Origin of the sequence: Candidatus Liberibacter solanacearum CLso-ZC1, assembly GCF_000183665.1 — a bacterium.
GTDB classification, from domain to species: Bacteria; Pseudomonadota; Alphaproteobacteria; order Rhizobiales; family Rhizobiaceae; genus Liberibacter; species Liberibacter solanacearum.
This window is the reverse complement of record NC_014774.1, coordinates 173,015-229,790: the sequence shown is the minus strand read 5'-3', so window position 1 is coordinate 229,790 and position 56,776 is coordinate 173,015. Positions and strand designations below refer to the sequence as shown.

The window sequence follows — 56,776 nt, the reverse complement described above, 5'->3', positions numbered from 1 at the left end:
CGATTGATCGTGGTACAATGGATGATACTGTCATTGGAGAAAATACGAAGATTGATAATCAAGTGCAAATTGGGCATAATGTTCATATAGGTGTTGGATGTATTATTATTAGCCAGGTTGGTATCGCTGGTTCTACTTATATTGGGGATAATGTTTTGATAGCAGGACAATGTGGCATTGCTGGTCATATTAATATAGGTGATAATGTGCAGATTGCAGCTAAAAGCGGCGTTCATAAGAATATTCCAGCAGGACAGAAGTATGGTGGTATCCCAGCGCGTCCTATAAGGGATTATCTTCGTCATATGATTATGTTAAGTAAACCTAGTAAGTATTCTGATGATAAGGTAAAGAAAAAAAATGGTTAATAAGTTTGCGCAGTTAGGTGCAATAGATATTATCGAATTGATGAAGTTTTTGCCTCACAGGTATCCTTTTTTACTTGTGGATCGAATAATTGATATTAAAGGAGATGAATCTGCGATCGGCATTAAAAATGTTACGTTTAATGAACCTCATTTTATGGGTCATTTTCCTGGAATGCCTGTTATGCCTGGTGTTCTCATTCTTGAGGGTATGGCACAAACAGCAGGCGCTGTTTGTGCCATTCACAATGGTTTTGATAAGCATGAGCCAGCATATCTGATGTCTATTGACAAAGCTCGATTTCGTAAGCCAGTTGTTCCTGGAGATCGTTTAGAGTTCCATGTCCATAAATTACGGAATCGTTCTGATATTTGGAAGTTTCGTTGTCAGGCAAAAGTAGAAAATTGTGTTGTTTCTGAAGCGGATATTTGTGCGATTATTATGCGTGAGAAAAAAGGCAAAAATGAGTCGCGTTAGCAGTAAATCTTTTATCCATCCGATGGCTCTAGTAGAGGAAGGTGCTGTTATTGGACCAGATAGTGTTATAGGTCCATTTTGCAGAGTAGGTCCAGAAGTTGAAATAGGCTCTGGTGTCGAGTTATTGTCACATTCTGTTATAACTGGGAAAACTAAAGTGGGGGATTTTACAAAAATTTTTTCCATGGCGGTCATAGGTGGAGACACGCAAAGTATATTCCATGGTTTTGTTGGAACAGAGTTAGTTATCGGGAAAAAATGTGTGATCCGTGAAGGCGTGACTATAAATAGAGGAACGGTTGAACATGGTGGAAAAACTATCATAGGTGATAATAATTTTATTTTAGCTAATTCGCATATTGCGCATGACTGTATACTTGGAGATGGGATAGTTATGTCTAATAACGTAATGCTTGCGGGGCATGTGGTTGTTGAAGATGGAGTGGTTTTTGGCGGTGGTTCTGCTGTGCATCAGTTTGTACGTATTGGGCGTCATGCTTTTATAGGTGGACTGTCAGCTGTTTCTTATGATGTTGTGCCTTATGCTATATTAAATGGAAATCCAGGAAATATTAGAGGCATTAATGTTGTAGGAATGAAACGATTTGGTTTAAGTAAAAATACAATTTCTCGTGTTCGATCCGCATACAAAAAAATTTTTCAGTGTAGCGGCTCTATTTATGAGAATGCGGAAATTGTTCGTAGAGAGAATTCCAATTGTCCGGAAGTATTAAATATCGTTAGTTTTATTTTTGCTGAGCGGATTCGTCCTCTTTCAATTGCAAAACGTTAAAAAATCAGGATAATAAGTGAAGCGTCTTCTTATCATTGCTGGTTCTGGTATCTTACCCTATTATGTTGCCAAGGCTGCTCGGTTAAACAATGATGAGCCTGTGATTGCATCAGTTTTAAATGAATGTTCTTTTGATTGGAAAGATTTTGAATCCCAGGCATTGCCGTTAGGTGATTTATGTGTTTTGAGATCAATTTTGAATCAATATAATATAGGGCGGATTGTTGTGGCGGGAGCCATAAGTCGTCGTCCTAGTATACAAGATTTATGCTTTTCCATTAAGGATTCGTTCAAAATTCCAAAGCTGATATGGCAATTGGTTTCGGGTGGAGACGCTGCTATTTTAAAAGCAGTGATTGATTTTCTTGAGGGTTATGGGGTGAGTGTTGTTGGGGCACATGAAGTTGTCCCTGACTTGTTGACACAAAAAGGATCCTTAGGCTCTTGTATTCCTACCAAAGGTATCAAACGAGATATATTTTCTGCCATGAAGTCGGCAGAAGCTTTGTCTGATCTTGATATTGGGCAGTCTGCAGTCAGTGTTGGGGGTAGGGTTGTAGCTTTAGAAGGTATTGAAGGAACTGATTCTATGCTCCAACGCATTGTAGATTGTAGAAAAAATGGAAAGATTCTTGTTGGCAAATCTGGAGTATTGGTAAAGATGTTTAAATCACAACAAGATATGCGTGCTGATTTACCTTCTATCGGGTTAATGACAGTACAAAATGTGATTAAAGCGGGTCTTTCTGGGATTGCATTAGAATATGGTAAATCTCTTATTTTGGAAAAGGATCTTGTGAAGAAATCAGCTGATGAAGCTGGTATTTTTATTTATGGGATAGATCGTGAATTTAAAATATGAGTTCGGTTAAGATTGCTGTTATTGCGGGTGAGATATCAGGAGATATCCTTGCTGGCGACTTGATCAAATCTCTTAAAGAGATGATTCCTGACCCCATTAGTTTAGTAGGAGTTGGAGGAAGTTCTTTGCAAAAAGAAGGGCTTGTTTCTTTATTTGATTTCTCTGAACTGTCAATAATTGGAATTATGCAGGTTATCAAACATTTACCCCGATTTATTTGGCGTATTAATCAAACGGTAGAATTAATTGTTTTATCCAAGCCAGATGTTTTATTGATTGTTGATAATCCTGATTTTACTCATCGTGTGGCAAAACGCATTCGGAAAAGATTGCCCCAACTTCCAATCGTTAATTACGTTTGTCCAAGCGTTTGGGCGTGGCGTGAAGGACGCGCTCGTAATATGCGTTCATATATTGATCATGTTATCTCTATTCTTCCGTTTGAGGCAGAGGTTATGCGTAGACTAGAGGGGCCTTCTACAATATTTGTTGGTCATCCTTTGAGCGCTGATTCTACAGTATTAGAGGTTTATAATAAACAAAAGAACAAACAATATACTTCTTCTGAACAGAAAAAAATACTTTTGTTGCCGGGATCTCGAGCTAAAGAGATTTCTAAAATTTTGCCAATTTTTGGAAAGGCGATGATATCTCTTGTTAAGAGAAATCCCACTTTTAAATTTTCATTAGTCACAGTATCGTCGCAAGAAAATCTTGTGCGCCGGATAGTCTCGGGATGGGATATATGTCCTGAAATTATTGTGGGTGAAGAGCAAAAAAAGAAATTGTTTATGGAATGTGATGCTGCAATGGCAGCATCTGGTACAGTTATTTTAGAATTAGCGCTGTGTGGTATTCCTGTTGTTTCTGTTTATAAATCAGATTGGATTGTGAATTTTTTGAGTTTTTATATCAAGACATGGACTTGTGCTTTGCCTAATCTTATTATTGACTATCCTGCAGTTCCTGAGTATTTCAATAATATGATACGTTCTGAAGCATTAGTTCGTTGGATTGAAAGACTGTCCACTGATACTTGTCAGCGTCGTGCTATGTTAGATTCCTTTGAAACATTATGGAGTTATATGAGTACTAAAAGGCCAGCAGGTCAAGTGGCGGCGGAAGTAGTGCTTCAAGTATTGGAAAGGCAGGATAGTTCTTCTGTTTATTGAAAGATGATTGTTAATAAAGACGTTGCTGTTAGATTCCTATTATTTTTTATTTTATGGTAGGTTTCTTTTTATAATGGAATAGGTAAAGGATTTTTTGCATTTTTTGTGCCTTATAGATTATGATTAATAAAATCAAAATTAAGCGCTTAAATGTTAGTGAATTTCGTAACTATGTTTCCTTGCGGCTTGTATTCGATTCTCAGCAAACTATTTTTGTCGGGGATAATGGAGCAGGTAAAACTAATATTTTAGAGGCTATATCGTTATTATCTCCAGGTCGTGGATTGCGTCGTGCATCATATTCGGATGTAACCCGTATAGGATCTTTATCTTTGTTTTCTACTTTTGCATGCGTAGAAGGAATGGATGGATTGGCGGAGATATCCATAAAATTAGAATCAAAAGATGATAGAAGTATACGATGTTTGAGAATAAATGACGTTGCAATACGCGTTGTAGATGAACTAAATTCTCATTTAAGAGTTAGTTGGTTAGTTCCTTCTATGGATCGAATTTTCAGTGGTCCTTCTACAGAAAGACGTCGTTTCCTTGATAGAATGGTTTTTTCTATTGATCCAAGGCATAGACGTCGCATAATTGATTTTGAACGTTTAATGCGTGGTCGCAACCGTTTATTGTCTGAAGGTTGTTTTGATCCATCGTGGTGTAGTAGTATTGAATCGCAAATGGCAGGTTTAGGAGTAGAAATAGATATTGCGCGTGTAAAAATGATAGATGAACTATCTTCTTTAATGGCGGAATATATACAAAAAGAAAACTTTCCTCATGTTGAGTTAAATCTAACGGGATTTCTAGATGGTAAATTAAACCAATCTTTTCTTGAATTAAAACAAGAATATGTAAAAATTCTTTTTGATGGACGCAGAATTGATTCTATTGCAAGGCGTACCTTAATAGGACCGCATCGTAGTGATTTAGTTGTTGATTATTGTGATAAAGATATAAAAATAGTTCATGGTTCAACAGGAGAACAAAAGGTTGTTTTAGTTGGAATTTTTTTAGCGCATGCACGTCTAATATCTAATACAACCGGTTTTGCTCCTATCTTGTTGTTAGATGAAATTTCGGCACATCTTGATGAGGGTAGGCGCAATGCACTATTTCGAATTGTCAGTGATATAGGAAGTCAAATTTTTATAACTGGGACGGATAGATCAATGTTTTCTTCTCTTAGTGATACGGCAACATTTATGCGTATAGCTAATCATCAAGCATTTTATCTTTGATTTTTGGGAGCGCTGATTTTTTTAAATATTATTTTCTATAAAAAGTCCTCATAACGGCAATGAGACATTAAAATACGAGCTTTTGCTAAATCATCTGCAGTATCAACGCTTATTGCATTTGATTGGACTACTTTAACGTCAATGCGCATACCGTTTTCTAAAGCACGTAATTGTTCAAGAGATTCCCTTTTCTCTAGAATAGAGGGAGGAAGTTGAGTAAAGTGTTTTAATGCTTCGCGTCTATAAGCATAGATACCGAGATGTTGGTAAAATGGTCCTATGCCATAGGGGGCTTTAGAGCGTGTAAAATAAAGTGAACGCAAACATTCATTTTTAGACGGAGAGGTTACTATTTTCACAACATTTGGATCATCCACCCCTTTGCTATCATGAATTTCTGTTGCAATAGTTCCTATATCCACTATGGGATTTTGTAAAGGGAGGAGAGTGGCTGCTAAAATTTCAGGTTCTATGTTTGGAATATCTGCTTGTACATTGACAATTATTTTAGCTTTTTGTTCTGAATCTATAAGATTCAAAGCTTCAAATATGCGATCAGAGCCTGATTGGTGACTTGCATTGGTGATTATGGTTTCGAAACCTTCTCGAGACATGACTTCGCTTGTTTTTTTATCGTCAACGGCAATTATTACACGTCCAATATTTGCTTTTTGTGCACGGATAGCAGTATGGAATAGCATAGGCATTCCGTTTATATCGGCAAGAATTTTTCCAGGGATTCTTGTTGATTTTATTCGAGCGGGAATAATAATAAGGACATTTTCCATGATTTCTTTATTCTTCAATATGCTATGATTCATTGGATTTAATTATGGTGGTATAAGGAGACTTATCTTCAGAATACTATTAAATTTATTCTATAATATATAGGAAGAATTATATATTTTTAGATAATTACTATAAAAACTGATTGTTTTGTATAGAAACATTCTCGCTATTTGAATACTTCGCCAGGGTATATTCCCCAAATTTTTTTTTGCTTAATCCATCCTTCTACGTCTGAATTATATCCAAAACACCATTCTCCAGAGCATTCGCGTATTGTTAGTAAAACCCCAGGTTCAACTTTAGCAACGACTATGGATTGTGTTTCTGGTTTTTGATGTAAATCAATATATGGTCGATTCTTTTCTTTGCGATTCCATGGAGAAACGATAGCAGAACGTTTGTTGGAAAGTAAAATTTTGTTTATCCAACCAGTTGTTCCATCAACATCACGGATTTGTCTCCAGTTTTCATATTCCTGGATAATTTCAACTGGTAGACCTCTTATTAGGTATGTGCAAACAACAGTATATATTGTTCCAGGTCCTATACGAGCATTGGCGCGATTGGATTTAATTGTGACAAAACGTGGTATAAGTTGTTTTTTAGATATTTCTACCTCTTGGGAAAAGATAGGGGCTTGTACCACGTAGAAATATATTGCTAACGTAGAAATAAAAAAAATATGTGAAATTCTAGACATTTATCTTCTTATATCCAAATTATAAGGATTTTTTTGATTGTATGGCAGAATGATCTATTCTCCTTGGTATGTAAAGAAAGAAAAATAGTATGTTAAATATTTAGAAAAATTAAGCTAATAAGCTTAAATATATGTGATTCTTTTAATTGTTTATTTAAATTGGATAATTTATTTTTTGATATGCATCATGGGCAGTTGAAATTGCAAATTTAATGTAATAGTTGGTGATATTGGCTTGTTTTTTATATAAAGATCTCTAATAATTGCAGTGAGAGGTTGGGAGATGGACGCTATTCTTGTAAACCGGGTCAGGTCTGGAAAGAAGCAGCCCTAGCAATGTTATAGTGGGTCGTCTTTTCAGCCTCTCCTATTGGATTTCTTTAAAAAAGTTGTGAGAGAAGTTCCCTGTCTAAGTTTGAAAATAATTATTGTATTTTAGCGCGAAAGTATCGTCCCCAGAGTTTCTCTGACTTAATAGGGCAGGATCCTATGGTTAAGACTTTGGCTAATGCTTTTAAATCAGGTCGTATAGCACAATCTTATATGTTGTCTGGCACGAGGGGTATTGGAAAAACTACTACTGCTCGCATTATCGCGCGATCTTTAAATTATAAAACGGCTGATGTAGATATTCCTACAGTAGAATTTGAGGGATTTGGAGAGCATTGCCAATCAATAATACAGGGAAATCATGTTGATGTAGTTGAGCTGGATGCTGCTTCTCATACAAGTATTGATGATGTTCGTGAAATAATTGAACAAATGTATTATAAGCCCATATCTGCGCGTTTTAAGGTTTATATCATGGATGAAGTGCAGATGTTATCTACAGCTGCTTTTAATGGTTTGTTAAAAACCCTTGAAGAGCCTCCTCCACATGTAAAATTTATATTTGCTACTACAGAGATTCGTAAAGTTCCAATAACGGTATTGTCTCGGTGTCAGCGTTTCGATTTACATCGAATATCTATTGGAAATCTCATTGGATTATTTACAAAAATTTTGCGCCAAGAATCGATAGAATCTGACCCTGAATCTATTGCAATGATTGCGCGAGCATCTGATGGATCAGTGCGTGATGGACTTTCTTTGTTGGATCAGGCTATTGCGCGATGTGGCGATAAAATTGAGGCATCTACTGTGCGTTTGATGCTTGCGCTTGCTGATCGGAATCGAATAATGGATTTGTTCGGGTATTTAATAAAAGGGGATATTGTTAAGGCGTTACAGGAATTTTCTTTACAATATGATTCTGGCGCAAATCCTTCGGTCGTCCTCTACGGTCTCGCCGATTTTACCCATTTGGTTACAAGAATTAAATACGTTCCAGAAATGGCGGATACTTTATTATATAGTGAAGCTGAAAATTTACGAGCATCTGGATATGCAAAAGAAGTATCTGTCACCGTTCTTTCTCGTTTTTGGCAAATGATTTTGAAAGGTCTTTCTGAGATAGAGGGTTTTTCGCGTCCTATGGAAGCTGTTGAAATGATTTTAATACGTTTGGCACATTCTGTTCAGTTGCCCTCTCCAGAAGAAATTGCGCACTATATAGTGGAAGAAAAACAAAAAAAAAAATGATTTCTTGAGTTCTCCAGCTCTCCTTACTCGTGTTGCAAAGATCCAAAAGGATATACCATCTAATAAATCTTTTCCCTCAGGTGATAATGAGGTTGTTGAAAAGCCAAACATGTTGAGTGTAGAATTGAGTTCACGTGCTTCCGATGATTATATGGAGCGATTAACTGAGTTATGTGAGAATAATCATGATGATAATCTTAAGGAGATGTCGCAGAAATTTCTTCGTGTTTTTTATTTTGAAATAGGAATATTAGAAGTAGCTTGTTCTAAAGATGCTCCTGAGGGATTTGTCGAGAATCTTGTCAAGAATCTTAAAAATTGGACAGGAAAAAATTGGGAAATAAGATTCGCTTTAGAACAATGTTATGATAATTTTCGCATAGGTGCAGATATTCAAGCCGTTCGTGCTATTTTCCCTAATGCTCAAGTTGTTAGTATCCGTACTTTCTCTCATTCATAATGATGGGAAATAAGTGTATATGAAGTTTATCTTTATAGAGAATCTTTGATAATGGAGGTGATTATATATGAATATAATGAAAATGATGGGGCAGTTTAAAGAAATCCAAGGGAAAATGGAAAAAATGAAGTCATCAATTATGGCTTTAGAAGTGGAAGGAAATGCTGGGGGAGGTATGGTTCGTGTTCGTTTGAATGGAAAGCATATGCTTCTAGAAGTGAAAATTGAGGATTCTTTGTTATGCAAAGAAAATTCTGAAATATTAGAAGATTTGATAGTTGCAGCTCACAATGATGCTCATAAAAAAATAGAAGATCTTGTTGCGGAAAAAACTCAAGAAGCAACAGCAGGATTGTCGCTTCCTCCTGGATTAAACTTGCCTTTATAAGGGCAGGATTTTAAATATAACTTCGACTTTTTTATAATCTTTAGAGTAGATCAATTGTTAATGGTATAAATTTTTCATTAAACCTGAAGGAATGGATTTGAGAAAGATAGGCAAAAGTACTATCGGCGGTTTTCCAAAGAAACTCTATAATTTTTGTTCTGTTTTAGAGGGATGTCTAGTGTGAAAAAAAAAATAACAGGGATAGAAATTGAAAATCTTATTAAAATGTTAGCGCGTATTCCAGGATTTGGACCTCGTTCTGCTAGGAGGGCGACTTTGCATTTGGTTAAGAAAAAGGAACAATTGTTAGGTCCATTAGCGGACACTATGGCGGATATATATAAAAAAGTTTGTTTGTGTTCTATTTGTGGAAATATTGATACTATAGATCCTTGTATTATTTGCATAGATGAGCAGCGTGATAGTTCTGTAATTGTGGTAATAGAAGATGTAGCTGATTTATGGGCTTTAGAGCGTGCTGGAGCGGTAAATGCGCTTTATCATGTTCTTGGTGGAACCCTTTCCCCTCTGGATAGCATTGGTCCAGAGGATATAGGAATACAATCTTTGATAGAGAGAATCAAAGTTAAAAAAATTCGCGAACTAATTCTTGCTATTAGTGCTACGATTGAGGGGCAGACTACAGCTCATTACATTATGGATAAACTTAAAAATATGAATATTAAAATCACTCGGTTGGCATATGGTATCCCTATAGGCAGTGAGTTAGACTATCTTGATGAAGGGACGCTTTTTGAGGCGATTCGTTCTCGCACCGTTTTATAAACAATAATTTTTCTTTGTTTTTTATTATGAAAATAATTTTTAATTGTAGCGGGAAAAGTTTATTTTTTTAAAGAAATTTTCCTGGATTCATGATACCAGCAGGATCAAAGGTTTCCTTGATTTTTTTCATTAGCATCATTTCTGTGGGATCAAGTATTCTTCCTAATCTTTCTTTATGGAGTTGTCCAATGCCGTGTTCAGCAGCAATAGATCCTCCATAAGATAAAACGACGGAATAAACGATATTATTTATTTCGTTCCAATTTTGGGATAAGAATTCCTCTGGATTATCGTTAGTTGGTGGGAAAACATTAAAGTGAATATTTCCATCTCCTATATGCCCGAACAAACCTATGCGTGTTGTAGGAAAAACAGATAATACGGCATTTGTTACTTCTTTCAGGAAAGATGGTATGTCCTTTATAGGGATTGAAATATCATGTTTGATAGATCTTCCTTCTTTTTTTTGTGCTAAGGGGACATTGTTGCGTAGATACCAGATTGAGTTTTCCCTCTCGTCAGTATCAGAAGAAGATAATATCCATTCAGTTACTATCTCTTTTTTAAATCCTTCTGATAAGATGGTATCAATTATCTCATAGGCTTTCTCTTTTATTGCTGTAGTAGAAATTTCTAGCAATATATACCAAGGAGATGATTGTTTTAGAGTGGGGAAATTGTATGGAATATGCTTTATAACTAACTCTAATATTGAATCAGAAATTAATTCAAAAGCCGTAAGCGTATTATCTGAAATTTTTTGAGAGAGCTGTAGTAATTGAAGAGCTTTTTCAAGGGAGTTTACTGCGATCAATGCAACTTGTTTCCCAGTTGGATAAGGAAATAGTTTAAGTACAGCGCCAGTAATGATGCCTAGTGTTCCTTCTGATCCTATCAATAAATCTCGCACATCATAACAGCTATTATCTTTTATCAGTTTACGCATGCCATTCCAAGTTTCGCCAGTAGGAAGAACAGCTTCTATTCCTAAACAGAGATCTCTTATATTGCCATAGGATAATACAGCTGTTCCTCCTGCGTTAGTTGCAAGGTTTCCTCCTATCTGACAGAATTGTTCTGATGGAAGGGAAAGGGGAAAGAGTCGATGGTATTTTTCTGCTAATTTTCGTACGTTTAAGAGATTTATGCCAGCATCAACCGAAATAGTATTGCTTATTAAGTCAATATCTCGGATGCGATTCATACGCTCAAGCGATAGAATGATATCTTTTTTATTTCTACGTGGTATTTGTCCGCCAACAAGCCCTGTGTTTCCCCCTTGTGGTGTGATTGGCGTTCTTGTTGCTGTAGCTAATTTTAGAATTTGGGATACTTCATTCGTACAAGATGGGAGCAAGACGAGAGGAGATGTCCCATGATAAAGATTTCTTTCTTCTTTGAGATAAGGTGATATGAGTTGTTGGTCTTGTAATATTCCTTCTTGTCCCACAATAGATGTGAATTTCTGAACTAGGTCAGGAGATAATTTATTCATGGAATTGTCCTTGAATTAGATTAAGGGCGTGGTGCAGCTGCTCTTTCAAGCCTATTATTAATAGCTATACCTAATCCATGGTTGGGTATAGGGCTAAAAGCAATAGAAATCGCACCGCTGTCATCAGCTATTTTCATATAATTAAATAGATTAAATGCTGCTTCTTTTAATTTTCCAGATTTGCTTAAGTTTAGGGATATGATGGCATTCTTACTATTTTTAATGGGGAAATTAGCGAAACGAATCAAGGCCTCTCCAGGATTGATATGGGTGGCTCTCAGCCTTACTTGAGATCGTGGTGCGTAGTGTGATTGTAACCTTCCTGGAGATAGAGGTGTAGCTGTCTCGCTAGTGGAATATTCTATTTTCCCTCCTATAGCTTTTTCGATTTTGTCTATTTCCAATCCACCTGGACGTAAAATATGAATTGTTTGGTCATGTTTGACGTTAACAATAGTTGATTCTAAGCCAATTTTAGAAATCCCTCCATCGATAGCCAGTGGTATTTGTTTGCAAATAGGAGAAGATAAAATGTGTTGAATGTTAGTTGTGCTTATTTGTCCAGATATATTAGCGGATGGAATTGCTAAAGGATAGCCATAGGTATCAATCAGCTTTTTGGCAAAGCCACGTGGAACTCGAAAACAGGCTGTGTTGAGGTTAGAGATGGCTAATGGATGAATATCATTTTCCGACAAAAGGTCTAGTACGAGAGTTAGGGGACCTGGCCAAAATAATTTTGATAAATGCAACGAAAGGTCATCAATATGTGCATACTTCTTTACCATAGAAATATTACTTACATGACATATCAAAGGATTGGTAGGAGGGCGTTGTTTTATTTCATAAAGACGACGGATAGCCGAAGGATCCCTGGCGTTAACGGCTAAACCATAAACAGTTTCAGTCGGAATCACTATGGGTAGTCCAGCATCTAGAAATTCACATGCTTGTTGCAGAACATCGGAATCTGTAATAGACATAATTCGCATCATAAATATGTCTTATACAGTTTTTTAAAGGTTTTTTCTATCTTTTAAATTAAGCCTAGACAGTTTCTTTGATCTTCAGTTCAGCTAGCGAAAATTGCATATCAGCAATCGGATATTTTTTTTAAGATTGAAATGACTAGATACTGCTGTATTCTTCGAAAACGCGTTTATTCGGAGAATTGGGCGTATGCTTCAAGTGAATGTAAAAGGTAGTGTGCTTTGAGGGATAAAAATATCCAACGATTGGTCTTGAGGCGAGAAATTGTAGAAAAATTGTTATTTTAATCAAAAGTCTTACCTGAAAAAAAGGCAAGAGCAATTCTAACATAAAATAACTTTAAATCCATTGCTTGAATTATAATTTGGCGTATTCGACAGGGTTTATAAGTGATCAAAGTCACATAACATCAAGATAAGATTTGTATTTATTCCATGCATCACAAGACTCATAGTAGACTTTGTTGTCTTTTTTCTATTTTCCATTCCTTAGAAGCTCTTTTTCTTAGTCTTGGAACAAATTCATTGTCATAAAATTTTTTTTTATATTTAAGCAACAACTCTTCTTTACGTTTTCTGCTTTCTTTTATTTTTCCCGATGCCTTTCTAAATTTACGGCTTTTTTTCCCTATGTACCGCTGCTTAGCCTTGCTATTTTTTTATTTTTTATTTGTTCTGAGGATTTGAGTAGATTACAGCTACCTAAGGAAAAGGTGATTGACGACACTGTTACTGAAGAGATTAAACCTCATTTCTTGACAATCACCATACTGTGTTTATTATTCATGCCTTACCTTTTCAAAGGTTAGGCAAAATTTTACAGATAATACTGTAAAATCAATTGTTTTAATGGTGCACCCGACAGGTTTAATATATGGTTGAAAAATCAATAACTTACATTAAAGTAGGACTAAATCCGAATCATGAAGAATCAATGACTTAGAAGCCGTATAGTCTTACTTTTTACACACAATCTGCTATCATTTTAGCCGCTTTATAAGCAAGTTTCTTTGAGTTTACTTCTCTTGTATAAAGGTCAGCCATATCTGTTTTTGACCATCCAAACATGGCCATAAGTTCATGTGGACTAGCACCCGCATTAGCTGCAATAGTTGCTCCTGCTTTTCTTAATCCGTGAGCTCTACATTTATCGGGAAGCCCTGCTTCTTTGCATCTATCTCTAAACCAGTTTCCAAAAGAACCTGAAGAAGAAAAAGGTTTGCCGATAGCAGTGATTAAAAAAGTACCTCTATCTACTCCTACTGCATCTAAGCATTTTTGCAAATCTTCAAAAATCGGAACATGAACTTGTTTGCCTGTTTTTTTGGTATGGATTGATAAAACACTGTCTTTGACGTGTTGTTTGCCAATTCTTATTACATCGGATCGTCTTAGTCCTAAAAACAACATAAGCTCTAAAGCTAATCTTGCCATTGTATTGATAGGATGATGTTTACGGTAAACTTCTACTTGTTCCATTGTCCATGTATGCATTCCTATCGTTCGGATAGGGGGTCGGCATACCCCGATTACTGGATTCTTTGTAATTAATTCACACGTTTCCGCCCATTTAAATACTGGGGAAATGGCTTTTAAAAATGATATTGCCACTGATGGCTTACTTGATCTTCTATCTACAGCGTTTTGTAGATGTCTGCGTGTTATTTTAGCAAAAGGAATATCACCTGAATCTTTGATAATCTGATAAAACAGATTATCTCTTACTCTTCTAGTAGTAGGATTTAAAGATTGGAAATGTCCACTTAATCTGTACTGATCAATAAGCCATTTGAACGTTCCTTTGCTTCCATGGTCGCCTTTCTGTCTTAAACGTCCCGCAAGAGCATCGGCATACGTTTCCATGAAGTCTTTAGTACCATAGACGTTAGGTAATCGTATGCGTTTTCCTTCTTTCTTAAAATACCATACTTTCCTTCCATGCCTTGTGGTCTCATGGGATAAATAAGGATATCTGTGTTTTGTCATAGTTAAATCACAAAATTTTCATATGGTTCAGAATGTTCTGGAGGATTCATATCTTCTTTTGAATCAAATTCTGGATATATGCGAATGCATTGTCCGTCTTCAGTAAATTCAATCATTACATTTCTTTTGCGAGAAACACTCGCTATTTTATCTAACTCTTTTTGCTTTAGTTTCATCTCACTTCCCCTCCTTAACCATTTTTCTAATTTGACAGATCTGTTGACAAGCAATACCTAGATGATCATTTGTAATTTTGAAGTCATAAGCCCCTTGCATTCCGAAGATATCGTCATCTTGGGTTAGGCTTGCCAGTTGTTTCGCTGATGTCTTCTTCGCTTTTAACTCTTTTTTCTGACGGGGGAGTTATGAAGATGGAGGTTACCTTTTTGCCAAAGCGTTTTTTAAAAACATCCAGCCCGTCAGGAGTCAGAATAGTTAAGACATCAAACTCCTTATCCATAAGCTCTAGGATGTCTTGTTTGAGCAATCCATAGTGTTCATTGCGATAGACGGTAGTTTCGATAAATCGGCCTTGTTTATCCCACTCTTTGAAGCGCTTAAGACTAATGAAGCGGTAGTCTACTCCGTCTTTTTCATCTCTTCTAGGCTTTCTCGTGGTAGTGCCAAGTGGATAAGTTAGATTATAACTCTCTTCTACAACTCGTTTTGCGATTGATGTTTTACCAACACCTGCTTTTCCCATTAAAACAAATATGTGAGACATTTTAATACCCCACTTCGCTTATAATAGGATGAGCCAAAGAGTATAGCTCAGGGAAGTGCTCGGCTAATTTAATGATACGAATTTCTATTTTATCATAATCGGCATCAAGAAGAGGGGTCTCATCGGACAGGCGGTAATACCATCTGCGGTGGTGAAGTACTATTTTAGTGAGGTATTCCGTTTCGATCAAAGCCTCCCAGAAGCTAAGTTGGCTGACGGGCTTAAAATCATTGATTATTTTTAAAAGTTGGCGGGGTGTTGGCAAAAACTTTGCCTCAAATTTCAGTAGAGATTTGAGCTGTCGTCGTTCTTTATCGGTCAGCGGGTTTCCCAGATTTCCCCGAGAGCAAAGGTGGTTATGGAGTTTGGTGTTAAAATCAGTCATAATTAATTTCCTTTCTTTAAAGCGTTTAAAAGTATTTCCTGCACAGTTGCTTTAGTTTGCAGTCGTTTTAAGATGAGTTCATCGATGGTGTGCTCAGCGATGAGATAGTGGATGAACACCGCTCTTTTGAACCCAGCTTGTTTTTGTCTCAAAGGTCCTATTCGCTCAATCATTTGCTGATGCGTTTCTAAATCCCACCAGAGAGAGAAGAAGACGAGAATATTCCCTCCGTATTGTAGGTTTAACCCATGAGCACAAGACGCTGGATGAGCGAATAACAGTGGTATTTTGCCAGCGTTCCAGTCTTTAATAGTCTGTGGATTTTTGTCTAAATGTCGTCCTTGCGGAAAAGCTTTGAACAGACGCATTAAATCGCTGTTAAAGTGATAAGCAACAAGAAGTGGGCACCCTCCTGCTTCCTCAACAATTGCTTTTAAAGCTTCAATCTTGGCGTTGTGTACTTCTTTCCAACTGTGGTTTTCATCCGTGTAGACAGCTCCGTTTGCTAATTGTAGACATTTGACGGTTTTTGATGCAGAGTTAAACGCCACAAGGGGCTCGCCTTGAATCTCACAAAACAACTCTCGTTGAAACTTGCGATAGAGTTTTAAAGTTGATTGTGCCAATGCTATCTTGTGGATGGTGCAGATAGGTTTACTAATATCGTGATAATCGGCGATATTGAGCGATAAACAACGATCGGATAGTTTCGCTTCTATTTCTTGTTGAGCATGGGGCTTAGGGGTATGCTTAACCGCACTTACGTGAGCACCGACCCGATGAGTGTTAAACCATTTTTGAAGAAAACAATCATACGTCATTCCTAGTCTTTTTCCTTTATCTAAAAACCAGAGTTGACCCCACAAATCTATTAAGCCATTCGGGGAGGGTGTTCCTGTTAATTCGATGAAGTGTTCGGTTTGCCAAGCGGGACGGGCTAATGCCTTACACATCTTTCCGCCTTGGCGTATTCTAAATGCTTTGAGCTTTGTACTCTCGTCTACGATGATGGTTGAGAAGTTCCACTGATTCCCCAAGAGTTTAACCAACCAAGGCACATTCTCGAAATTAGTAACGACCAGAGAAGCAGGTTGGTTTAAGGCTTGAATCCTTTGTTTTTCTGTTCCTGTAGCGACGGCGACGGTCATATTCTTGAACGCTGACCAGCGTTTTACCTCGGCACTCCAGACCGATTGAGCAACTCGCAATGGGGCGATGATGAGAGCAGGGCGAGGATCAAGCATTTGAATGTAGGATAAGGCAAAGAGAACACTCACGGTTTTACCCGAACCCATGGAAGCCCATACAGCACAGCGTTTGTTCTGTAGCATCCAATGCACCATCTTGATTTGATGAGATTCTAACACGAGCATGCTAATTCTTTCAAAAAATTATCTACTTCCTCAGCGGAAAACAGCACTTTAACCCGCTGTCCTCTACGGAGTAGTTCTTCTATTTCTATTTTCTGCTGGGGCGATAATCGTCCTGAAGGCTGTTTGACTTCAATCCACCATAGACGCCCTTGAGGCGTTATGATTAATCGGTCAGGACAACCCCGATGACTAACGAACGATGCTTTGCGAACCCAACAATCAAGTTGTTGCACACCTTTTACTAAACGCTTCTCAATCTCGTGTTCGCTCTGCTGGTGCGATAACCCTCTCATTTGCGGTACCTCAAAGCTTCATAACCCTCGGCTTTGAGCGGCAAACCTTTTGCCCATTTTGGGTTCTGGGTCATTAAAAAACAAAGCTCATCAGAGCTAAATTCTGGTGTATCTGGCGTTTCACAGACGATCTCATCGTGAACGGTGAGAACAATGTCATAACCCGCCCTTGTAGCATTGATCATCCCGCAAGCTAGGATATCTCTGCTAATCGCTTGCACAATATTCTCAGTTAACTTTCCGCCGTATGTTCGCTCTCTCATTATCTGTGCGGTGGCTGTGTTGAGATAGGAACGGTCGCTTTTAACATCCCTATAAACAAGCTTTCTGTTTGATGGCAAAGTGATGAAAACGTTTTGATGTTGTTTCTTCATTAAGAGCGGTGGAACTCCTGCAACCCGCCGTGCCGATATCGAACGTCCATCTTTAATGACACAGTCAAAAGCCTCTTCACAGTCTTTCCATAACTGGACTACGCCTTTATGTTTAGCCCGCCAAGCAGTTTTAACTAACTCGCACGCTGTGCCGATAAACGGATCATGAACGGCAAATTCTGGATAGGTTTCTTGCATCCACAAGCACCGTCGTTGTGCTTGTTCCCAATCATCACCCGTTGCGGTCTGTTTAATGCTCTTGCTAAATTGCTTTAAATCTAAGCCCAAATTGGATGCCATTGTTTGGAACACTCTAGCCCCACCTTGATAACCTAGTGCTAATTCCATGACTTTGCCGATGGCTCTTTGATCCTTAGTCACATTTGAAAGGGGGATGTTAAACGCTTTGGAATAGGCGGTTTTATAGATATCTTCGCCATTTGCAAAAGCGTTGAGTTTCCACTGTTCACCCGCAATCCAAGCAAGGACGCGGGCTTCAATCCCTGCTAAATCTGCAACAACGAGCTTCTTTCCAGTTGATGCGATAATACAAGAACGAACACAATCGCTGGCAAAGCGGAGGGGATCGTCTGACGGGAAATTGCTACTTTCTATTGCTTCTTCAATCGTTTCATGGGAAGTATTTGGACGTGGTAAATTCTGTGGCTGAAACACACATCCAGACCAACGACCTGTACGACTTGCTCCATAAAACTGTAGTGTTCCCCGTAATCGTAAATCAGGACTAACCGCACCTGATAGCGTATTTAACTTTAAAATTGCGGATTGAGATGACGATAGGCGGTTATTTAAAATATCTTTTGCTCGTTGTGTAATGTTAGGTTGAGACAATGCCGTTGCTATTGTACTTTCAGCCATATCTGGCAGATCTAATCCCATATATAAGAAGAGATATTTGTTTAAAAGGTCAGTTTTGCGAGAAGATCCAATAACACCGAAAGTTAAAGTCTTCAGCTCTTCGTCTAATTTCTCACGTTCAAAAGCAATTAGTTCTTGTAACTTCTTCACTAAATTAAGATCTATAGCGTATCCTCGATCGTTAATCTCTTGATCAAGAAGCCACAAATGCCGTTCGTTCTCAGATAAAGGGGTAAGCCTTTTATATAACTCCCGTGTTGCTTCAACGTCTCTTTTGCAATACTCACCGAATAACTGCCAAGCTTGAACGTGGTTAGCCCTTTTAGCATCATAAGGCGATTCCTCAATTGATCCCTTACAAAAGCGGGCGATAAGAGCTTTCCCTTCTTCCATTTTGGTAAGAGTTTCTGGGAACTTCAAAGCCATACAGGCGTTCTTCAGCGATGCGGGCAATCCATTAATCCGTGCTAAAGTGCTTGTACAAATCCAACGTCGAGGGGGAATAGTGATATTTAGAGACTTTTTAAACAGTATTCGCTCAAATAAACTGTTGTGTGCAACACACACTACAGTATCATCTTTTAAATGCTTCAGAAGATCAGAGGGCATTACAGGATTAGCAGTGCAATCCCAGAGTTTGATAGTCTCATCATTGTGAGCATACGCACAAAGGGTGATCTTCGCTTCCTCTGCGTATGCCCAAACCCCTACTTTGGGTAAGGGCTTGGGACTTCTCGTCTCAATGTCTATGAACAACTTGGGCATTGGTTAGTTCCAAGGTAGAGCGTCGGGTTCCGTCTCTGCGGAGGCAAAACTTGAGACTGAACTATCGCTGTCTTCCTCTTCGCCGTAGTCATCAAACTCAGAGGCATTCGCTTTCGGTGATGCCCCCCAACGTTCATCATTCTTGAAGAATTGAACCCCTGTTAATGTGCAGGAAAACCCTTTGGTTTTAAAGGTTCCTAACTCATATGTTGATATGTTGAGCTTAGCAATTACCCAACAACCTGCATAGAACACATCACGGGGATTGCTCACAATTTGAGCTTGGCGGTCAACGAGAAGAGGTTGAACAAGCTTGTTTTTAGCAGAGATATACCAGCTATTTGTATACGCTTTTGTGTAAGTCTCAGGCTTTGTAGCGGTGGCTATCTTCTCATCGCCGTCCTTAATGATGGCTCTTTTATTGATTCTGGCTTGCTCAATAAAACGATCAGGATTCATGTTAGGATAGCTGTCTTTTGCAGCTTTCCTTAAAACCTCTGTGAAACGGGCTATCGTTTCCTTGTTTGTTTTAGGGATGATGATATCAGCACCAAAATACTCCATCACGGAGTTATCGCCTAATGTCATCTTTGTCATCTTGTCTAAGGCTGGGTAAGAGAGACGCCCTTTAATTTTAATCGATTGCATGGTAAATTTCCTTTCTTAGTGAGTTTGATGGTTACCTATAAGTTTTTGTAAATACGGAACTATTACTTTCGGATTCCATTTAAGGTATGGTGTTGATCCCTCTACATGTTGCAAAGCTACATCACACATCTTCCCGCCTAACTCTTCGCCTTTAGGGGTTGGAAGAAATCCTTTCTTTGTATGTTTAGGAATTTGAAGCCCTAAATAAGTAAGCCAACTGTTCAATGCTTTAGCTTTTATTACCGGATTAAGACTTTTACCTATTTCCGTAGGGGCTAGGTATTCGTCGTTATCAGGGGATAGAAGATGTTTGATATCCATAACTTCCAGTTGGTCAACACCTGTTATTTTTGTTACCCCTCGGTTAACCTTTAATAAAAGCTGATTGTCTTTTAATCCCGCTTGCTTAGCTAGTACTTCAAGATGTTTGTGAAACCGCATAATGGTTGTAGCAGAGGGAAGCTTTTGCGGTTTGATTGAATAGCTACCAGTCTTGCGAAGAGTAGGTAAAACCTCTTCAAATACCCAGCGTTCAAACTTCTCAGCTGATGGCAATTTGCTTTTAACTATTAAACGGTAAACGTCGGATTCAAGAATAACCCTAACCTTTTGTATTCCTCCGTCAGTCTTAAGGGGGTAGCGTTTTACTACCCCCTTGCAATGTTCATTTACAGCCTCATTAGAATTTTTATACCCTAAAGCTTCCGCTATATCTTTCGCTACAAATAGAATAGTATTGTCTTCATCCACAACAGTACGAATCCTATTGCTTTCAAATTCAAATGGTATTATGTTTATGTTATTCATTAGTAAACTCCTTTCTTAGTGAGTTTGATGGTTACCTATAAGTTTTTGTCTAAATAGATGTGCCCAAATTTGGACTGATCTATTTCCGCATCTTTTAAGATATTTTCTATGTCTCTTAGAACGTGTTTATGTTCTTTACCCGTAAGCTTTGCGATCTCTCTACTGCTCATGGTTTTGATATTTGATGCTCTATTGATTTCTTGCATGGTTTCGGATATATTACTCACGAATCAATGTTCCTTTCTTGGTTAAGTTACTCATTAGTAAACTCCTTTCTTAGTCTAATGAGGCGAAATCGCTTATTTCTGCCTTTTGGATTCGTGGTACTGGTGGAATATCTCGGGGGGCGATAACGGGTTTGCCGTCGCCTCTCGTGATCAGTTCTTGCAATTCCTCCCAAACGTCGCTTGATAGTGTTTGATCCTTGCGGAATTGCTCAACTTCTTTAGGGGAAAGCAGAATTTTCTTAAACGCCTTGTCGCCTAAAACACCCGTTAGATATTCAGTTGCTTGCTCAATATCTTTAAAAGTTCGGTTGCCTTTCCTCCCCTCAACGAGTTGATACCCTTTGACTTCCTCACCCTCGCTCAACCTCTTAAAAACCTCTTCTTTCAAAGCTTTGATGTATTGTTCAATGAGAGGAAGAGAAGAATACGCTTTTGATAAATCTACTTCGCACCCGCTTTTGGGATCTCGGATCGTTTCAAGCAATACATGGCGACTCAGAGCAGGGCATCGCGTTTTGGCTCGACAAAATCGGCAAGCGTCCTCATCAACTCCGTAAACATTTTGTGGAATAGCTCTTTTGCCCTTAAGGCTTAAAGCATGCTTGCCTTTAGCTTGGAACTCTTTAGCTTTCTCTCGTAATTCCTCCGAGGATATCGTCCATTCTTGCAACGGTGATCCCGCTCTGATACGGGGTTGAATGATGGTAAGCGTTACGGTTTCAGGGCTTCCGAAGATATCACCGTACTGATGCAAAGCCCCCAGAGCATACAACATCAATTGGGGGTTATGCTCAGGATTAACAGGAACTCCTGCTCCATATTTAAAATCGGCAATAACCCAATGTTTATTGTTAAAGATGATGATATCCGCTGTACCTGTTGCACCTTTTTCCGTTGTGAAAGGCTCAAGGGGTACTTCCGTTTCCGATAAAAGATTTCCAGAAAAAGAACGGACGTACTCACAAGCCATTTGAACACTAGACGCCATTTCAGCATCAACAATGCGGGTATCGTTCTCAAAAGTAATCTTTCTATTGGCAAATGTCTCTGCATCAACCCCTTTTTCTAGACAATGAGCTAAGAGGTTATGAGCGAACGTTCCCTCAAGAGCATAACTACTAGTTGTTTGTGGTATTTTACTCTCAAGTGTAGGGGCGATAGGACACTTCAACCAACGATGGCTACTTGAAGCCGATAAAAAAGCATGCCGGGTCATAAGTCTTAACTCTCTTAAATTTATTTAATATTCTTAAGCTGGATTTGGATCGTCTGGATCATTAGAAAACATGATGTAAAGTAGATACAAGATTGCAAAAACCGAGGCGAAAACCAGCATGAAATCAAGCATTGCTAACCCCCGATAACCTCTCTTCTAACTTCCTAAAATCTTCATCCGTGCAATCTGTAAAGGTCTTATGAGCACCAAGAGCAGGGACTAAAATATCTAATAAGAACTTAGATTTCCCCGCATCGCCGTGCTTCTTCATGTAAGCTCAAAGCTAAAACCGTTACTCTGTGCTTTAAGTCTGGATCACCTTGAAGAGGGGCGGTTGTTGTTTGGGGTTTGGAAGAATGTGTAATCTCTTTCAACCCATTCGTTATTAACGCTAGAAACTCACATAACTTTGCAACGTCCTTAGCTCTAATCGCCTCTTTAATCGCTTGTACACTCATCTTCAACTCACTTTCACGCATGTTTTTATTTGGTTGGGGGTGAGAAAAAAGCTAGGACAAAAAACCCACCCCCAATACCCACCGTGGGTATCTTTTAAATCTGATCGGCGTAATAGGCGTCAGCGTGTTCTTGATCTGGATGTTCTCTTGGTTCTTCTTCTGGTTCTTTTTCTGGCTCTTCCCAAGACTCTTTCAATAAATCCTCAAGACGGTTCGCCGTTGGGCGTAACACTGAGAGATACATCCTCATCTCTTCCATCGCGTCTAGCTTGTCTAAAATGGTGTAATCAGACCTCTGAAGATCCCTAACTAAATCACAACACCACAAGAACCGTTGGTCTAAACTTCTGATCAGCTCCTCAACCTCTTCCTTAATCGATGGTTCAGGTTCTGGATCAAGGTTAAATCTAGGGTTGTTGAGACAGTTAAACTCATAGTTCGCTTCAATCTCTTCCATATAATGCTGTTTAAGTTTGCCCACTTTTTGCTCCTATTCTTTTTGATTTTGTATTTTTAGATAGTTATTTATCTCTGCCTATTTCGGTATCTCTTCGCTCTTAATCACATCTTCTACATGATGGGCGAGCTCGCCTAATCTCTCGACCCCCTCGGAAAGTAAACGGCTTCTAGCTTTGAGTAACTCCTCTGATATGCTGTCCATGACATATTCCGCCTTATCCACTTGTTCTACTGCTTTGAACAGGTAATAAGCCCCTAAAACCTCCTCCACTATAAGCGGGTCAAAATCCGCCATTCGTTGCCTCCTCATATCCGTTAGCTGTTTCAATGTTGAGGACATTATCTATCAATAAATCTAATTTGTCAAACATTATTTTAGATATATTGATAGATTATTTTCTAGACACCTCCAACATCCCATGGTATAAAAGGAATATCACGTACAACTAAAGAATAAGGATAGTTTTGAGATGGATAAAGAACCAGAAGAATTTGAGATCAAGCCCGAGAACGCCAATAAATCTTGTGATGAAGACATTTGCGAGGCGTGCCAATGATCAATATTAAGCTAAAAACTCGGGTTTTTGAGAAGAAGAAAGGGACTAGCACAGAAGTTGTAGCGTATAGCCCGCTAGGTGCCGACGCCATGCTCACTATAAAAGTGGATATTGACGGACGTATAAACCAAGATAGACAATCCTCTGTTGAAAAGTTTGTTATTCGGGCTGTGTACAAACTACATTCGGATGACGGTTTAAAGGATATAGTATGAGGAAGTTATCCGAGGAAGAGAGAAAGCGACGTACAAGGGAAAGTATGCTTCGGTATATCCAAAAGAATAAAGATAAACTTACCGAATATTATCGTCAGTACCAACAAAAGAATAGAGATAAACTTACCGAAAATAAGCGTCTGTATCGCCAAAGGAAGAAAGAAGAACGTAACGAATATCAGCGTCAATACTACCAAAATAATAAAGAAGCACGTATCGAATATCAGCGTCAGTACCTACAAAAGAATAAAGATAAAATTAACGAATATTATCGTCAGCACTACCAAAAGAATAAAGATAAACTTACCGAAAATAGTCGTCAGTACTACCAAAGGAAGAAAGAAGCACGTATCGAATATCAGCGTCTGTATCGCCAAAGGAAGAAAGAAGAACGTAAAGCTTATAGGCGTCAGTATATCCAAAATACTGAAGACAAACAACAAGCCTCTAGTCGTCTGTACTACCAAAAAAATAGAGAGAAGCTAATCGCCTATAGTCGTCAGTACCACCGAAATAATAAAGAGAAACGTCGAGCCTATGATCGTCAGTACCGCCGCGACATCAAGCAAGGGAAGTTAAGGGAAGCATTCTACGGATGCACTTTTAGAACCTATGGAAATGACTAAAGGTGAAATAGAAGCATTAGAAGCTAAGATTGCAAGACTGAAAGCAAAACCACTAGAAGAACTTATTTATAAGAGGGCTTAAATGTCAGTAATGCAATGGAAACCACAGGCTAAACAAGCCATTAAAAACGGGTTTAAAATCATTCCTTTACGCCATGGTGATAAAAGACCATTGAGAGCGGGTAAGTGGGAAGAGCAACTACTTTCAAATGAGGATATTGATAAGCTTCCATCTTGTGGCTTCGGGCTTGTATGTGGTGTAGGCGAACAGCCCATTTACGCCTTTTGACGTTGATTCAAAAGACAAAAAAATTGCTGATACTTTTAAAGATGCTTTTGAGCTTTATCACGGAAATTCAATCGTTAGAATAGGGCAAAAACCTAAGATTCTTATTCCTTTTAGGATGGCAAAAGCAGGGATTAAAAAGAAGCAGACACCTAAAAGTCAGCAAGGACACCTTGATATTTTAGGGGGAGGGCAGTATTTCGTCGCCTATAACATTCATCCTAAAACAAAAGAAGAATACACATGGACAACTCCGCCGGATGCATTTAAAGCAGAAGAACTTCCTTTGCTTTCTGAAGAAGATGTTGAGCATCTCTTTGAATTTTTTAAAGAATCTACAACTCCTGTAGTCAAAGCGAAAAAAGAGATTAAATCCCCTAAAGAGGGGAATACTAAAGGCAATAGACGCTACACCAATAGAGAGATAACCGCCTTTTTATCTTGTTTTGGCGAGGAGTTTACCAACGGAACACACGATGAGTGGATACCTGTTGTTATGGCTATTCATCACGAAACACAAGGATCGCATGAGGGTAAAGAACTTGCCAGACGGTGGAGCAAGCGAGGCTCTAGTTACGATGAAGAGAATTTTAATTACAAATGGAGTACATTCGACTGTGAAGAAGAGGGGGATAGTGAGAAGAAACGCTCTACCTTTGCTTCTATTTTTTATCACCATAGAAAATTAATACCTGATGGAATTTTAGAAGAACGTTTTAGTGATGCGTATAATAAAGCAATGTTCTCTGTTTTTAAATCAGGATACTTCCTTTATGCATCTGATACAAAAGCTTGGTATAAAAAGGACAAAACCAACCGTTATATATGGCGGATTACAGATGATAAAATAGCTGGTTATATCATGGAATTTCTTATCTCCATGAAGAAAGATGCCTTTGACCTTTGTGAGGAAATCGAAAATAAGGATGGCACTAAGAAAAACCCTAGAGCATTGTATCTTAAGGCTTATGCAAAAAGAAATGCCTGTGAACAATCAAGATCTAAATCAACGGCAAATGCCATTGAGGCAAAAAGCCCATTTCACATATCATCAGAGATATTTGATGCTAACCTGAGATATATAGGTGAACGAGACGGTATCCTTGATATGGAAACAGGACAACAAATTACGCCAAAAGAAGAACTATATATCACTAAATCAACAGGAACTCCTTTTGTTGAGGGCAAACCATCGGCAGAGTTTATGAATTTAGTATCAAACTATTTTGAAAGTAAAGAGGTTATGAACTTCTTTACCCGTTGTGTTGGCATGGCGTTATTAGGAGGCAATGAAGCCCAACGATTTATTCATATTCGAGGGGTTGGTGGAAGTGGTAAAAGCACCTTAATGAACCTGATTAAATTTGCTTTTGGTAATCAATACGTCATTAACGCCGAAGCCAGCGATGTTATGCAGAATCGTCCGCCAGAAGCAGGAAAAGCAAACCCTAGTCTTATAAGGCTTATGGGTTCTCGGGTTGTTATTATCAGTGAAACTAACGAGAATGACGAGTTAAATGCAGCGAAAATAAAACAAATGACGGGTGGCGATTGTATGACTGCCCGCCTTAACTACGGCAATACATACAGCGAAGCACGGGCTAGTTTTACTCCTTTTATCGTCTCCAATAAGCATTTGTTTGTCAGAAACCCAGATGATGCATGGTGGAGACGCTATATTGTTATCCCTTTCGACAAGCCTATAGCTAATAGAGATGCAACATTCGCCCAAAAGCTAGAAACTGAATATGCCTTAGAAGCGAAGAAGTGGTTTATGGAGGGCATTAAAGCGTATATCCGCAACGGTCGGAATCTTGATGTTTATGTACCTGAAGTATGTATAAACGCTAAAGAGGAAGAAAGACGGGGAACAGATACCTACCAAGCGTGGATTGACGACTGTTGTGACGTTGGAAGCGACCTTTGGGAAGAGAGTCGTATTTTAGCAAAAAGTTACAGTGAATACAGAGAACAAGAGCTAAACTACGATAGAAAGCGTATATCAACGAGAACAGTTACCCTTAATCTAAAGCAAAAAGGGTTTATAGGAGGTCGAGAATGGGACAAATCAAGTTCGGATAGAGGGAAATATCTAAGTTTAATCAAAGGCTTAAAACTTAAGCCCGCTTTCGAAGATATCGAAAACGAGCCTAATAACGTATTAGATTTTAAGAAATAGTGGATATCTAATCTTTAGAAAGTAAACACTATGTAAAAAACTGATTATCTCTACCATGAATAGTAGAAAAATCTAGTAATATATGGAGGTGCGATATAAGAAATAAACACATAGAAACATAGAGGAGCAACATAAAAAAGACACACAGAAAACGATTTAGCGGTATCCCAAAAGCTAATACGCTCAGGGGCTAAAATAAATAAATCTTCTTTTTGTAAGGTGTTACTGTGGAGTTTGTTGACGAAATTATTATAGGAGGCACGAAATCCTCTTTCTAGTGCTAAGTACATTGTGTCAATAGTGGCAAAAGCCATAGTCAATAATAGACAAGTAAATCCCGATAGAGTTACGTTAGTTGTGATAAACAAAAATAAAAATAATAGAGATATGCAACACGTTTTGATGAAAAGACTATTTAACGCCATTCTTTTGATTATGTCTTGGTGCATTTTAAGATGTAAATGAACTGCTTGGGAATTAATATCAATGGAAGTATTATTTTCCGTCATTTTATTGCTCCAATGTTTACCGCCTTTTATATCTTATATTATAAAACAAAAACCTAGTTAAATCAAGATATTAAAACAAATCCCCACTCACTCAATAACCTCTTGTAGCCAATGCCACACTCCGTAATAACCTACGGTTTTCCCTATCACTTTCCAACGCCTCCTTTTGTCTGCGTCATCAAGACCAATAGCGGAAGCAACGGAATGAGACAAATGCCCACCAGAATTCTCAGCCGGGTATTGCCAATTATCGATACTAGTTGAATTTATTATGTTCCCCAGACTCTCGTTAGTATGTAGCCTTGCACAGCGTATCGTCGTACGCCCGCTTAGCCCATTTTCCATGTGTTCTTTTAATGTTTTGCCACCTATTTTAACTCTATCAGGGGTTAATAGGTTATTATCATTCGTCCCTATGAACAAATTCCCATCACGAGTAAACATCTGAGCTATACCTTTGCCATCTTGTCCTTTAAAAGATATACAAGGGTTTTTGTTCTGTTCGGTAGCTTGTAAAGTAAGACTACCATTACAGACGTGTTTCTCAGTGTTTGCTATTCTGGCTTCTAGTGCGTCTATCATGTTCTTTAAATCTTTAATCCTATTATCAAGAGGCTTTAAATCTACAGGTGATTTGTTCTCAATAGCACCAACACGTACTTCGACCTTTTCTACTCTAGCACCAAGAGGCTTTAAATCTACAGGTGGCTTCTTTTCTAATGTCTCTAAAGTTTTAGCTACTTCTAAGCTTTTGGATGCTAAAGCCGTAACATCTCTATCCATCTGGATAATGTCAACGTCATCAACCTTTTGGCAAAGACGAGATACAATCTCTGTAAGATTTCTTGCTCCTGTCTCTATCCTATCGGTTTTGTTTCCTAAATGAGTAATCTGTTCAGCTATATCCGCTTTAAACTTCTTTAGGGTCTCTCGGAGGGATATAAGATTGTCTAGCTTGTTTTTGAGTGATTCAACTTCACTAGAAGACGCATCCTTGAGACCTTTGATCTCTTGTTCTAAACGCTTTATAGCTTCTTGGGTTTTAGCACTAGTGTTCTCAAGAATTAAATTCAATTCATTGGGAGTAACATAAAGATCCTTTAGATTGCTCAAGTCTTCTTTTGTAGCAGTTTCCGCTAGTCGTCTTTCGTGTTCATCAAGGATCTTGATCTGATCTGTAAGAGATAAGGAATGAACTTGTACGATAGTTGCAGTGTTCTTTATTTCTTCTTGAAACTCTTTTTCTACTTTATCTATTTTTGGCGGTATCTTGTTTATCTCTTCTTTAAATTCTTTTTCTACTTTGTCTATTTTAGGCGGTATCTTGTTTATCTCTTCCATACAATCATCTATTCTTCTTGTAAGAGTTTTATGACTGTGTTTTGCAGAGGATTTTGCAATGTACTTTAACCTCTCGCCCTCAAATATATGTAGTGTATCGCTGTTATTATAGTCGGTAAGAAGAGTAAGCATACCCTCATCACAATCAACAGTGAACTCTTCTCCGTATTCTAAAGGCTTACTTTCTTCGCCTTTAACAAATTCCGCATGCACTGTGGTAGGATCATCAAAATTCCAAGGGATAATGTAGTAAGATGTCGTACAAACATACGATATAGAATGTTCTTTAATTCTTAATTGTCTATATGTCATTGACTTATTTCCATTTCCACCAGCACATCAGCTCAAAGCATTAGCTATGTCATTATTATCAATTTTAAATCCAGAATGCTGTAATCTCTGTATTAGCTTATGTGCTATGTCTTTAACATGTTCGTTAAAAGGTAAGTATATAATACCACTTATATCGGAGGGTTTTTCTAAATGTTGTTTTTGTAAGATAACTACATTCTCCCTCCCTAAGGAAGAAAGCAACATACCCATCTCTAAAATAACATTCTGTCTAGCTCTGGGTTGCCTGCTTTCGATACCTTCTGTACTAGAATATCCATAGTCATCGGGGGTTAATAGTACAATACCAAAACGATTTTGAGTTTTTACGATTTCTTTCTCCAATTCTTCAATAATAGTTATCCCGTTTCCCGCAGTGTTTTGAAGTATAAATTGGTTTTCTATTCCTAATTTATAAAGTATTAGTTCTAGTTGATCTTTAGAATCCATATCATGCCCATGCACAATAAACACTCGCTCAGAATGGGCTATACGTGAATTAGAGTTACTAATACGGGATTGCTCTATCGCTTTCTTTAAATTTACATGCAAAAGTTCATCCGTTGATTTACCTTGGAAAACAACCGAATTAGTGCTTGGATACCATAATAGTATTCCTCCTTTGTTGCTTACGAATCTATGAGGTTTAATACTGTCTGCTAATTCCCAAGTACCTTGTAGCTCTTCCTTTTTTACTAGGTCTTTTAATTCTTCTATGCTACCGTGAAACGTTAATTTATATTTTTTCATTGAATCTTCTTCCTTTATTGTGCTTAAATGAAGATTCAATTTATTATCATACTGATTATTTATTGCAACCATCTTCTCTACCCCCATTTCCACCATAGCATCATCACTACAACTCCAAATAAGAGCAGAATATTAAACGCTAATTTGACTTTATCTAGTTTTGTTAGTTGTTTACTCATGGTTCTTGTCCTTACGTGTGGATCTTAATTTCTCTATATATAACGCTACTAATATCGAGTTCTTTTCTCTCAAAAATTCATTCTCTTTCCTCAACTTATAAACTTCCAAAATATCTAAAAGTACTAAAAGGGCGAGAAAGACTAGTCCGCCAATACAAAAAGCAGTAAATATCATTACTTCTTCTTTCTCTTCTTGCTTCTTGGAATTTTGGCATTTCTAAAGGATAATTTAACAGGTTTTCTACGCCGTTTAACCTTTAAATGGTCGTATATTAAACCACCAACACAAGCCAAAGCGACGATGATGCAAACAATAACTACAAAGTGATTAAAACTAATGCTGATCATTATTTTTGTTCTCCATACCAAGCTTCAAGAAAAATAAAAATCGCATAAAACAGTAGAAAACACGTTGTGAAACCGAACATGAAATTAAGCATCGTTAGTTCCTTTCTGCTTCGATTTCATCTTCTCTCATCCCATCCGCTATATATGCTATAATTGTAGCGTTGATTGCGTATTGGATCTGATCTGCCACTAGTTTGCTCCACATAGGTTTATGTGGATCATCGTGTTTATCTTCAAGTTGGAAGCCATCTTGTACAAGCATATAATTAACCTGTGGAACGGTTAGCTTAGGTGTAAGCATTTCACCAATTTCAGTAGGGGTATAATATTTAAGTTTAGGCGATAGCATAGTAAATACTCCTTATATTTTAATGATTTGCTTTCAAAATATCTAAGATGTTTTCTTGCCACTTGATGCTTTGAACGATAGAGCCATCAGAGTGTTTCTTGCCCGAGTCAAATACTCTTCCTCCTAACTCCTTGCCTTTCGTTGTAAGTATGTTTCTACGTTTTCCTGATGGTTCATGTTCAACTAAGAGGAAACCCAAACGCACAAGTCGTTTATTGATTTCTCGACCACTTAACTTAACTGGTAGTTGTTCACCTAATGCAGTAGCGGTGTAATACTGGCTGTTATTAGGGGTAGGGATATCTAACGTGTTGGCGGGATTAACCCCTAAGACACTCTCCATCACTCTAGAAGAAGCTATTAAGATCTGGTTTTCGTCTATTCCTGCTTTTCTCATTAAATTACCGTGGTTGTCTGTCAGTAACCGTAGCTCTTTCAACAATCCACCAGTTATAAAGACTTGTGGCTTCGGTGGTTTAATCGAATAACTACCTGTTTTACGTAAGGTTGGTAAAACCTCTTCAAATATCCAACGTTCGAACTTCTGTGCGGATGGCAATTTGCTTTTAACTATTAATCGGTAAACGTCGGGTTCTTTAATAACTCTAGTCTTTTGCTTTCTTCCGAGACTATCAACGATGGGGCGGTGTTTTACCGTACCATCACAATGTTCATTTACAGCGTCATTAGGACGTTTATACCCTAAAGCTTCCGCTATATCTTTCGCTACAAATAGAATAGTATTATCTTTATCTACAACGGTACGAATCTTATTGCTTTCAAATTCAAATGGTATTATACTACTCATAGTTAGTTTCCTTTCTTCTTTATCTGTTCATTGTTTTATTCTTTTGTCGCTTAAAAGCCCCCTGAGCATCCATACTTAAGGGGCTTTTTTGCTTTAATCGATGGCTATTTCATCGTCTAGATGGATGACTTCAATACTGTTGTCTTCTTCATCGTCTAGAAATTCTACGGCTATATCTTCTGACACCGCTTGTTTAACTTCTGTTGTTGTATTGTTTGGAATAGTAACCAATCCATCAACAATGTTATTCTTTGGTTCATCCGCTAGATTACAGCCCGCTAATAAGCCACTAGTTGCAATGATAGATGCTATTAAGAATGTCTTAGTTTTCATTTGATATATTTTCCTTTCAATAGTGGATTTTAGTTGGACTGAATGATTCCCGCCCTTTTAAACCTCGAGGGGCGGGAGTTATTTTAAGATGCTTCTTTGATTTGTCCGTTGCATTCTATGTGGATATCACCACTTAAGACATCTACACCGCCTATGCAGGTATCGCCGAATACTAGGACATCCCCAACTAATACGGCATCATCTCTTACTTCGGCATTTCCGTATACTTGAACATTTCCTAATATTCTAGCATTGCCTTTTACTTTGGAATTACCAGATACTAGGGCACTTCCGTATACTCTGGAGCATCCGAATACTTCTGCATTCCCGTATACTTTGGCATTTCCGAATACTTCGGCTTTTCCGTCTACTATGGCATTTCCGAATACTTCGGCTTGTCCGTATACTTTGGCATGTCCGCTTACATAGGCATCTTCGTATACGTTGGCTTTTCCGTATACCATGGCATGTTCCCCAATCCAACAATTACCATCTTGACTTAGACGAGCTACACTATCTACCCATCCGCCTAATTTACCCTTTTTAACAATAACCCCGCTAACCTCCTTGATATCTCTTAAAGCTTTGATGCGGTAAAGCGTTACACCTTTCCGTTCTACAATTTCGTTGGTTAGTTCGTATTTATTAGTCATTATCTATTCCTAGGTTTCTTAACTAATTTTGGTTTTGGTTAGGTGTGTTTTAGGTGTGTTAAAGCGTACTTCTATTTCGAAGTTCTCTTGTATTAAATCATCTGCAAAATCGGATCTATCAAACGAACAAAACTTTTCAAATGCATCCACCATATCATCTAATATTATGTCCTTTATCATAGCCCTTATGCCAAGCCCGCTATAATCTGGATTCATGTGAACAGCAATTTCATGGTAAAGGTCAGACTGTATATATCGCCCCAACGCATACGATAAATCACGGTTTAAGTAATGTTCTTTGAACCTCTCAAACATGTCTTCTTTATTCAATTCTAACTCTTCATGTTTTTTAAAATCTGCTTGTAATTTTGTTGTCATTATCTATTCCTACTTTTTTAAATCATCGTTCTGTTTAACTAGGGGTAGTATCTATCAATAAATCTAATTTGTCAAACATTATTTTAGATATATTGATAGATTATTTTATATAAGTAAGCCTATAATACTTTACTAAATCTTTGATTTGGGCTATAAATAAGGTATGGAAAAGGAACTAGAGAACACCTTAGATTGGCGGGAAATAGGGCAACGCTTTAAAGAAGTGCGTGAACGGCACAATTATAAACGTTCGATGATTATGGAAAAAACCGATGATCAAGGTGGTGCTGTATATAAGTATGAAGCAGGCGCGCAACCCGCCAGCACTAACTACGCTTTGTTTCTACGTAATACATTCGGTGCATCTTTCGATTGGTTGTATGATGGTGTAGAGAACTTAAGATCCGAAAGGGATAGGACTGAAAAAAAGATTTTCAACCCCCGTGCTATAGGGGCAAGGTTGAAAGCTATTAGGTTAAAAATGGGCTTAACTCAAAAAGAGTTCGGATTATTAATAGGTTTATCATCTGTGGGAGTTGGTAATATAGAGAACGGACATAGAACACCCGAAATCAAGACTGCCCTTAAGATCAAGAGGGCTTTAGGAAAGCCACTAGACTGGATATATTTTGGTGATGAACCGATCATACCAAAAAAGAACAGACTACAAGCAAAGCAAAGCAAATCAAATCAAATCAAATCAAATCAATCTTCGCCAAAAGCAAAGAAAAAGTCAAGGTTGTAGTAGACGTTTTACACAACTCTTTACAACTATTTGATGTACTTATGCGTTATATTAACGTCTAGACAAAATAACTAAAATACACTATGATTACAACCGGAGTTCTAGCGAACGATATTGGGAGTCGGTGAACACTATAGGCTACACCTCGGGAGGACAGCCAATGATTACTAGTAGCCACTGCCGCAAGAAACTCGCTAAAACTTTCGTCACGGCTTAACGCACGCTAAACGATATTTTGGACAGATGAACGCTATATGGCTACACCTCGGGAGGGAGTCGATGATTAGCTTCATTCTATCGCAACAAGAAACTTAGCGTCCCTCTAGCCGATACTATTTAGGTTAGAAATCGTTTTTTTTAAATTTTAAAAGGCGATGACACCTTTTTACGTCTAATTAAAATTAAAAAGATCCTTAAATAGGGGCTTTTTTGGCGTTTAGGGGCTTAAAAGGCGGAGTGGTAACCGCTGGTAACCGCTGGTAACCACATCGTAAAATAGATCTGGTTACCAAAAAAACTATGTATAATCAATCACTTAATTACGATATAACCGCTGGTAACCGTGGTAACCTCTTCTTTAACAGTTCTCTACTACATATATGAGACACTACACACGCATTCACGCAAGATATTTTTTTCCTCACGTGAAAAGGTTGTAAATATGTGGTTACCAGCGGTTACCACCTAAAATACTCTCTTAAGTAGTTGTTTTTACTGTATTTTATTGGTAACCACATAGTAAAATAGATGTGGTTACCAGCGGTTACCAGCGGTTACCACCTGAAAAAAACTACCGCTTCTGCCCTCCGAGTGGCTGATGATCGGCATCCACTAGTTTTTTATTAGCTTCCACTGCTTCCACCACTTCTACTACTTCCATAGCTCCACTGCTTAAGGAGTCTTCTTAAGCCCCTAAATCTTTCGATTCTCGCACACCCGTATTTTTTCCTCTTCGATAGCTCCAATAGCTCCAATAGCTCCAGTAGCTCCAATAGCTCCAGTAGCTCCAGTAGCTCCTATAGCTCCAATAGCTCCAATAGCTCCAGTAGCTCCAGTAGCTCCAGTAGCTCCTAAAACTCTTTCAACTTTTATAGCTAAAAAAGCTTCATTAAAAGCTTGCTATCTATTTGTTTTTAGGTTATTATCTACTTATGCCGAGACCATTTACCACGTATACATTGGAAAGAACTAATAAGATTTTAGCATCGATTGCTTCTGGTATGACTTTAGCGAAGTCATGCAAGCTCCATGGCGTTTTAGTTATGACCTTTTTCGCCTGGCTTGAACGAGACTTTGACGACTTAAAGAAGCGATATGAGCAAGCCAAGATAAGCCATATGGAGCATTTAAGTGATAAGATAGCGGATACTATTGAAGCCCCTTTAAGTGAAGAAGAGAAGAAATATCCAGTATCGTTTAAGAGGCGAGAGCTTCAGATGAAACGCCTGCAATGGGAGCTTGAGAAGCGATATAGGAATGTCTACGGCAACCATATGACGGTTGAGCAGAAGCATACGATAGATTTGAAGCCCGTGTTAGCTAAGATTGAAGAGCGAAGAAAACATCAACAAGCTAACAAGGCTATGAGAGTCATAGAAGCCACAGAAAAGCCACTAGAATGCCGTAAGTTAAGTAAAGATGAACAATCTACTATGAAGCTAAAGAAATGAGACTGAGGGTGCTTTAAGAGTCTTTTAGAGCTAGTGGAGTTTAAGGAGCTAGTGGAGTTTTTTTTGTTTTGAAGGAGGGGGTGCCCCCCAAGAGGAGTTTTGAAAGTATATAGAGCCTATGCTTCGACAATTTTTATAAAATTTTGAAAGTTTTGAAGTTTTTACGTTCAATCTCTGCCGAAGATAACAGATATTAGAGATTGTTTTATTGACCCGAGAACTTCCAACAAAAATAGAACATGAACAAGAGCTTATGGAGCTGATGTTTTCTGACGACATCAAGCTTAGTTTTACCAACTTTGTACTTCGGTTATTTCCTTGGAGCGAAGCGAACACCTCGCTTGCAAACTTTTCTAGACCCCGTAGATGGCAATTAGATTTTATGGAAGCGGTAGACACTGACTGTCTTTTCAATGTTGATAATCCCGACCCTAAGATATTTAAGGGTGCGGTATCAGCTGGTAGAGGGATTGGCAAAACAACTTTAAACGCTTGGATGATGTTATGGTTAATATCGACCCGACCTGGCATGTCAATACTTTGTCTTGCCAATTCGGAAACTCAGCTGAAGAGTACGTTATGGGCGGAGGTAAGTAAGTGGTTGTCGATGTTACCGAACAAGCATTGGTTTGAGATGCAGTCGTTATCTTTGCATCCTGCTGTGTGGTATGCGGAAGCATTAGAAAAGAATTTTGGGATTGACTCAAAGCATTACACGATTACCTGTAGGACTTATTCGGAGGAACGCCCTGATACTTTTGTAGGGCATCATAACACTTACGGAATGGCTATTTTTAACGATGAAGCTTCAGGTACCCCTGATGTTATAAACACTTCTATTCTTGGATTTTTTACTGAGAATAACGCCAATCGTTTTTGGGTTATGACGTCTAATCCTCGGCGGTTAAAGGGTTGGTTTTACGATATATTTAACGTTCCCTTAGAAGACTGGCAGAGATTCCAGATAGATACACGAACAGTAGAGGGGATAGATCCGAGTTTTCATGAGGGGATAATAAGCCGTTATGGGCTAGATTCTGATGTTACACGGGTTGAGGTATTAGGACAATTTCCACAACAGGACATCAACAGTTTTATACCTTTTTATCGGATTGAAGAAGCCCTTAATAGAGAGCCGATTAAAGACCCCTACGCTCCTTTAATTATGGGTTGTGATATAGCAGGAGAGGGTGGCGACAACACGGTTGTTGTGTTGCGTCGTGGCACTAATATTGAGCATATTTTTGATTGGTCGGGATTGGCTGTCAACGCTTCCAGTCGCAAGATAGAGGAACTGATTAACAAATACAAGCCTGATGCGGTTGTGGTAGATGCCAACGGTATTGGGGTACAAACGTATTATTATTTAGCAGATGAGGGCTATAGCGTTCATGCAGAGAAAGGTCAGAACAGAGCGGATGACCATGAATCTTATAGGAACAGACGCACGGAACTGCATGTTAAAATGGCAGAATGGCTAGAGTTAGCAAGTATTCCCAATCATAGCGGATTAATTCAGAACTTAAAATCTTTAGAGTCTTTCATAGAGCCGAACACGGGCAAGTTAGCCTTAGAATCCAAGAGGGTTAAAGGTGCGGTGAGTACCGATTATTCGGATGCTTTGGCTTACACATTTGCGGTTAGTCCTGCACGAAGTGATATGAACTTTGGTCGGTGCCGATCATATCAATATGAAGCCGATGAGTTACTTGTTGATCGGAGGTTTAGCTATGCCTAGAGAACAACAAAAGAACCCGTGGTCAAAGGGTTTATCGAACATTTTTCAAGGGGCTACTTCGGGGGCTATGGTAGGTGGTCCTTGGGGGGCTTTAGCGGGCGGTTTATTAGGTGGTGCTACGTCGGTCATTGATTATCTATTTTCTGGTTCGGATAAAGAGGAAGATAATAAGCAAGATAATAAGCAAGATGTTTTGGATAAACCTGCTTACATGCTCACGGATGAGGAGAGGGAGAGGGAAGAGGAAAAAGAATCTTCGTGGATGAATCCTCATTCTTACTTGAGACACCGCCCGCCCGCATCAATGCTTTTAGCGGGTGGATATAGCCGATGAATAATTCTATTAAAAAGATCAAGACTTGTTTTGAGCATTTAAAAAGTCAAAGAGAAGAGTTAAATACTCGGATGGAGGAGTTAACATCTCTTCTTTATCCTTATAAGCAAGAACCAAAATCTCGTATGTGGGATACGACAGGATCTGAGGCCTGTATTAAACTCTCTTCCTTGCTTTCTTCTCTTATTACTCCACCTGGTCAAAAGTGGCATGGGTTATCTGAGCCTTTTTTTAGGCATCAAGCCTTTCTTTATGAGGAGGATGCTGGGGCGAAAAAAATTAGAGGATGGTGCGATCAAGTAACGGATGTGCTTTTTGGTTTTAGGGAACGTTCGCGTTCTGGATTTGTAAGTTGTCTGCAGTCTTTTTACACTAGTATTGTTGAGTTTGGGACTGGGTGTTTTTACATTGAAGCGGATGTTGATGAAACGGGATTAGAAGAGGGGATACGTTATATTGCCGTTCCCCTTGCCGATGTTTATTTGAGTGTTAATCATCAAAACGAAGTAGATAGTATTTACCGAACATTTGAATTTACGGCTGAGCAGATTGGTGGCAAATGGGGGTATAAAGTTTTATCTGATAAGATGAAGTCATCTTATGAGAAGAAAGAACCTGACAAGTTTAAGATCATTCATGCGGTCTATCCTAAAAGTCTTGCTGAGAAGAAGAAAGATAAAGGAAACAAGAACTTTCATTCTAAATTTGTATGCATTGATGAGAACGTATTTTTTGAAGAGAAGCAGATTACTACTCTTCCCTATATTATTGGACGCTACCGAGTAAGGGCTGATGAGATATACGGTAAATCCCCTGCGATGGAAGCACTCCCTGCGATTAGGCGTTTAAACGAGATATCGAACGAATTAGCCCAATACGCCCGTCTTTCTTTACATCCAGCGTATCTTGCTCCCCCAGAGGCTAAACAGTTAGAATTCAAAAATAAGTCTCGCTATATGAACATAGGTGCGATGAGCAAAGACGGCAAAGCCCTTTTTCAACCTCTTCAAGTTGGCAATCCTCTTCCCTTTTATGAGGAGCTTAAAAGAATACAAGGATCTATTCATAGTCTCTTTCTGCTGGATTTGTTTCAAGTGTTGGATGACAAGGCATCTCGTTCAGCTGCGGAATCTATGGAGAAGACGAGAGAGAAAGGTGCGTTTGTAGGACCTTTGATAGGAGGTCTTCAATCAGAATTTATCGGAGCGATGATTAAGCGGGAGTTGGATATTCTTGATGCACAACACAATCTTCCAGAGCTAACGGATTATGATCATTCGCCTTTCCACCTTTTAAAGGTTGAGTATACATCGCCCTTATTCAAATACCAACAAGCCGAGAGTGTTGCGAGTGTTCTTCAAGGGACGAATACCGTTTTAGAATTGGGGGCTAAAACGGGTAATCCAGAACCTATGGATCATATTGATATTGATAAGGTTTCCCGATTTGCCCTTTGGGCGAGTGGTTCACCAGCACATCTTATCCGTGATGTGGATGAAGTGAAGCAGAGACGTAAAGACAGAGACGATCAAATGGAAGCGATGCAAAATCGACAAGATGCACAACAACAAGAGCAAATGGGGATGGAAGCAGGGGCGAAAGCCGTGAGTAAAGCTATAGAGAAGAAGATGACGAATGACCTGATGGAGAATAGCTATGATTGATTTTAATTGAGCGTAACGGTCAAAAAACTTAAAGGTCTTTTGAAATCCCCAGGTAGATACAAGCGATTGTACATCTGCGTCTGCTATCTTCTCTTGACGAAAATAACGGGCTATGTCTTTCTCTCTTCGACTGTAATCAACACCATATTCGGACTTCAATGCCGTCTTGTCTTCCGCTAAAGCCTTGTCCAATCGCTCTATCGAACGCTTCTCGTTCTCTTGCCCATGAGCAACAAGGCGATCTATAACTTTCTGTGCCGTCTTTGCATCAATCCCAGCCTCCTTAAAAGCCTCACTGTGGGCTTTAACCTCCTCTTGCGGAATGTACTCAGGACAGTTTAGGGTATAGTCTTCACTATTGAGTTGTGATGCTTCAGCCTCTTCGGTTGATGAAGAACTTGAGAAAGGGTTACTGCTCTGAGACGTAGACTGCTGTACCGCTTCTTCCTTTGGCAATGGTGGTGTTTCCGGATGTTCACCTTTAGTTTCTATTGGGGTTGAAACAGGTGTTTCTTTTACATCTGTCATTATTTATTCCTTTTCTATTGAGTACATTTGCACTATTTGTTCAAAATTAAGACCTAAACTTGATGCGATACGAACCGCCATAGCCCGTTTGCCCTCACAGTGAGCAAGCTTTAGGGCATCATCAATCTCAGGATAGGATAAAAGACCTCCTTCAACCATCAAATCTATCAAAACCTCTTTCCCAGCTTCTGTGGCAAAAACGCTTTTGTACAATCGAAGCCTTTTCTCGTCTTCTTCCAATCGTTCAGCTAAAACAACAGGATCAACAGTGTAACCTCGACCTAAAGCTGTATTTTTAATCTTCTCGGCAATATCCATGAACAAAGAGACTTCGGTAGGGGATACATTTGCTCGATCTGAGGGGTCTCGAGGATCACAAGAAGATTATGACAAGCTGTTTAATAACCCCGAATTTATAGAGAAGCGTAAAGCGGGCGATACTTCCGCCAATAATAAGATAAAACAATGGGCAAACCAGCAAGCCTTATTAGATCAATAACACCATAGAAAAGGATAACAATTATGGCTACAAAACAGCAATTAGCAACGGCTAATATATTAGAGTTCAAAAAGCATGTTGAACTTGCTTTGCAACAGGAAACATCAAAATTGAGACCTACGGTAACGGAGAAATCTACTGAGGGTGAGAAATCAGCTTATGTAGAAATATTTAAGCCCTCCGAAGCCCATAAGATTATCGGTGATATGTCGGACACCATATACAATAACACCGATCAATCCAGAAGATGGATTAGCCACGAACAGTTTGGATGGGCGGAACGCATTGATCCGTTTGCGACTTTGGATTCAGGGCTTAATCCGCTTTTACCCTACGCTAAATTAGCAACAGCTGCGATGCACCGTAAACAAGACGAAGTTATCCTTGAGGGTATGCTAGGAGTTAATCAGTGTGGTAAGGATGCGAAGAGCTTAGAGCCTTTTTCTGCGGATAATATAATATCTGCGGTTGATGGTGATGACTTTTTTCAAACCTTTATAGGACAACTTATTACGGCTAAATCTATTTTTATGGAACGGCATATTGATGTTGATTCTGAGCAAATATACGTTTTAGTACCGAGTGATGTATGGGCGTCGTTATTTGCGTTAGAGAAAGCAACAAGTAAGGATTATATCAATACGGCAGCTTTACAGGCGGGTAGGATTGAAGCTTTTGCAGGGGTTCGGTTTATCAACATGGAGAAAGTACCAGGCAATAACTTATTTCCATCAGGGACACAATTTCCAGGTTTGACGGACTCGAAAATCAAAAATGTAGCAGGACAAGTTGGTGTTACATCCTCTGCTAAATTTGCTAATGACAAGATCAAGTATGTTTTACCTATTTATTGCAAATCGGCGGTTGCTTTTACGCAAAGGAAAGCGGTTGAGGTAAAACATTCTGAAGATCCTAGTAAATGGCATGCACCTCAAATTACATTAACCGCATCCTTTGGTGCGGCTCGGGTAGAACCAGAGAAGATTTTAGGTATTGAGATCTCACACGCCTCTCTCAAGGGGGTACCGAAGTTAGTTGGTAAAAAGGCGGCTTAACCTAGATGACTGAGTGTGAGATCTGTAATTGGGCGTTGTTGAAGTTAGGGCAACGCCCGATAGCGAAGCTGGATGAGGGAAGTATAAAAGCTAAATATTGCAAGTTTTTACTCTCCCCTATTCACCGTAGTTTACTGCGTTCATTTGCGTGGGGTTTTGCGACGAAGTCTTCTTTTTTGTCTTCTTTAGTCTCTGAAGATCAAGGGAGGGTTCGTTATCCTCTCCCTAAGAAATGTCTTAAAGTTTTAAAGATAGACAGGGATGGGATATTAGATGGGGATTGTATTGTTGTCCACGATAATAAGTCTATCCCGCTTTCTATTAAGTATATTGAGGAGGTTTCGTTAGCAGATTGTGATCCTCTCTATCAAGAGACACTTTCCTTAAAGTTGGCGAGTGAGTTATGCCCGACTTTAGTAGCGGATGAGCAATTAAGGGCGTATTTAAAAGCCGAGAGTGATAGAGTTTTAAAAACAGCTATTGAAATGGACGGTATAGAACTATCTGAGGATAGGGAGTATTAACATGCCTAAAGGTGCCTATACCAAGCGATCATTTGCAGGCGGTGAAGTTTCCCCTCAGATTATTCAGTCTCGTAGTGATCTTGAACTACATTCTCAAGGTTTATCGCAATGTTTTAATATGATTCCTTTATCGGATGGATCATTGGTACGCAGACCTCCGTTGCATCGCTATGAACATATTGATCTTCCACCGAAAGCAAGTCGGATACTTTCCTTTGCTTTAGGTGGTGATGAGGCTGTACTGTTCATCTTTGGCGAGAAGAAGATGGTGTATGTGGAGGTTACTGGAATAAAACCACCACAGTTTATTCGTTTTTATGGTACGCCTTATAGTTTCCGTGAGGCTGAACAGCTTGATGTTGCCCGCATGGGTACTCTTATAGTTTTAGTTCATCCTAAGCATTCACCATATAAGATAGAGTTTACGGAAGCAGGGGTTATTTTTGAGAAGATGGTGTTTGCTCCCCCGCCATGGTTAGGACGGCGTGAAGTTGGCGGGAAAAAGCATGATGCGAAACTGAGAGTAACCCTCTCTGCTACTCGCAAAGGGAAGATTACCGTTACTTCCACATTGCCCATCTTTAAGCCAAAAGATGTTGGACGGATGCTTTGTCTTGGGTGGCTTCCAAAGGATTGGACAGCAAACACCTTATATCCTGAGAACGCCTTTATGCAGATGTACGGGAAAGTTTATCGGTGCATTACTGAGGGAATCTCAGGTAAGGAGTTTGAAGATAATAGAAGAGACACTTATATCCGAGATGGTGGTGTTACATGGAAAGTCATAGCCTCTTCGCAAGCATTAAGCGTTGATAAAGACGGCAAAAGCACACTTGGCACGGGCGGACAATACAGGACACCTTATTATGTTTGGGGAGAGATAGTCAACTGTACAGGAGCAAAGACAGTTGAAGTCATGCTTCACGAGGGTTTTTGCGTTACAGACAGTAACAGTACTTTGTATTGGAATATGAGTGCTTGGGGAGAACGTGAAGGTTATCCGTCTCATGTATCTTTTTATAACAATAGGCTGTGTTTTTCTGGGTCAAAGTTTGATCCTCAAGCTGTTTATTTCTCTGGTTATAATACATTTACTGATTTTAGTCCTGACACAATTGAGGGCAATGTTGATTATCGCAAGTCGTTATCTGTTGCAATAACGGATGATACGATGTCTGCCATTCGTTGGTTTAGACCGATGGAAAAGGGTCTTGTTATTGGGACTGACACCTCACTATGGATTGTTATTCTTGATTTTGAGAGAGGTTTTAATCTGGTTTCAAGACGATTAGCAGGGATTGGTGTTTATGAAGCTCCGCCTTTGAGTATTGGCGATGAACTAATTTTTGTTCAAGGGGCGGGTAGGAGGATTCAGATTATAGGCGGTGCGAGTGAGCAAGGTTTTCAATTTTTAGAGCTGACCCAAAACGTCGATCATCTGCTGGATTATCGCATACGCCAACTTGCCTATCAGGAAGATCCGTATTCTCTTTTGTGGGTGTTGAATAACAAGGGTGAACTATTGAGCTGTAGTTTGCATGCCAACTCCAAAGAGAAAGGCTCGTGGCACACGCATAAGAGTGGCGGGGGATGGGTCAAGATTATGTCTTTAAGTTCTTGTCTTTGTTTGGATCAAGGGGAAACTACGATTTGGTTTTTGGTGAGCAGAACGAATGAAGACGGTGTTAGTTCGATAGGATTAGAGAGGCTTAGAGCTTTTAATCCGCTTGCTTTACACGGTGATGGTTTGGTTGAAAGGAGGAACTAATGGGTTGGTTTAAAAAGGCTCTTAAATGGACGGTAGCGGTAGCAGGTTCTGTTGTTACTGGAGTTGCGCTCGCAACTGGAGTCGGGGCTCCTGTAGCGGCTGCTGTGGCAACATGGACGGTAACGATGACCACAATATTGGATGCAGATATTGCGGAGGAAGACGACCGAGCAAAAAGAGCGGAAGAATTAAAAGAGTCAACGGAAAATGCCAATGCTTCAAAGGATTTGAATAACATTCTGGATCAGGCAAGAGCTGACACGCAAAAGTCTCAGGCGATACGAGATAAAGAAGAGATAACCGCTGAAGATCTAAAAGACGCTTTAGAGCATCTTTCACAGGCATATATTAAGGTTGCAGGGATTGGGTTGTCGGTTAATTCGCAGAAGAACGATCCTGAGATAATCAAGGGTATCAAGGATGTAATTGACAGAGTATCGCAAGAGCGTATTGCGTGGAGGGCAAAACTTCACGATGACTATAAAGTCGACATGGCTACTACACACGTCGACCTTGCCGAGAAGAAGAAAACGTTAAATTCGCTTTACGATAAAGTAGTAGGATATGGGGAAGAGGCACAAGCCCTTAGAACTGATCTTAAAACTGTGATTGACTTTCTTGATAGCAAGGTTGCACCCGAGCATCAAGAGTTTGTGGATGAACGACGTAAGGAGGTTGAAGCTCTTAAGAGTCTTAAAAGAGAACATGAGGAAGCTTTTAACAAGGCAAAAGAATCGGTTAAGAACAATGCTGTTTCTGGGGTTGAGGATGCAGAAAGGGCGTTAGAGAAAAGGGCAGAGTTTGATTCCAAATTTAAAGAGTTACTTGACGTATTAAGAAGCAAACAAGCGGATCTTCCGCATGTTCTAACTCTAGATATTCAGGCATCTATTGTTGATTTTTACGGTGTGTTTCGTGATCCTGAACTTCTGCATAATGAGGTCTTTGCTACCGCTTATAAACAACAAGCCGAAAGAAATGAACAGGTGGTGTTTGCTACACCTTTAGATGCGAATGCTAAAGCAACGTGGCATTTAAAACGTAGTAAAGACTTATATGAAATATATAAATCTCATATAAAGAACAAAGAATATGCCCTTGCTCGGAAGTTGCGGTTTCAAGTTGAAGCTCATCAGAGGGAAGCGACGAGAATTGCGGAACAACTCCCTGCTAAATTTAGTGTATGGAAGAGTGGTAAGGTTAAGGATTGGGTATCGGAGTTTAAACGACTTTTTAAAAAGTATTCAAATCTTAAAAACTTAGAGGATTGGGGAAAATCTCTTAAAGATCAAATCAACGCTCACGGAGATGAAATCCATAAAGCGATGCATCTTGCCGATTTAGGGGAAGATGATTTTTACAGGATGGGTTTAAAAGCCACTGTGCCTTATTTTGTTGTCAACAAGCAAATATCAGATGGTATTAGTACTTTAATAGAAGAAACAGAGAGTAAGATACCAACACTTGATGCGAGGGAGAGAGCCAAAGCTGAAGAAGCAAGATTAAAAGCTGAAGAAGCAAGATTAAAAGCTGAAGAGACAAGATTAAAAGCTGAAGACGCAAGAGTAGCTGAAGAAGCAAGATTAAAAGAAGAAGCAAGAGTAGCCGAAGAAGCAAGATTAAAAGCTGAAGAGCTCAACCCCCAAGAACCCGCTTTGCAAGCACCACTACAAGATGGCACAGAGGGTCAAGCATCAGAAACAGAACAACAAGCTAAGGAAGAAACAGAAACTAACGTTAGCGAAGATGTTTATCACAATTCGTATCCGACTTCTTCTACGCCTATGGGCGAGTTATCAGCACAAGCCGAGAAGACTCCTGTTCTTGTTGAAGAGACTAATTTTACTCCTCTGACGCCCGCACAAAAAGCGGAGAAGAAAGCAGAGAAGAAATCGGAGAAGGAAGCAGAAGAAGAAAGAAAGGGAATAATCAATGCACAATATAGAAGAGATGTAAAAGCGAATATCGCAAGACAGGAGGCACGGAGCAAGAGAGACCGAGAACGTTGGTCTAAGCTATCTAAGGAAGAGATATCGAAGAAATTCAATCTCATTTATGAGCTATTCTCTACTAAAGCTGTTTCTACTCCTGAGCTGCTTTTTGATGGTGATTTAACTGTTCTTGATAATCTCACAATGGATGAGGTAGTGGATCAGGAAAAGTGGAAAGAGATAACGGATGCGTGGGAAGGGATGGAATTATCCCCTAAAGATAAGTGGGAATCGCTATCCTTCATTTTAAGTGGCAAGCGGTTTTTGCCTATGATTCGGGATACGGTCGCATTTATTCCTTTCTGAGGGCGTGGGAGGAATTAAAGTTATCCCGTGAGCAATTGGAAGAGGCATTTTGGGAAGAACAGAAGCTTTCTTTAAATGAAGTAGATTCCGAGTTGGAAGTGTATAGGGGTCATAGATACGCTTTGTATGCATCTGAAGAACAGTCCGCTATACAAAGGATAGAAGAAGATCAAGCCCGAGCGAAAGAAACGTCCTTACTAAACGATATAACTTCTTTGAAAGCTACTATAGCTGGATTAAAGAAGAAGTCGGACGGATCAGGGGATCAAGAAGAGGTAATAGGAGCTAGAGAAGAAGAACTCAAGGCTAAAGAAAAGGAGTTAGGATCTAAAATCAAGAAAGCTCTTGATGATAGGAAATCTGAAGTTGATGACACTGATATTCTTTCTGAAGATTTGCTCAAGCGTTTTGAGAAACTCCATGAGGTTAAACACGTCCCTGAGAAATATAGTAAACCACGTATTGAGGCAGACCCTACAAAAGTTCTAAAGCCGATAACTCCTCCTGTCCCTAGCCCGCAGGAAAAGGTTATCCCAGAAGTCATTGATCAACATTACAAGCAAGAACCAGTGGAACGGGAGGATTATTTAACCTCTGATGATGATGACGCTGATGTTCGTGTTTATGCAACTTCCAGAAAAGACGGCAAGTTAGTTCAGAGGCTATTGAAGCAAGGTGAGAAGCCTTTAGCCCATGAGGGAACGTCGTACGGTTATGATTGTATTGTTCGACTTCCTCCCATTGATACTGGGGATGCGTTCAACAACTTTAGTGGGAAGAAAGTTCGTATATTCAAGGGATCAATCAAAGTCATCAATACGAGTGATATTGAGGTTGGGGTTTATGGGGAAGAGATGCATCCTATAGAGGAGTTGAGAGGTTCTCCGAAAACGGGAGAGTTTACATTCCCGATATACAGTGATGCACAGCATCTTCCTGAGTTAGTTATCAAGCATAAAGGCGAGAGTTCTCATTTTCATCTTACCTCCGTTACGACGCATTTCACCGTGGAGGATTAGATATGGTTGATTATGTTTCTAAAGGTTTAGCGATTGGTAAATTTGTTACTAATGTAGTTTCAGATATGTCAACTGCGACATCAACGTCTAAAAGCAATCGGTATCGTGCCTCCCTTGCCGAAGAGAATTCTAGACGTGCGGATATTTTGCATTCTGAGAGAGCCGAGAGACTTCGCAAAGAGGGTTTGTTAGATGCAGGGCTATTTCAAATGAAAGCGGAGATGTCAGGACTTTCAGGGATCTCTGCTGATCTGTGGATTGGACAACGCTATGCGGATACGGAAAGAGAAGTAGAGAAAGCCCAAAGCACCCGTTTTTCCACGGTTCAGAGATTTTTAAAGGAACAACAGTGGCTGAAACAAAACGCTACCAACAGTAAGGTTTCAGGGATCGTATCCTCGGGTGGACATGGACTGACGCTAGCAAAAGACTTGTTTAAGGATAAATAAATGGCAAATCTTGATCTAAAACAAACGGCTAGTGAGCCTCTTGCTCCTAACCAAGATGCGGTTAGGGATGCGGTTGATCCCCTAGGTGGTTTAAAGACGGTAGCACAAGGCTTGGATAGTCTTAACCAACTTTATCAAGAGCGTAGATCCGAACATATTAAGGCTCAAGCACTAACTCAGGATGCATTGCATTCTGCGGATGATCACGCTGACTTTGCCCGATATATGACAAGCCTGCCTACAGGAGTTGACGTGCAAGCCCTGTCGCATAAATACGCTCAAGATCAATACTACAAGAGAGATAAAGAGATAATCGGTGTACCTGACAGAGAAACAAGAAATTATCTCAGAAATTCAAACAAGCGAAGTCTTGACAGAAGCTACAGCTAGGGACGGCACGAGGCTTACTCGTCATGAGTTTAGAATCTGAAAAGCATATTGGAGATACCGCCGTAGCTTTGGCTCTTAATATTAGACTAAGCCCAACGAATGAAAACTTAGAGCTTCAACGCAATCGTGGGTATGATGTTATAGATAAAAGTCTTTTAACGCCAGAAGACAAAGTTAAGAAGAAACAAGCGTTAGATAAGACGCTTCACAAATCCCAAACGATAGGGCTATTGTCTAACGAACCTGACATAGTAGGTAATCTGAGTTCCCTAGTATACGGAAGCCCTGTAGCAGTTAAGGATGGACTATCTCCAGATCAAATAGCGGAAAATGCGGACGGGGGAACGATAGAAATAGACGAGCATAAGCTTGATGGTAAGACGGGATATACAGGCATAGACTCTCTTTCAAGAGAAGACTTAAAATCACTATTGGATGAGCATAATAGAAAAACTAATGCTGAAAGACAATCTGGCAAAAAACGAGTTATTGAAACTATTAAGTTACGTACGACTGAGGCAAACAAGGGGAATATTTCCTCTGACTACGATGAAGTTTTTTCTGAATCCAACTTATCCCGTTATTACCAGCCTGCGGATGTTGAAAGTATCATCACTCAAGCTAAGCTTAAAAAGGATATCGCTCCTTATATTAGAGTTGTAGAGACCATGACTAACGAAGAGTACGCTGAGTTTGTATCCACCGTTAACAGTCGCACAGTCGATTATGATTTGAACGATAGGTTTAAAGCTCAAGCTTTTTTAAAAGAGCTTCAGGATAAAAGGGTTGCGTCTCTTAAGGAACTGTCAAAAGACCCGCACGGATGGCAAAGATCCAGAGGATTAGTTCCTCCTAATTTGAGTTTAGAAGCAGGGCAGTTAGCTTCTTCCGTTCTTCCTATTTTCGATGCTAATGAAAAAACGGAAAAAGACCATGGTGTAATTGTTAAAGGGATGGGAACGGACAAAGAAAGGCAATTATCTGAAAAGATTAAGGGAGAGAGGGCTGAAGATTTTGTTTCCTATTTCAGAGATGAGATGACTAAGGAGGGTGTAACAAAAAGCGATATTGAGAAGATAAAGAGTGTCGTAGACGGTATGAAAGACAAAGTTACATCATCTATTTGTCGTTTAGCTATGAGTGATTCTGCGGAGGCTAGAGCTTCTGCAATCCCAGTCATCTCTGGAGTGAAACACAGAGGCGATATTGAGCTTAAGCTTGAAAGCTCCAAAGGAAACGGGGTTAAGAAACTCTTTAACAATTTAATAAACAAAGAGATAGGACAACTTTATCAAGGCTCGGAGGACGCAAATTACAAGCAAGACGCCGAAGTAATTAAGCTTTATATCATGGGTAATATGCATAAGACAGGCAATTATACGTTAAATGGTGAGGTTGTGAGGGATGCAGTCAAAGCTGTATTTGGTAATACGGCGTACGCTGTGAACGGCTCTTATGTTATGCCCCCTCGTGGCATGTCTCACTATGAATTTGGGAATAGGTTGCACGGACTTACTTCTGATAAACTTGTTGGTCTTTTTGGTGATAAAAGTAAAGATAGATATCCAGAGAGTTACGGTTATCAGTCAGAGGGCGACGGGAAATATAGTTTAACGGTTGGTGGTGTTTATAAGAAAGACAAACAGGGGCACCCCTATAGTCATTAACATTTATGACGAATTACCCTAAAATGTCCTAGCTTGCAGATTGCAACGGTTAGTGGTGTTGAAGAAGTATATGAATGCTGTTTCATCCCGTATGAATAGGGGGGAATGATAATGCTTTTTATGGATAACGAGAGCGACTTTAACAAGCGTATGAAGTCTATAAAGAATGATAAAACGACACAGCCAGCGAAGAGGCAACCTGGTATATGGGATAACGCACTTGGTGCATCTGTTTTCTGGTGTTTTAGAAGCACCAGCAGATATTCTTTCTACAGTTACACCGTGGGAATACACACCTGATCCGTTAAAGAAGAACGCTCTGACGGTTGATCCCGAAGAGACAGGGGCTATTGGGCAGATAGGACATAGTTTATTACATTCTGTATCAGCCTTTGGAATAGGAGCTATGACAGGAGGTTCAATAGGAGGTCCACTAGGAGCTTTAGCTGGGGGATTTTTATCCGTTGCCTTAGCGGAGGGGAGGAGAGCTTTTGAGAACGCTAGAGATGAGGGGCAGGATAGTTCTACAGCGACTAAAGGAGGGATGAAGACAGGTGTTATTTCTGGAGCAGGTGCATTAATACCAGCTGGTTTTGGGGTTAGTGTTGTCAAGAGTGCAATAGCAAGTGCTGGTGTTAATCTTGGTCTAAGCAAACTAGATAGAATGGGCGATTACGCCATACTTAAGGCTAATGGATATGATGAACTCGCCGAACATGCTTCAGAGATGGACAGCATTTCGATCGCAACCGATATTGTTTTAGGAATGGCGTTTGGGGGCTTACATGCCAAGAATGCTAGAAGAAACAAAAAACTTGCAGGAATGAAACCTACGCCCTCTGAGGGTGATATTGCTACTGGGGCTAAAAATGAACTCATGACGTCTCGGACTTTGAATGATGCTGTTCCTACGACTAATGAGTCTTTTGAGACTCACATGTCCGCTATAGCTGAAGCGGAGCATGCATTAGTCAACGGAGAGAAGTTTGGTCTTGATTCGCAAAAGTTAGAAGCACTAGAGCGTGGAAGCATTAAGAAGCCAGATATTGAGGTTGGCACGTCTCCTTTTGCGGAGGATAGAATTGAACCTCGTTTATTGTCTGCTGATCAGAGGATAGCACAGACGGTTGAGATAATAGAGAAATTTTTCCAACTCTCAAGATGGAGCAAGTTCCATGCCACCGCAGATAAAGAGAGACATTAACATTGTTAAGCATAAGCTCATTGAGAGTGCAATATCGTGCTTTTATGAGAGAGGGGGCAAGTAATGCATCCAGAATGTATTGAAAGGGTCAAAAAGCTTGCTGGCGAGTGGAAGTTAGAACCAGAGGATCTAGACCAGATTGAGAGAGTATCTAAGCAAGCCCTATCAGGATTAGAGCTGAATGAGAGTTTTAAGAACCTTAAGACGGCGGATAAAGTTAAGGCACTGAGTGAGAAAGCACATTTACTTCTTTTAGAGAATGGTGCTTTTGCAATGTCAGAGACTCTCGGAGGTGTTGGCAGGGCTAAACATGGGGAACAACTGAACACTCTTAAGAACTTTTTGAGATATGAAACGACAGCATCTATAGAGAGTAGAATTAAAGGAGAGCAAGCGAACGCTCGGAAAGCCTTTCATGATTTTGAGGATTTAGGGTCAAAAAACCTAGGGTTCTCGGCGGATCCAATAACGAACGAAAAGATCACCAAAGCCCTAAGGGGGGTTGAGACCGATGATCCACAAGTGAATAAGTTTGGGCGAGCCTATCGCAAAATAAGGGATAGGGTTACAGCTCAAGCGGAAGATATGGGACTTCTTCATCCATTAGATAATTGGGGTAGTCCGCAGCCTGATGATGCCCTAAAAATAAGGGCTAAGGGCAAGAAAGCGTGGATTGAGACGATCATGCCTTGGGTTGATGTGGAAGCATACGACAAAAAAGGACTTTATGGCAAAGGATTAACAGAGTTTCTAGGGCATGTTTGGGATACCAAATCCAGCGAGGGACGAAACAAGATATTAGCTTCTGGCGGGGCTGAACAGGCGGGTAAAGCCTCTGTTGGCGGAAGTAGAAAGCAACCACGGCATTTGTTCCTTTTAGATGAACACTACAGCGATTACAATGCAGCATTCGGAAAAACAGGATTAAACGCTGAAGACCTTGTGAGAATGACCATAGACCCTCTTATTCGTGATATTGAGATAGCCCGTACGTTTGGTTCTAATGCTGATAACAATTTTAGGTGGGTTATTACGCAAGCCTACGAGAACGATTTAAAGAGTGCTAAGACGGCAAGCGATGTTACAAAGATGGGTGGATTATACAAAGAAGCCAATATCCTTTGGGATAGATTGACGATATCCAGTGAGATGCTTGATCATGAGTTATCTAACGCACAAATTAATCTGAGGGAGCTGAAATCAGGGTTTTCGACTTTTCAAGTGGTTAAGAGTTTTGGGATGCAGATATTTTCCGCCCTTCCAGAGACAATAAATTGTGTGGTTATGGGTTCTCATAGGCAGGGAATGCCGTTTTGGTCTAGGGCTTTGCCAGAGTTTAAGAGGCATCTAACGAACGCTAATTATAAAGCATCTATTCGAGCATTTGCCCCAGCTGGCGAGATGGCTATTACAGGGATGATGAATGAGTTTCACAATCAAAGTAAGTTTGTTTCTGGAATGAAAGTATTAGCGGAGAAAACGGTTAAGTGGCAAGGTCTGAAAGCTTTAGATAGGTTTCAGCGAGATTTATCTTTTGGTTTTACGTCCTCGTGGATGGGGGAAGTAACAAGGGGATTTAAGGGTCTAGAAGATTTTAAATCTCGTTATGGGGAGCAGACATTCAAGACACTTATTAAAGATTATGGTTTTACCCAATCCGATATGCATGCTTTGTCCAAGGTTGAGCTTGATGCTGGGAGGTTATTGACGCCCGATAGTATCCGAGAGTGTAGGCATCCTGATCTTGTCACACTTGCTCGTTCTGAGAACAAGTCTATTGAGCGAATGATGGGTGATCTATCGAGCAAGATGAGCGGGTATATTTGGTCTCAAACGCAAGATAATGCAAGAGGATCAGTTGGCTCTTCGTTAAGAGATACAAAGTACACATCTAGCAGGGGAGGCATACCAGGGTTGAGCCTTGTTACTCAATTCTTAACCACTCCAATTTCCATGGCGGAGAAGCATTTATGGGCTGTTCCTAAAACCCTTGTTGGTGGAGCGAATGGCATGTCAGCTTGGTCTTATAGGGCAAAGTTCTTAGCTTTTGGTATTGTTTTAGAGGGGATTGTCGCCAACACAGCAAGAAAGGCTTTAACTGGTCAAGAACTCGACGATTTTACCGATCCAAAGGTATTAGCTTTAATGACTGCAAGAACTCTTACGCACTATGATAGATTTTTCAACGAATATCACCATGACTTCAAAGACCTCTTGCATTCTGTCCCTGTAGCTTCAACCGTTATTGGTTTGGGAGACGCTGGTTTGGAAGTGTCCAGAAATATCTTCGGGGAAGATGAAGAAAAAAAAGCTAAAGCCAATGCCAAATTAGCCAAGGAAGTCGCTAATAATATGCCTTTAAAGAACTTATTTTATGTAAAAGCGGCTTTCCAGAAGATGGTAGTAGATAACCTCTGTGAGTACTTCAACGAGGGGTATAAGGATAGGTTAGCTATGAATCGTGAACTCCGTAAAAGCAGGAGTAATATAGGATGACTAAAAGGCAAGAACAGTACGTAACGAAGCAAGAGTTTAATGAGCTCAGTGCTAAAGTAGATTGTATTATTACGCATCTCAAAGTTTGTGAGAGGAGTGAACGTAAGCAACAACAAGGGATAGAAGAGATTTTAAATATTTTGCAAGGTCTTAAATGGTTTTTTGCGTCCATAAAGAACATAGCAATCATAGTTACTTCTCTGTCCGCCATACTCTACGGGGTGTTTAATATTAAAGGATGGCTTAAACAGTGATACAGTCGTTTCTTGCAGGTGGCATATTTAGGTTTGCTCTTCGGTTTGTTCCCTCTGTATTTGAGAAAATAGCTGATGGTGTATTAGAATATCTGATGCAGAAGCAATCGATTGAATACGATAAGATGAAGCTTGAGCAAACTAAGATTAACAGCTCTACTCAACTCGATCTAGCAGAGATTAAATACGGTATTGAAGAGTTAAAAGTCGATAAGCCAATCAGACTAGCAAGAATTAAAGCTCAAAAGGTCAAAAGTGGTATTAAGTGGATCGATGGTGTGAACGCCTTAATACGACCTTTAACAACTTTGTTTTGGATTATTGTTTATCCGCTATTGGTTTGGTGGAGTGTTAAAGAGGGCTATTTTGATAAAAGCCCTTTAGCCGTCTTAACCCTGTTCGAACAAGAGATTATCGCTTGTATCCTGGGCTTCTGGTACACAGATAAAATAGTACAGAAGAGGCGGGGTTAGTAGTTTCTAGTATCAAACTCATGTCTAGGCAGAAAGGGACTTAATTTATTCCATACGGCATTCGATTCATCATAGGCTTTATCGGCTTCTTCTGTAGCGTCTCGAACTTCATCAGCTCTTTTGTTGTATTCTTCGTTATCTTTATAGATGCCGTAAGAGCCATATTCTTTTTCCAACTGACCTCGGAGTTCATAATATTTACGTTCTGCTTCGTCTCGTTTAGCTTGTGCCTCTTTAGATTTACGGAATTTTTCGTCCCATGTGCTTTTTAGCCTTTCTATTTTTTCAATTTTTGATTCTTTTTGGGATTTTAATAGATCACAGCCACCTAGGGAAATGGTTACTGACAACATTGCTATCGTAGAAATTAAGCCTAGTTTTTTAATGTCCATGTTTCACCTCTCCAGATAAGATAGCGTGTACTACAATTAACACCTATAAATTGCGGGAGTCAATACAATGCCACATCTTTTAATTGATTTGGTTAAGGGATTTGAGGGATTAAGGTTAAAAGCCTATCGGTGTTCTGCTGGCATTTGGACTATTGGTTATGGTCATACTGGAAATGATGTTTTTGAGAACTTGGCTATAACTGAAAAACAAGCAAATGATCTTCTTAAATGGGATGTTTCGAAGTGCTTAAGCCAAGTATTTACCGTTTCCCCGATTCTTATTAATGCTGGTGAAAACCGCATATCGGCTATTGGGGATTTTGTTTTTAATCTTGGAATAGGGCGGTATAGGAATAGCACTTTGAGAAAACGTGTGGATAGAGAAGATTGGATTAACGCTTCTCATGAAATATGTAAATGGGTTTTTGCTGGAGGGAAGAAGTTGAAAGGGCTTGTAATCCGTAGAGAAATAGAGGCAGATTTGTTGTTGAAAAGTGAGATAAAAACACGGAGGTGAATTGCTAGCATTAGTCGCACCTTTTAAAAGGTAAGACTAGATCTTATAAAAAACATCGTTAAATCAATAAGTTATAGTTTTAATGGTGCACCCGACAGGATTCGAACCTGTGACCCTTGGAATCGGAATCCAATACTCTATCCAGCTGAGCTACGGATGCTCTGATATACATGTTTATAGTAGCCTGTAATAAGATAAAAGTCAGGTATATTTTACATATTTGATTTCAAAAAAGGATTGAGACGACGTTCTCTTCCTATAGTGCTGTTGGGGCCATGTCCACATACAAAAGATATTTCATCGCCTAAAGGAAGTATTTTGTTATTGATTGAATTCATTAATTGTTGGTAGTTTCCATGAAGAATATCGGTTTTCCCGATACTATCTCTAAATAGAGTGTCGCCCAAATGAGCAAAATTATTTTCAAAATTGACGTAAATGACATGACCAGGTGAATGTCCTGGACAGTGAAATACTTTAAAAACATGTTTACCAACTGATACGCTATCTCCGTCTTGCAACCAATGATCTGATGAAGTATTGCGTTCATTCATGCAAACTGATAGCAATTTGGCTTGTTCTTCTACATTGTTCATCATCATGGCGTCATCTTTATGGGGACCTATAATTTGTAAAGACAAATCTTCTTTCAGTTGAGCGGCTCCTCCTACGTGATCAATATGTCCATGCGTAATCCAAATCTGTTTGACACGAAAATTACGGGATTTAATAACGTCTTTGATTCTATCAAGATCACCGCCAGGATCTATGACTACAGCTTCCAAGCTCTCTTCGTCGAATAAGAATGTACAATTTTGTTTAAAGGGTGTTACCTTTAAAGAATAAAAAGATAATTTAGACACAGAGGATTTCCTTTGCCAATAATGATGGTAAAAAACAAAGCTCTATTACAGATCTTTGGTAGCATTGCAAGCGTTAAACATATAGCATGAATTTCAACCAGATTGTATTGTGAATATTATTTATAACCCCCGCTTGAGGTCATTAAGAAGGCCTCGCCACAAGCTTTTGCCAAAGATCTGATTCGGAGAATATAACGTTGGCGTTCTGTTGTGGATATTACGCCACGTGCATCTAAAAGATTGAAGATATGAGATGCTTTGATGCATTGGTCATAAGCGGGGAAAACGCATAAATGATGATTATGATGTTTGTTAGGAGCGCCTGCTTCTAAGAGTTTTTGGCATTCTTTTTCATGATCAATAAAGTGATTATGTAAAATATTCGTATTTGCATATTCAAAATTATAGCGGGAATATTCTTGTTCGGATTGGGCAAATATGTCTCCATACAGAACGTTTTTGCCTTCAATGGTATTAAACACAATATCAAAGACACTATTGACGTTTTGAACATACATGGCGAGCCTCTCAAGGCCATAAGTGATTTCGCCTGATATAGGAGAGCATTCTATCCCACAGACTTGTTGAAAGTATGTGAATTGCGATATTTCCATTCCATCGCACCAGCACTCCCATCCCAAGCCCCAAGCTCCAAGGGTTGGGCTTTCCCAATTGTCTTCAACAAAACGTATGTCATGAACTAGTGGATCTATACCTACGGCTTGGAGAGATTCGATATAAAGTTTTTGTAGATCAAGTGGATTAGGCTTTATAATCACTTGGAATTGATAATAGTGTTGTAAACGATTTGGATTTTGAGCGTAGCGTCCATCTAATGGCCTGCGTGATGGTTGTACATAAGCGGCTTTCCAAGGTAGTGGGCCAAGGGCGCGTAAGGTAGTCGATGGATGAAAAGTACCTGCACCAACTTCCATATCGTAAGGTTGTAAAATCGTACAGCCTTGTTTTGCCCAGTATTCTGTCAAAATTAATACGATATTTTGAAAAGAAGTTTTATTTTTTTTATCATGAATGGGCGCCACAATCATTACCTTTTATTTAAGACGGTCGCTTGTAAAACAATGCTCGTTTTTTTCATGGATTAATAGATTTTTCTAATAATTTAATGAAAATATTTGATATTTTATTAAATAACATAGATATTTTTTTTATAAGTTATATATTGTATTTTAAATTTAGTACAGTACACGGCAATGTTATTTTATTCTAGAATATAATTTCCAGTAAAAATTTCTTTATCTGAAGTGAAACACTTATTTTTGCAACCGTTTTATAGTGGCTTTTCCATTAATAAGATCAGTTACAAAATGCGAATAAGATTGTCCATTAGGCTCATGGAGGAAGATAGGAGAGCGAAAGTTTAATTTTCCGCGCATACCTTTGCGTCCTGTAACTAAAATACGAATGGCACATTCTCCTTTTCGTGGGTAAAGAGGAGTGATTTCCAAAGATCCGATGCGTCTTGCACAGGCGTTAACAACTTCTATAAGTGATTGAGGTCGTGCAATCAATGATAATTGACCGCTAGGTCGCATTATAGCACAAGCAGTGCGAATCCATTTTTCGAAAGATCCTTCTAACATTACGTGTGCCTCTTCTTTTACTTTATCAGGAGTAAGGGTTCCTATTCTCTCATTAAAGGGTGGATTCATGATAACATGATCATAAA

General features: G+C 39.2%; 62 protein-coding genes, 1 tRNA gene, 1 other RNA gene and 2 pseudogenes (2 of these 66 cut by a window edge). 33 read left to right on the top strand and 33 right to left on the bottom strand.

The genetic code is table 11. The features are described 5' to 3' along the window. The 6 genes from lpxD to recF all read left to right on the top strand — a co-directional run. On the top strand, positions 1-368 hold the 3' end of the coding sequence (gene lpxD / locus CKC_RS01140; protein WP_044054054.1) for a UDP-3-O-(3-hydroxymyristoyl)glucosamine N-acyltransferase. Its footprint begins 697 nt before the window's first position; only the last 368 of its 1,065 coding nucleotides appear in the window; the start codon falls outside the window, past its left edge; it ends in the stop codon at positions 366-368. Next, a complete protein-coding gene (gene fabZ, locus CKC_RS01135) occupies positions 361-843 on the top strand; it encodes a 3-hydroxyacyl-ACP dehydratase FabZ (RefSeq protein WP_013461644.1) in 483 nt (160 codons plus the stop codon). Before lpxD ends, fabZ begins: the two co-directional genes overlap by 8 nt. Then, on the top strand, positions 830-1,636 hold the full coding sequence (lpxA, locus tag CKC_RS01130) for an acyl-ACP--UDP-N-acetylglucosamine O-acyltransferase (protein ID WP_013461643.1): 807 nt from the start codon (positions 830-832) through the stop codon (positions 1,634-1,636). The genes fabZ and lpxA overlap by 14 nt, the downstream gene beginning before the upstream one ends. 16 nt (positions 1,637-1,652) lie before the next feature. Continuing rightward, a complete protein-coding gene (locus CKC_RS01125) occupies positions 1,653-2,498 on the top strand; it encodes an LpxI family protein (RefSeq protein ID WP_013461642.1) in 846 nt (281 codons plus the stop codon). Beyond that, positions 2,495-3,670: a lipid-A-disaccharide synthase gene (lpxB, locus tag CKC_RS01120; RefSeq protein WP_013461641.1), complete on the top strand. Its 1,176-nt coding sequence runs from the start codon at positions 2,495-2,497 to the stop codon at positions 3,668-3,670. The genes CKC_RS01125 and lpxB overlap by 4 nt, the downstream gene beginning before the upstream one ends. Positions 3,671-3,789: 119 nt before the next feature. Then, on the top strand, positions 3,790-4,917 hold the full coding sequence (recF, locus tag CKC_RS01115) for a DNA replication/repair protein RecF (RefSeq protein ID WP_013461640.1): 1,128 nt from the start codon (positions 3,790-3,792) through the stop codon (positions 4,915-4,917). Positions 4,918-4,952: 35 nt separating this feature from the next. Here the strand turns inward: recF and CKC_RS01110 are convergent, their stop codons facing one another. Then, complete coding sequence (locus CKC_RS01110) at positions 4,953-5,705, bottom strand: 3-deoxy-manno-octulosonate cytidylyltransferase (RefSeq protein WP_013461639.1); 753 nt, start codon at positions 5,703-5,705, stop codon at positions 4,953-4,955. Between the two features lie 167 nt (positions 5,706-5,872). Continuing rightward, the gene (locus CKC_RS01105; protein WP_013461638.1) at positions 5,873-6,406 is read right to left on the bottom strand and encodes an SH3 domain-containing protein; all 534 of its coding nucleotides are present in this window, start codon (positions 6,404-6,406) and stop codon (positions 5,873-5,875) included. 272 nt (positions 6,407-6,678) lie between these two features. Here CKC_RS01105 and ffs point away from each other — a divergent pair. The 5 genes and pseudogenes from ffs to recR all read left to right on the top strand — a co-directional run bounded on the left by ffs (position 6,679) and on the right by recR (position 9,621). Further along, positions 6,679-6,774, top strand: an RNA gene (ffs, locus tag CKC_RS05900) — signal recognition particle sRNA small type. Between the two features lie 37 nt (positions 6,775-6,811). After that, positions 6,812-7,966, top strand: a pseudogene (locus CKC_RS01100) (DNA polymerase III subunit gamma/tau); the annotation flags it as partial. A gap of 25 nt (positions 7,967-7,991) precedes the next feature. Further along, a complete protein-coding gene (locus CKC_RS01095; protein ID WP_013461636.1) occupies positions 7,992-8,447 on the top strand; it encodes a DNA polymerase III subunits gamma and tau in 456 nt (151 codons plus the stop codon). A gap of 67 nt (positions 8,448-8,514) precedes the next feature. Next, positions 8,515-8,835: a YbaB/EbfC family nucleoid-associated protein gene (locus CKC_RS01090; protein ID WP_013461635.1), complete on the top strand. Its 321-nt coding sequence runs from the start codon at positions 8,515-8,517 to the stop codon at positions 8,833-8,835. A gap of 180 nt (positions 8,836-9,015) precedes the next feature. After that, positions 9,016-9,621, top strand: a complete 606-nt coding sequence (recR, locus tag CKC_RS01085) for a recombination mediator RecR (RefSeq protein WP_013461634.1) — start codon at positions 9,016-9,018, stop codon at positions 9,619-9,621. A 67-nt stretch (positions 9,622-9,688) separates the two neighbouring features. Here recR and CKC_RS01080 read toward each other — a convergent pair whose 3' ends face one another. From CKC_RS01080 to CKC_RS01010, 16 genes and pseudogenes are all read right to left on the bottom strand, one after another. Further along, positions 9,689-11,116: an FAD-binding oxidoreductase gene (locus CKC_RS01080; protein ID WP_013461633.1), complete on the bottom strand. Its 1,428-nt coding sequence runs from the start codon at positions 11,114-11,116 to the stop codon at positions 9,689-9,691. Between the two features lie 20 nt (positions 11,117-11,136). Continuing rightward, complete coding sequence (locus tag CKC_RS01075) at positions 11,137-12,099, bottom strand: L-threonylcarbamoyladenylate synthase (protein WP_013461632.1); 963 nt, start codon at positions 12,097-12,099, stop codon at positions 11,137-11,139. Positions 12,100-13,068: 969 nt separating this feature from the next. Next, positions 13,069-14,091, bottom strand: coding sequence for a tyrosine-type recombinase/integrase (locus CKC_RS01070; protein WP_044054051.1), 1,023 nt, complete (start codon positions 14,089-14,091; stop codon positions 13,069-13,071). A gap of 2 nt (positions 14,092-14,093) precedes the next feature. Next, positions 14,094-14,267: a hypothetical protein gene (locus CKC_RS06115; protein ID WP_013461630.1), complete on the bottom strand. Its 174-nt coding sequence runs from the start codon at positions 14,265-14,267 to the stop codon at positions 14,094-14,096. A 113-nt stretch (positions 14,268-14,380) separates the two neighbouring features. After that, on the bottom strand, positions 14,381-14,815 hold the full coding sequence (locus tag CKC_RS01065; RefSeq protein WP_013461628.1) for a nucleoside/nucleotide kinase family protein: 435 nt from the start codon (positions 14,813-14,815) through the stop codon (positions 14,381-14,383). A 1-nt stretch (position 14,816) separates the two neighbouring features. Next, positions 14,817-15,200, bottom strand: coding sequence for a DNA ligase (locus tag CKC_RS01060; protein WP_013461627.1), 384 nt, complete (start codon positions 15,198-15,200; stop codon positions 14,817-14,819). Positions 15,201-15,202: 2 nt separating this feature from the next. Further along, complete coding sequence (locus CKC_RS01055; protein WP_013461626.1) at positions 15,203-16,573, bottom strand: SNF2-related protein; 1,371 nt, start codon at positions 16,571-16,573, stop codon at positions 15,203-15,205. Next, positions 16,561-16,866, bottom strand: coding sequence for a VRR-NUC domain-containing protein (locus CKC_RS01050; RefSeq protein ID WP_013461625.1), 306 nt, complete (start codon positions 16,864-16,866; stop codon positions 16,561-16,563). Before CKC_RS01050 ends, CKC_RS01055 begins: the two co-directional genes overlap by 13 nt. Continuing rightward, positions 16,863-18,884 (bottom strand): DNA polymerase, encoded by a 2,022-nt coding sequence (locus CKC_RS01045; protein WP_013461624.1) that lies wholly within the window; start codon positions 18,882-18,884, stop codon positions 16,863-16,865. Before CKC_RS01045 ends, CKC_RS01050 begins: the two co-directional genes overlap by 4 nt. A 3-nt stretch (positions 18,885-18,887) precedes the next feature. Then, on the bottom strand, positions 18,888-19,532 hold the full coding sequence (locus CKC_RS01040) for an ssDNA-binding protein (RefSeq protein WP_013461623.1): 645 nt from the start codon (positions 19,530-19,532) through the stop codon (positions 18,888-18,890). Positions 19,533-19,547: 15 nt separating this feature from the next. Next, complete coding sequence (locus CKC_RS01035; RefSeq protein ID WP_013461622.1) at positions 19,548-20,339, bottom strand: phage repressor protein; 792 nt, start codon at positions 20,337-20,339, stop codon at positions 19,548-19,550. Positions 20,340-20,374: 35 nt separating this feature from the next. After that, positions 20,375-20,509, bottom strand: a complete 135-nt coding sequence (locus tag CKC_RS01030) for a Rha family transcriptional regulator (RefSeq protein WP_244392027.1) — start codon at positions 20,507-20,509, stop codon at positions 20,375-20,377. Positions 20,510-20,615: 106 nt separating this feature from the next. Further along, complete coding sequence (locus CKC_RS01025) at positions 20,616-21,782, bottom strand: DUF2800 domain-containing protein (protein WP_013461620.1); 1,167 nt, start codon at positions 21,780-21,782, stop codon at positions 20,616-20,618. A 124-nt stretch (positions 21,783-21,906) separates the two neighbouring features. After that, positions 21,907-22,240 (bottom strand): annotated as a pseudogene (locus tag CKC_RS01020) (hypothetical protein). A gap of 94 nt (positions 22,241-22,334) precedes the next feature. Then, the gene (locus CKC_RS01015) at positions 22,335-22,721 is read right to left on the bottom strand and encodes a hypothetical protein (RefSeq protein WP_013461618.1); all 387 of its coding nucleotides are present in this window, start codon (positions 22,719-22,721) and stop codon (positions 22,335-22,337) included. A gap of 54 nt (positions 22,722-22,775) precedes the next feature. Next, positions 22,776-23,009, bottom strand: a complete 234-nt coding sequence (locus CKC_RS01010) for a hypothetical protein (RefSeq protein ID WP_143827761.1) — start codon at positions 23,007-23,009, stop codon at positions 22,776-22,778. 458 nt (positions 23,010-23,467) lie between these two features. On the opposite strand from CKC_RS01010, the gene CKC_RS06240 reads away from it, so the two are divergent. From CKC_RS06240 to CKC_RS00990, 3 genes are all read left to right on the top strand, one after another. Beyond that, complete coding sequence (locus CKC_RS06240) at positions 23,468-24,097, top strand: hypothetical protein (RefSeq protein ID WP_013461615.1); 630 nt, start codon at positions 23,468-23,470, stop codon at positions 24,095-24,097. Between the two features lie 82 nt (positions 24,098-24,179). Beyond that, positions 24,180-24,386 (top strand): bifunctional DNA primase/polymerase, encoded by a 207-nt coding sequence (locus CKC_RS06235; RefSeq protein WP_013461613.1) that lies wholly within the window; start codon positions 24,180-24,182, stop codon positions 24,384-24,386. 115 nt (positions 24,387-24,501) lie between these two features. Further along, positions 24,502-26,562, top strand: a complete 2,061-nt coding sequence (locus CKC_RS00990) for a phage/plasmid primase, P4 family (protein ID WP_013461612.1) — start codon at positions 24,502-24,504, stop codon at positions 26,560-26,562. 50 nt (positions 26,563-26,612) lie between these two features. Here CKC_RS00990 and CKC_RS00985 read toward each other — a convergent pair whose 3' ends face one another. The 9 genes from CKC_RS00985 to CKC_RS00945 all read right to left on the bottom strand — a co-directional run bounded on the left by CKC_RS00985 (position 26,613) and on the right by CKC_RS00945 (position 32,540). After that, positions 26,613-27,071: a hypothetical protein gene (locus CKC_RS00985; RefSeq protein WP_013461611.1), complete on the bottom strand. Its 459-nt coding sequence runs from the start codon at positions 27,069-27,071 to the stop codon at positions 26,613-26,615. Between the two features lie 87 nt (positions 27,072-27,158). Next, entirely contained in the window at positions 27,159-28,724 is a 1,566-nt protein-coding gene (locus CKC_RS00980) for a hypothetical protein (protein WP_013461610.1), read from the bottom strand. A gap of 27 nt (positions 28,725-28,751) precedes the next feature. Continuing rightward, on the bottom strand, positions 28,752-29,588 hold the full coding sequence (locus CKC_RS00975) for a TIR domain-containing protein (RefSeq protein ID WP_244391957.1): 837 nt from the start codon (positions 29,586-29,588) through the stop codon (positions 28,752-28,754). 257 nt (positions 29,589-29,845) lie between these two features. Continuing rightward, complete coding sequence (locus CKC_RS06110; RefSeq protein WP_013461606.1) at positions 29,846-30,019, bottom strand: hypothetical protein; 174 nt, start codon at positions 30,017-30,019, stop codon at positions 29,846-29,848. 94 nt (positions 30,020-30,113) lie between these two features. Beyond that, positions 30,114-30,368: a hypothetical protein gene (locus tag CKC_RS00965; RefSeq protein ID WP_013461604.1), complete on the bottom strand. Its 255-nt coding sequence runs from the start codon at positions 30,366-30,368 to the stop codon at positions 30,114-30,116. 19 nt (positions 30,369-30,387) lie between these two features. Beyond that, entirely contained in the window at positions 30,388-31,176 is a 789-nt protein-coding gene (locus tag CKC_RS00960) for a phage repressor protein (RefSeq protein ID WP_013461603.1), read from the bottom strand. Between the two features lie 93 nt (positions 31,177-31,269). After that, on the bottom strand, positions 31,270-31,509 hold the full coding sequence (locus tag CKC_RS00955; protein WP_013461602.1) for a hypothetical protein: 240 nt from the start codon (positions 31,507-31,509) through the stop codon (positions 31,270-31,272). An 83-nt stretch (positions 31,510-31,592) separates the two neighbouring features. Beyond that, positions 31,593-32,162, bottom strand: coding sequence for a hypothetical protein (locus CKC_RS00950; protein WP_013461601.1), 570 nt, complete (start codon positions 32,160-32,162; stop codon positions 31,593-31,595). 18 nt (positions 32,163-32,180) lie between these two features. After that, entirely contained in the window at positions 32,181-32,540 is a 360-nt protein-coding gene (locus tag CKC_RS00945) for a hypothetical protein (RefSeq protein ID WP_013461600.1), read from the bottom strand. 163 nt (positions 32,541-32,703) lie between these two features. Here CKC_RS00945 and CKC_RS00940 point away from each other — a divergent pair, with 163 nt between their 5' ends. The 5 genes from CKC_RS00940 to CKC_RS00920 all read left to right on the top strand — a co-directional run bounded on the left by CKC_RS00940 (position 32,704) and on the right by CKC_RS00920 (position 38,691). After that, positions 32,704-33,285, top strand: a complete 582-nt coding sequence (locus CKC_RS00940) for a helix-turn-helix transcriptional regulator (RefSeq protein ID WP_013461599.1) — start codon at positions 32,704-32,706, stop codon at positions 33,283-33,285. Between the two features lie 1,151 nt (positions 33,286-34,436). After that, positions 34,437-34,955 (top strand): terminase small subunit-like protein, encoded by a 519-nt coding sequence (locus CKC_RS00935; RefSeq protein WP_013461598.1) that lies wholly within the window; start codon positions 34,437-34,439, stop codon positions 34,953-34,955. A gap of 208 nt (positions 34,956-35,163) precedes the next feature. Further along, complete coding sequence (locus CKC_RS00930; protein WP_013461597.1) at positions 35,164-36,693, top strand: terminase large subunit domain-containing protein; 1,530 nt, start codon at positions 35,164-35,166, stop codon at positions 36,691-36,693. Further along, entirely contained in the window at positions 36,686-37,027 is a 342-nt protein-coding gene (locus tag CKC_RS00925) for a hypothetical protein (RefSeq protein WP_013461596.1), read from the top strand. Before CKC_RS00930 ends, CKC_RS00925 begins: the two co-directional genes overlap by 8 nt. Continuing rightward, complete coding sequence (locus CKC_RS00920; RefSeq protein ID WP_013461595.1) at positions 37,024-38,691, top strand: portal protein; 1,668 nt, start codon at positions 37,024-37,026, stop codon at positions 38,689-38,691. The genes CKC_RS00925 and CKC_RS00920 overlap by 4 nt, the downstream gene beginning before the upstream one ends. A 531-nt stretch (positions 38,692-39,222) precedes the next feature. Here the strand turns inward: CKC_RS00920 and CKC_RS00910 are convergent. Beyond that, positions 39,223-39,537 carry a Bbp19 family protein gene (locus CKC_RS00910; protein ID WP_013461594.1) on the bottom strand — a complete coding sequence of 105 codons (315 nt, stop codon included), beginning with the start codon at positions 39,535-39,537 and terminating at the stop codon, positions 39,223-39,225. Here CKC_RS00910 and CKC_RS00905 point away from each other — a divergent pair. The 13 genes from CKC_RS00905 to CKC_RS00845 all read left to right on the top strand — a co-directional run bounded on the left by CKC_RS00905 (position 39,536) and on the right by CKC_RS00845 (position 53,314). After that, a complete protein-coding gene (locus CKC_RS00905) occupies positions 39,536-39,718 on the top strand; it encodes a hypothetical protein (RefSeq protein ID WP_013461593.1) in 183 nt (60 codons plus the stop codon). The two genes, CKC_RS00910 and CKC_RS00905, sit on opposite strands and share 2 nt — an antisense overlap. 23 nt (positions 39,719-39,741) lie before the next feature. Beyond that, on the top strand, positions 39,742-40,773 hold the full coding sequence (locus CKC_RS00900) for a phage capsid protein (protein ID WP_013461592.1): 1,032 nt from the start codon (positions 39,742-39,744) through the stop codon (positions 40,771-40,773). Between the two features lie 5 nt (positions 40,774-40,778). After that, the gene (locus tag CKC_RS00895) at positions 40,779-41,297 is read left to right on the top strand and encodes a hypothetical protein (RefSeq protein ID WP_013461591.1); all 519 of its coding nucleotides are present in this window, start codon (positions 40,779-40,781) and stop codon (positions 41,295-41,297) included. Position 41,298: 1 nt separating this feature from the next. Then, positions 41,299-43,065: a hypothetical protein gene (locus CKC_RS00890; RefSeq protein ID WP_013461590.1), complete on the top strand. Its 1,767-nt coding sequence runs from the start codon at positions 41,299-41,301 to the stop codon at positions 43,063-43,065. After that, positions 43,065-45,362 (top strand): hypothetical protein, encoded by a 2,298-nt coding sequence (locus tag CKC_RS00885; RefSeq protein WP_013461589.1) that lies wholly within the window; start codon positions 43,065-43,067, stop codon positions 45,360-45,362. Before CKC_RS00890 ends, CKC_RS00885 begins: the two co-directional genes overlap by 1 nt. Next, positions 45,281-46,381, top strand: coding sequence for a hypothetical protein (locus CKC_RS00880; protein WP_143827758.1), 1,101 nt, complete (start codon positions 45,281-45,283; stop codon positions 46,379-46,381). Before CKC_RS00885 ends, CKC_RS00880 begins: the two co-directional genes overlap by 82 nt. 2 nt (positions 46,382-46,383) lie before the next feature. Further along, on the top strand, positions 46,384-46,830 hold the full coding sequence (locus CKC_RS00875; RefSeq protein WP_013461587.1) for a hypothetical protein: 447 nt from the start codon (positions 46,384-46,386) through the stop codon (positions 46,828-46,830). Then, positions 46,831-47,220, top strand: coding sequence for a hypothetical protein (locus tag CKC_RS00870; protein ID WP_013461586.1), 390 nt, complete (start codon positions 46,831-46,833; stop codon positions 47,218-47,220). Between the two features lie 23 nt (positions 47,221-47,243). Next, positions 47,244-48,887, top strand: a complete 1,644-nt coding sequence (locus CKC_RS00865) for a hypothetical protein (RefSeq protein ID WP_013461585.1) — start codon at positions 47,244-47,246, stop codon at positions 48,885-48,887. A 223-nt stretch (positions 48,888-49,110) separates the two neighbouring features. Further along, positions 49,111-50,091 (top strand): hypothetical protein, encoded by a 981-nt coding sequence (locus tag CKC_RS00860; protein WP_013461584.1) that lies wholly within the window; start codon positions 49,111-49,113, stop codon positions 50,089-50,091. Between the two features lie 63 nt (positions 50,092-50,154). Further along, positions 50,155-52,587, top strand: coding sequence for a hypothetical protein (locus CKC_RS00855; RefSeq protein WP_013461583.1), 2,433 nt, complete (start codon positions 50,155-50,157; stop codon positions 52,585-52,587). Continuing rightward, positions 52,584-52,841 (top strand): hypothetical protein, encoded by a 258-nt coding sequence (locus CKC_RS00850; RefSeq protein ID WP_013461582.1) that lies wholly within the window; start codon positions 52,584-52,586, stop codon positions 52,839-52,841. The genes CKC_RS00855 and CKC_RS00850 overlap by 4 nt, the downstream gene beginning before the upstream one ends. Beyond that, positions 52,838-53,314, top strand: a complete 477-nt coding sequence (locus CKC_RS00845; RefSeq protein ID WP_013461581.1) for a hypothetical protein — start codon at positions 52,838-52,840, stop codon at positions 53,312-53,314. The genes CKC_RS00850 and CKC_RS00845 overlap by 4 nt, the downstream gene beginning before the upstream one ends. On the opposite strand, the gene CKC_RS06030 is transcribed toward CKC_RS00845, so the two are convergent. Beyond that, entirely contained in the window at positions 53,311-53,706 is a 396-nt protein-coding gene (locus CKC_RS06030; RefSeq protein ID WP_013461580.1) for a small effector proten, read from the bottom strand. The genes CKC_RS00845 and CKC_RS06030 overlap by 4 nt on opposite strands. 67 nt (positions 53,707-53,773) lie before the next feature. Between CKC_RS06030 and CKC_RS00835 the strand changes: the two genes are divergently transcribed. Beyond that, positions 53,774-54,223: a lysozyme gene (locus tag CKC_RS00835; protein ID WP_013461579.1), complete on the top strand. Its 450-nt coding sequence runs from the start codon at positions 53,774-53,776 to the stop codon at positions 54,221-54,223. 83 nt (positions 54,224-54,306) lie between these two features. On the opposite strand, the gene CKC_RS00830 is transcribed toward CKC_RS00835, so the two are convergent. The 4 genes from CKC_RS00830 to CKC_RS00815 form a co-directional block, all read right to left on the bottom strand. Continuing rightward, positions 54,307-54,383 (bottom strand) — tRNA-Arg (locus tag CKC_RS00830). 52 nt (positions 54,384-54,435) lie between these two features. Further along, positions 54,436-55,086 (bottom strand): MBL fold metallo-hydrolase, encoded by a 651-nt coding sequence (locus CKC_RS00825; protein WP_013461578.1) that lies wholly within the window; start codon positions 55,084-55,086, stop codon positions 54,436-54,438. Positions 55,087-55,202: 116 nt separating this feature from the next. Further along, positions 55,203-56,135 (bottom strand): glycine--tRNA ligase subunit alpha, encoded by a 933-nt coding sequence (locus CKC_RS00820; RefSeq protein ID WP_044054048.1) that lies wholly within the window; start codon positions 56,133-56,135, stop codon positions 55,203-55,205. A 225-nt stretch (positions 56,136-56,360) separates the two neighbouring features. Next, positions 56,361-56,776, bottom strand: partial view of a tRNA1(Val) (adenine(37)-N6)-methyltransferase gene (locus tag CKC_RS00815; RefSeq protein ID WP_013461576.1) — the 3' portion only. 373 nt of this gene lie beyond the right edge of the window; the window shows 416 of its 789 coding nt (coding positions 374-789); its start codon lies beyond the right edge, outside the window; its stop codon occupies positions 56,361-56,363.

What these genes read in the sequence shown, in the direction of transcription:
- fabZ (WP_013461644.1), top strand. Translation starts at nt 361, where the DNA reads ATGGTTAATAAGTTTGCGCAGTTAGGTGCAATAGATATTATCGAATTG.
- lpxA (WP_013461643.1), top strand. Translation starts at nt 830, where the DNA reads ATGAGTCGCGTTAGCAGTAAATCTTTTATCCATCCGATGGCTCTAGTA.
- lpxB (WP_013461641.1), top strand. Translation starts at nt 2,495, where the DNA reads ATGAGTTCGGTTAAGATTGCTGTTATTGCGGGTGAGATATCAGGAGAT.
- recF (WP_013461640.1), top strand. Translation starts at nt 3,790, where the DNA reads ATGATTAATAAAATCAAAATTAAGCGCTTAAATGTTAGTGAATTTCGT.
- CKC_RS01110 (WP_013461639.1), bottom strand. Translation starts at nt 5,705, where the DNA reads ATGGAAAATGTCCTTATTATTATTCCCGCTCGAATAAAATCAACAAGA.
- CKC_RS01105 (WP_013461638.1), bottom strand. Translation starts at nt 6,406, where the DNA reads ATGTCTAGAATTTCACATATTTTTTTTATTTCTACGTTAGCAATATAT.
- CKC_RS01090 (WP_013461635.1), top strand. Translation starts at nt 8,515, where the DNA reads ATGAATATAATGAAAATGATGGGGCAGTTTAAAGAAATCCAAGGGAAA.
- CKC_RS01080 (WP_013461633.1), bottom strand. Translation starts at nt 11,116, where the DNA reads ATGAATAAATTATCTCCTGACCTAGTTCAGAAATTCACATCTATTGTG.
- CKC_RS01075 (WP_013461632.1), bottom strand. Translation starts at nt 12,099, where the DNA reads ATGTCTATTACAGATTCCGATGTTCTGCAACAAGCATGTGAATTTCTA.
- CKC_RS01070 (WP_044054051.1), bottom strand. Translation starts at nt 14,091, where the DNA reads ATGACAAAACACAGATATCCTTATTTATCCCATGAGACCACAAGGCAT.
- CKC_RS06115 (WP_013461630.1), bottom strand. Translation starts at nt 14,267, where the DNA reads ATGAAACTAAAGCAAAAAGAGTTAGATAAAATAGCGAGTGTTTCTCGC.
- CKC_RS01065 (WP_013461628.1), bottom strand. Translation starts at nt 14,815, where the DNA reads ATGTCTCACATATTTGTTTTAATGGGAAAAGCAGGTGTTGGTAAAACA.
- CKC_RS01060 (WP_013461627.1), bottom strand. Translation starts at nt 15,200, where the DNA reads ATGACTGATTTTAACACCAAACTCCATAACCACCTTTGCTCTCGGGGA.
- CKC_RS01055 (WP_013461626.1), bottom strand. Translation starts at nt 16,573, where the DNA reads ATGCTCGTGTTAGAATCTCATCAAATCAAGATGGTGCATTGGATGCTA.
- CKC_RS01050 (WP_013461625.1), bottom strand. Translation starts at nt 16,866, where the DNA reads ATGAGAGGGTTATCGCACCAGCAGAGCGAACACGAGATTGAGAAGCGT.
- CKC_RS01045 (WP_013461624.1), bottom strand. Translation starts at nt 18,884, where the DNA reads ATGCCCAAGTTGTTCATAGACATTGAGACGAGAAGTCCCAAGCCCTTA.
- CKC_RS01040 (WP_013461623.1), bottom strand. Translation starts at nt 19,532, where the DNA reads ATGCAATCGATTAAAATTAAAGGGCGTCTCTCTTACCCAGCCTTAGAC.
- CKC_RS01035 (WP_013461622.1), bottom strand. Translation starts at nt 20,339, where the DNA reads ATGAATAACATAAACATAATACCATTTGAATTTGAAAGCAATAGGATT.
- CKC_RS01030 (WP_244392027.1), bottom strand. Translation starts at nt 20,509, where the DNA reads ATGAGCAGTAGAGAGATCGCAAAGCTTACGGGTAAAGAACATAAACAC.
- CKC_RS01025 (WP_013461620.1), bottom strand. Translation starts at nt 21,782, where the DNA reads ATGACCCGGCATGCTTTTTTATCGGCTTCAAGTAGCCATCGTTGGTTG.
- CKC_RS01010 (WP_143827761.1), bottom strand. Translation starts at nt 23,009, where the DNA reads ATGAGGAGGCAACGAATGGCGGATTTTGACCCGCTTATAGTGGAGGAG.
- CKC_RS06240 (WP_013461615.1), top strand. Translation starts at nt 23,468, where the DNA reads ATGAGGAAGTTATCCGAGGAAGAGAGAAAGCGACGTACAAGGGAAAGT.
- CKC_RS06235 (WP_013461613.1), top strand. Translation starts at nt 24,180, where the DNA reads ATGTCAGTAATGCAATGGAAACCACAGGCTAAACAAGCCATTAAAAAC.
- CKC_RS00990 (WP_013461612.1), top strand. Translation starts at nt 24,502, where the DNA reads ATGGCAAAAGCAGGGATTAAAAAGAAGCAGACACCTAAAAGTCAGCAA.
- CKC_RS00985 (WP_013461611.1), bottom strand. Translation starts at nt 27,071, where the DNA reads ATGACGGAAAATAATACTTCCATTGATATTAATTCCCAAGCAGTTCAT.
- CKC_RS00980 (WP_013461610.1), bottom strand. Translation starts at nt 28,724, where the DNA reads ATGACATATAGACAATTAAGAATTAAAGAACATTCTATATCGTATGTT.
- CKC_RS00975 (WP_244391957.1), bottom strand. Translation starts at nt 29,588, where the DNA reads ATGGTGGAAATGGGGGTAGAGAAGATGGTTGCAATAAATAATCAGTAT.
- CKC_RS06110 (WP_013461606.1), bottom strand. Translation starts at nt 30,019, where the DNA reads ATGATCAGCATTAGTTTTAATCACTTTGTAGTTATTGTTTGCATCATC.
- CKC_RS00965 (WP_013461604.1), bottom strand. Translation starts at nt 30,368, where the DNA reads ATGCTATCGCCTAAACTTAAATATTATACCCCTACTGAAATTGGTGAA.
- CKC_RS00960 (WP_013461603.1), bottom strand. Translation starts at nt 31,176, where the DNA reads ATGAGTAGTATAATACCATTTGAATTTGAAAGCAATAAGATTCGTACC.
- CKC_RS00955 (WP_013461602.1), bottom strand. Translation starts at nt 31,509, where the DNA reads ATGAAAACTAAGACATTCTTAATAGCATCTATCATTGCAACTAGTGGC.
- CKC_RS00950 (WP_013461601.1), bottom strand. Translation starts at nt 32,162, where the DNA reads ATGACTAATAAATACGAACTAACCAACGAAATTGTAGAACGGAAAGGT.
- CKC_RS00945 (WP_013461600.1), bottom strand. Translation starts at nt 32,540, where the DNA reads ATGACAACAAAATTACAAGCAGATTTTAAAAAACATGAAGAGTTAGAA.
- CKC_RS00940 (WP_013461599.1), top strand. Translation starts at nt 32,704, where the DNA reads ATGGAAAAGGAACTAGAGAACACCTTAGATTGGCGGGAAATAGGGCAA.
- CKC_RS00935 (WP_013461598.1), top strand. Translation starts at nt 34,437, where the DNA reads ATGCCGAGACCATTTACCACGTATACATTGGAAAGAACTAATAAGATT.
- CKC_RS00925 (WP_013461596.1), top strand. Translation starts at nt 36,686, where the DNA reads ATGCCTAGAGAACAACAAAAGAACCCGTGGTCAAAGGGTTTATCGAAC.
- CKC_RS00920 (WP_013461595.1), top strand. Translation starts at nt 37,024, where the DNA reads ATGAATAATTCTATTAAAAAGATCAAGACTTGTTTTGAGCATTTAAAA.
- CKC_RS00905 (WP_013461593.1), top strand. Translation starts at nt 39,536, where the DNA reads ATGAACAAAGAGACTTCGGTAGGGGATACATTTGCTCGATCTGAGGGG.
- CKC_RS00910 (WP_013461594.1), bottom strand. Translation starts at nt 39,537, where the DNA reads ATGGATATTGCCGAGAAGATTAAAAATACAGCTTTAGGTCGAGGTTAC.
- CKC_RS00900 (WP_013461592.1), top strand. Translation starts at nt 39,742, where the DNA reads ATGGCTACAAAACAGCAATTAGCAACGGCTAATATATTAGAGTTCAAA.
- CKC_RS00895 (WP_013461591.1), top strand. Translation starts at nt 40,779, where the DNA reads ATGACTGAGTGTGAGATCTGTAATTGGGCGTTGTTGAAGTTAGGGCAA.
- CKC_RS00890 (WP_013461590.1), top strand. Translation starts at nt 41,299, where the DNA reads ATGCCTAAAGGTGCCTATACCAAGCGATCATTTGCAGGCGGTGAAGTT.
- CKC_RS00885 (WP_013461589.1), top strand. Translation starts at nt 43,065, where the DNA reads ATGGGTTGGTTTAAAAAGGCTCTTAAATGGACGGTAGCGGTAGCAGGT.
- CKC_RS00875 (WP_013461587.1), top strand. Translation starts at nt 46,384, where the DNA reads ATGGTTGATTATGTTTCTAAAGGTTTAGCGATTGGTAAATTTGTTACT.
- CKC_RS00870 (WP_013461586.1), top strand. Translation starts at nt 46,831, where the DNA reads ATGGCAAATCTTGATCTAAAACAAACGGCTAGTGAGCCTCTTGCTCCT.
- CKC_RS00865 (WP_013461585.1), top strand. Translation starts at nt 47,244, where the DNA reads ATGAGTTTAGAATCTGAAAAGCATATTGGAGATACCGCCGTAGCTTTG.
- CKC_RS00855 (WP_013461583.1), top strand. Translation starts at nt 50,155, where the DNA reads ATGCATCCAGAATGTATTGAAAGGGTCAAAAAGCTTGCTGGCGAGTGG.
- CKC_RS00850 (WP_013461582.1), top strand. Translation starts at nt 52,584, where the DNA reads ATGACTAAAAGGCAAGAACAGTACGTAACGAAGCAAGAGTTTAATGAG.
- CKC_RS06030 (WP_013461580.1), bottom strand. Translation starts at nt 53,706, where the DNA reads ATGGACATTAAAAAACTAGGCTTAATTTCTACGATAGCAATGTTGTCA.
- CKC_RS00835 (WP_013461579.1), top strand. Translation starts at nt 53,774, where the DNA reads ATGCCACATCTTTTAATTGATTTGGTTAAGGGATTTGAGGGATTAAGG.
- CKC_RS00820 (WP_044054048.1), bottom strand. Translation starts at nt 56,135, where the DNA reads ATGATTGTGGCGCCCATTCATGATAAAAAAAATAAAACTTCTTTTCAA.